The sequence below is a fragment of the Kitasatospora indigofera genome, from assembly GCF_014655955.1.
Taxonomy (GTDB): Bacteria; Actinomycetota; Actinomycetes; order Streptomycetales; family Streptomycetaceae; genus Kitasatospora; species Kitasatospora indigofera.
In genome coordinates, this window is record NZ_BNBO01000019.1 from 57,672 (window position 1) to 115,342 (window position 57,671).

The 57,671-nt window shown below is 76.0% G+C and carries 42 protein-coding genes (2 of these 42 cut by a window edge); 23 read left to right on the top strand and 19 right to left on the bottom strand.

The window, feature by feature from the left end; all coding sequences use genetic code 11:
- From IE329_RS18160 to IE329_RS18185, 6 genes are all read left to right on the top strand, one after another.
- Nucleotides 1-1,676, top strand: partial view of a SpoIIE family protein phosphatase gene (locus IE329_RS18160; protein WP_229927550.1) — the 3' portion only. It extends 403 nt beyond the left edge of the window; the window shows 1,676 of its 2,079 coding nt (coding positions 404-2,079); the start codon falls outside the window, past its left edge; it ends in the stop codon at nt 1,674-1,676.
- A gap of 346 nt (nt 1,677-2,022) precedes the next feature.
- Nucleotides 2,023-2,778, top strand: a complete 756-nt coding sequence (locus tag IE329_RS18165; RefSeq protein ID WP_190211951.1) for a hypothetical protein — start codon at nt 2,023-2,025, stop codon at nt 2,776-2,778.
- On the top strand, nt 2,775-3,113 hold the full coding sequence (locus IE329_RS18170; RefSeq protein ID WP_190211952.1) for a winged helix-turn-helix domain-containing protein: 339 nt from the start codon (nt 2,775-2,777) through the stop codon (nt 3,111-3,113). The genes IE329_RS18165 and IE329_RS18170 overlap by 4 nt, the downstream gene beginning before the upstream one ends.
- Nucleotides 3,114-3,417: 304 nt before the next feature.
- On the top strand, nt 3,418-3,903 hold the full coding sequence (locus IE329_RS18175) for a cupredoxin domain-containing protein (protein WP_190211953.1): 486 nt from the start codon (nt 3,418-3,420) through the stop codon (nt 3,901-3,903).
- A 402-nt stretch (nt 3,904-4,305) separates the two neighbouring features.
- Nucleotides 4,306-4,497, top strand: coding sequence for a hypothetical protein (locus IE329_RS18180; RefSeq protein WP_190211954.1), 192 nt, complete (start codon nt 4,306-4,308; stop codon nt 4,495-4,497).
- A 371-nt stretch (nt 4,498-4,868) separates the two neighbouring features.
- Nucleotides 4,869-5,399: an HPP family protein gene (locus tag IE329_RS18185; protein WP_190211955.1), complete on the top strand. Its 531-nt coding sequence runs from the start codon at nt 4,869-4,871 to the stop codon at nt 5,397-5,399.
- Here IE329_RS18185 and IE329_RS18190 read toward each other — a convergent pair.
- On the bottom strand, nt 5,387-5,695 hold the full coding sequence (locus IE329_RS18190) for a hypothetical protein (protein WP_190211956.1): 309 nt from the start codon (nt 5,693-5,695) through the stop codon (nt 5,387-5,389). The genes IE329_RS18185 and IE329_RS18190 overlap by 13 nt on opposite strands.
- A gap of 61 nt (nt 5,696-5,756) precedes the next feature.
- Here IE329_RS18190 and IE329_RS18195 point away from each other — a divergent pair, with 61 nt between their 5' ends.
- The 4 genes from IE329_RS18195 (at nt 5,757) to IE329_RS18210 (ending at nt 12,459) form a co-directional block, all read left to right on the top strand.
- Nucleotides 5,757-6,482, top strand: coding sequence for a TetR/AcrR family transcriptional regulator (locus IE329_RS18195; protein WP_190211957.1), 726 nt, complete (start codon nt 5,757-5,759; stop codon nt 6,480-6,482).
- Between the two features lie 340 nt (nt 6,483-6,822).
- Nucleotides 6,823-7,980: an FAD-dependent oxidoreductase gene (locus IE329_RS18200; RefSeq protein WP_190211958.1), complete on the top strand. Its 1,158-nt coding sequence runs from the start codon at nt 6,823-6,825 to the stop codon at nt 7,978-7,980.
- A 350-nt stretch (nt 7,981-8,330) separates the two neighbouring features.
- The gene (locus IE329_RS18205; RefSeq protein WP_190211959.1) at nt 8,331-9,299 is read left to right on the top strand and encodes an esterase/lipase family protein; all 969 of its coding nucleotides are present in this window, start codon (nt 8,331-8,333) and stop codon (nt 9,297-9,299) included.
- A 169-nt stretch (nt 9,300-9,468) separates the two neighbouring features.
- Nucleotides 9,469-12,459, top strand: a complete 2,991-nt coding sequence (locus IE329_RS18210; protein ID WP_190211960.1) for a penicillin acylase family protein — start codon at nt 9,469-9,471, stop codon at nt 12,457-12,459.
- An 83-nt stretch (nt 12,460-12,542) separates the two neighbouring features.
- Here the strand turns inward: IE329_RS18210 and IE329_RS18215 are convergent, their stop codons facing one another.
- Nucleotides 12,543-14,498: an AMP-dependent synthetase/ligase gene (locus tag IE329_RS18215; RefSeq protein WP_190211961.1), complete on the bottom strand. Its 1,956-nt coding sequence runs from the start codon at nt 14,496-14,498 to the stop codon at nt 12,543-12,545.
- A gap of 107 nt (nt 14,499-14,605) precedes the next feature.
- Nucleotides 14,606-15,949: an acetyl-CoA C-acetyltransferase gene (locus tag IE329_RS18220; protein WP_190211962.1), complete on the bottom strand. Its 1,344-nt coding sequence runs from the start codon at nt 15,947-15,949 to the stop codon at nt 14,606-14,608.
- A gap of 156 nt (nt 15,950-16,105) precedes the next feature.
- Here IE329_RS18220 and IE329_RS18225 point away from each other — a divergent pair, with 156 nt between their 5' ends.
- Both IE329_RS18225 and IE329_RS18230 read left to right on the top strand, forming a co-directional pair.
- Nucleotides 16,106-17,461 (top strand): 3-oxoacyl-ACP reductase, encoded by a 1,356-nt coding sequence (locus IE329_RS18225; protein WP_190211963.1) that lies wholly within the window; start codon nt 16,106-16,108, stop codon nt 17,459-17,461.
- Nucleotides 17,462-17,635: 174 nt separating this feature from the next.
- Complete coding sequence (locus IE329_RS18230; protein WP_190211964.1) at nt 17,636-18,496, top strand: MaoC family dehydratase; 861 nt, start codon at nt 17,636-17,638, stop codon at nt 18,494-18,496.
- 62 nt (nt 18,497-18,558) lie between these two features.
- Here IE329_RS18230 and IE329_RS18235 read toward each other — a convergent pair whose 3' ends face one another.
- A complete protein-coding gene (locus IE329_RS18235) occupies nt 18,559-19,260 on the bottom strand; it encodes a TetR/AcrR family transcriptional regulator (protein WP_190211965.1) in 702 nt (233 codons plus the stop codon).
- Nucleotides 19,261-19,349: 89 nt separating this feature from the next.
- On the opposite strand from IE329_RS18235, the gene IE329_RS18240 reads away from it, so the two are divergent.
- From IE329_RS18240 to IE329_RS18250, 3 genes are all read left to right on the top strand, one after another.
- Nucleotides 19,350-19,817 carry an SCP2 sterol-binding domain-containing protein gene (locus IE329_RS18240; RefSeq protein ID WP_190211966.1) on the top strand — a complete coding sequence of 156 codons (468 nt, stop codon included), beginning with the start codon at nt 19,350-19,352 and terminating at the stop codon, nt 19,815-19,817.
- Nucleotides 19,818-19,938: 121 nt separating this feature from the next.
- Entirely contained in the window at nt 19,939-21,150 is a 1,212-nt protein-coding gene (locus IE329_RS18245) for an acyl-CoA dehydrogenase family protein (protein ID WP_190211967.1), read from the top strand.
- 348 nt (nt 21,151-21,498) lie between these two features.
- Nucleotides 21,499-23,166 carry an alpha/beta hydrolase gene (locus tag IE329_RS18250; protein WP_190212008.1) on the top strand — a complete coding sequence of 556 codons (1,668 nt, stop codon included), beginning with the start codon at nt 21,499-21,501 and terminating at the stop codon, nt 23,164-23,166.
- A 37-nt stretch (nt 23,167-23,203) separates the two neighbouring features.
- Here IE329_RS18250 and IE329_RS18255 read toward each other — a convergent pair whose 3' ends face one another.
- From IE329_RS18255 to IE329_RS18295, 9 genes are all read right to left on the bottom strand, one after another.
- Entirely contained in the window at nt 23,204-24,094 is an 891-nt protein-coding gene (locus tag IE329_RS18255) for a hypothetical protein (RefSeq protein WP_190211968.1), read from the bottom strand.
- A gap of 110 nt (nt 24,095-24,204) precedes the next feature.
- A complete protein-coding gene (locus IE329_RS18260) occupies nt 24,205-24,942 on the bottom strand; it encodes a CPBP family intramembrane glutamic endopeptidase (RefSeq protein ID WP_229927551.1) in 738 nt (245 codons plus the stop codon).
- Nucleotides 24,943-25,163: 221 nt separating this feature from the next.
- The gene (locus tag IE329_RS18265; RefSeq protein WP_373311224.1) at nt 25,164-26,417 is read right to left on the bottom strand and encodes an MFS transporter; all 1,254 of its coding nucleotides are present in this window, start codon (nt 26,415-26,417) and stop codon (nt 25,164-25,166) included.
- 210 nt (nt 26,418-26,627) lie between these two features.
- The gene (locus tag IE329_RS18270) at nt 26,628-28,958 is read right to left on the bottom strand and encodes a family 2 encapsulin nanocompartment cargo protein terpene cyclase (RefSeq protein WP_268257293.1); all 2,331 of its coding nucleotides are present in this window, start codon (nt 28,956-28,958) and stop codon (nt 26,628-26,630) included.
- A gap of 482 nt (nt 28,959-29,440) precedes the next feature.
- Entirely contained in the window at nt 29,441-30,574 is a 1,134-nt protein-coding gene (locus IE329_RS18275) for an FAD-dependent monooxygenase (RefSeq protein ID WP_190211969.1), read from the bottom strand.
- A gap of 25 nt (nt 30,575-30,599) precedes the next feature.
- Complete coding sequence (locus IE329_RS18280) at nt 30,600-31,190, bottom strand: GTP-binding protein (RefSeq protein ID WP_190211970.1); 591 nt, start codon at nt 31,188-31,190, stop codon at nt 30,600-30,602.
- A gap of 5 nt (nt 31,191-31,195) precedes the next feature.
- Nucleotides 31,196-31,612 carry a DUF742 domain-containing protein gene (locus IE329_RS18285; RefSeq protein WP_373311225.1) on the bottom strand — a complete coding sequence of 139 codons (417 nt, stop codon included), beginning with the start codon at nt 31,610-31,612 and terminating at the stop codon, nt 31,196-31,198.
- Complete coding sequence (locus tag IE329_RS18290; RefSeq protein ID WP_073922754.1) at nt 31,609-32,043, bottom strand: roadblock/LC7 domain-containing protein; 435 nt, start codon at nt 32,041-32,043, stop codon at nt 31,609-31,611. The genes IE329_RS18285 and IE329_RS18290 overlap by 4 nt, the downstream gene beginning before the upstream one ends.
- Nucleotides 32,040-34,907: a nitrate- and nitrite sensing domain-containing protein gene (locus IE329_RS18295; RefSeq protein ID WP_229927552.1), complete on the bottom strand. Its 2,868-nt coding sequence runs from the start codon at nt 34,905-34,907 to the stop codon at nt 32,040-32,042. Before IE329_RS18295 ends, IE329_RS18290 begins: the two co-directional genes overlap by 4 nt.
- Before the next feature lie 626 nt (nt 34,908-35,533).
- Here IE329_RS18295 and IE329_RS18300 point away from each other — a divergent pair.
- Nucleotides 35,534-36,133: a DUF5994 family protein gene (locus IE329_RS18300; protein WP_190211971.1), complete on the top strand. Its 600-nt coding sequence runs from the start codon at nt 35,534-35,536 to the stop codon at nt 36,131-36,133.
- A 35-nt stretch (nt 36,134-36,168) separates the two neighbouring features.
- Here IE329_RS18300 and IE329_RS18305 read toward each other — a convergent pair whose 3' ends face one another.
- From IE329_RS18305 to IE329_RS18315, 3 genes are all read right to left on the bottom strand, one after another.
- Complete coding sequence (locus tag IE329_RS18305) at nt 36,169-37,296, bottom strand: PP2C family protein-serine/threonine phosphatase (RefSeq protein ID WP_373311227.1); 1,128 nt, start codon at nt 37,294-37,296, stop codon at nt 36,169-36,171.
- An 82-nt stretch (nt 37,297-37,378) separates the two neighbouring features.
- Nucleotides 37,379-37,801 (bottom strand): MarR family winged helix-turn-helix transcriptional regulator, encoded by a 423-nt coding sequence (locus tag IE329_RS18310; RefSeq protein WP_190211973.1) that lies wholly within the window; start codon nt 37,799-37,801, stop codon nt 37,379-37,381.
- An 88-nt stretch (nt 37,802-37,889) separates the two neighbouring features.
- A complete protein-coding gene (locus IE329_RS18315; RefSeq protein ID WP_190211974.1) occupies nt 37,890-39,074 on the bottom strand; it encodes a M48 family metalloprotease in 1,185 nt (394 codons plus the stop codon).
- A 243-nt stretch (nt 39,075-39,317) separates the two neighbouring features.
- On the opposite strand from IE329_RS18315, the gene IE329_RS18320 reads away from it, so the two are divergent.
- On the top strand, nt 39,318-40,433 hold the full coding sequence (locus tag IE329_RS18320) for a CapA family protein (protein WP_190211975.1): 1,116 nt from the start codon (nt 39,318-39,320) through the stop codon (nt 40,431-40,433).
- Nucleotides 40,434-40,659: 226 nt separating this feature from the next.
- On the opposite strand, the gene IE329_RS18325 is transcribed toward IE329_RS18320, so the two are convergent.
- The gene (locus tag IE329_RS18325) at nt 40,660-41,367 is read right to left on the bottom strand and encodes a TetR/AcrR family transcriptional regulator (RefSeq protein WP_190211976.1); all 708 of its coding nucleotides are present in this window, start codon (nt 41,365-41,367) and stop codon (nt 40,660-40,662) included.
- A 62-nt stretch (nt 41,368-41,429) separates the two neighbouring features.
- Nucleotides 41,430-42,668, bottom strand: a complete 1,239-nt coding sequence (locus IE329_RS18330) for an MFS transporter (protein WP_190211977.1) — start codon at nt 42,666-42,668, stop codon at nt 41,430-41,432.
- A 223-nt stretch (nt 42,669-42,891) separates the two neighbouring features.
- Here IE329_RS18330 and IE329_RS18335 point away from each other — a divergent pair, with 223 nt between their 5' ends.
- The 6 genes from IE329_RS18335 (at nt 42,892) to IE329_RS18360 (ending at nt 57,230) form a co-directional block, all read left to right on the top strand.
- Nucleotides 42,892-44,013 carry a PQQ-dependent sugar dehydrogenase gene (locus tag IE329_RS18335; RefSeq protein WP_373311228.1) on the top strand — a complete coding sequence of 374 codons (1,122 nt, stop codon included), beginning with the start codon at nt 42,892-42,894 and terminating at the stop codon, nt 44,011-44,013.
- A gap of 108 nt (nt 44,014-44,121) precedes the next feature.
- Nucleotides 44,122-44,982 (top strand): DUF4132 domain-containing protein, encoded by an 861-nt coding sequence (locus IE329_RS18340; protein ID WP_190211979.1) that lies wholly within the window; start codon nt 44,122-44,124, stop codon nt 44,980-44,982.
- A complete protein-coding gene (locus IE329_RS18345) occupies nt 44,979-50,066 on the top strand; it encodes a hypothetical protein (RefSeq protein WP_190211980.1) in 5,088 nt (1,695 codons plus the stop codon). Before IE329_RS18340 ends, IE329_RS18345 begins: the two co-directional genes overlap by 4 nt.
- Nucleotides 50,063-51,238, top strand: a complete 1,176-nt coding sequence (locus IE329_RS18350) for an ATP-binding protein (protein ID WP_190211981.1) — start codon at nt 50,063-50,065, stop codon at nt 51,236-51,238. Before IE329_RS18345 ends, IE329_RS18350 begins: the two co-directional genes overlap by 4 nt.
- A gap of 5 nt (nt 51,239-51,243) precedes the next feature.
- On the top strand, nt 51,244-55,071 hold the full coding sequence (locus IE329_RS18355; RefSeq protein ID WP_190211982.1) for a DUF5682 family protein: 3,828 nt from the start codon (nt 51,244-51,246) through the stop codon (nt 55,069-55,071).
- Nucleotides 55,068-57,230 carry a hypothetical protein gene (locus IE329_RS18360; protein ID WP_190211983.1) on the top strand — a complete coding sequence of 721 codons (2,163 nt, stop codon included), beginning with the start codon at nt 55,068-55,070 and terminating at the stop codon, nt 57,228-57,230. The genes IE329_RS18355 and IE329_RS18360 overlap by 4 nt, the downstream gene beginning before the upstream one ends.
- A 159-nt stretch (nt 57,231-57,389) precedes the next feature.
- Here the strand turns inward: IE329_RS18360 and IE329_RS18365 are convergent, their stop codons facing one another.
- Nucleotides 57,390-57,671, bottom strand: the final stretch of a protein-coding gene (locus IE329_RS18365; protein WP_229927553.1) for an NADP-dependent oxidoreductase. Its footprint extends 690 nt past the window's final position; 282 of the gene's 972 nt are visible here — the last part of the coding sequence; the start codon falls outside the window, past its right edge — the gene reads right to left on this strand; its stop codon occupies nt 57,390-57,392.

Genomic DNA, 57,671 nt, shown 5'->3' on the forward strand with positions numbered 1-57,671 from the left:
CCGCCGCCGAACGTCTCGCCGTCCTGCACCGGGCCAACCAGGCCATCGGCTCCACCCTCGACATCGCCACCACCGCGCAGGAACTCGCCGACGTCACGGTGCCGCGCTTCGCCGACGCCACCACCGTCGACGTCCTCGACGAGGCCTGGCGGGCCGGCCCCGCCCACGAGGGGCCCGTGTCCCCGGACCACCCGCTGCGCCGCGCCGCCTACCGCACCCGCCACGGCGGCGAGCTCCCGGTGCGCATCGGCCGCCTCAACACCTTCCCGTTCCCGACCCCGTTCACCCAGAGCCTCGCCGACATCCGGCCCCGGCTGGTCAGCCGGCTGGACTACGGCGAACCCTGGATGGGGACCGACCTGGCCACCACCGAACGGTGGCGGACCGCCGGCGTGCACTCCCTGATCGTCGCCCCGCTGGTCGTCCACGACACCGTCCTCGGCCTGGCGGCCTACTACCGCTACGAGCGGCCCGACCCGTTCGACGAGGACGACCTGGAACTCGCCCGGGAACTCACCGCCCGCGCCGCCCTGAGCCTGGACAAGGCCAGCAGCTACGCCCGCGAACGCACCGTCGCCACCGCCCTCCAGCGCTACCTGCTGCCCCAGCAGCCCCCGTCGGTCTCCGCCGTGGACGCGGCGCACCTCTACATAGCGGGAGGTGCCGGCAGCGACTGGTACGACGTCATCCAGCTCTCCGGGGCCAGGGTCGCGCTGGTCGTCGGCGACCTCGCCGGCCGCGGCGTCGAGGCCGCCGCCACCATGGGCCAGCTGCGCACCGCGGTGCGTACCCTGGCCGCGCTCGACCTGCCCCCGGACGAACTGCTGGAACGCCTGGACACCACCGCCGTCCGCCTCGCCCGGGACAGCGCGGTCGCCCCCGGCGGCGTCCCCGGGGAGGAGCTGATCGCGTCCTGCCTCGTCCTCACCTACGACCCGGTCTCCCGCCGGTGCACCGCCGCCCGGGCCGGCCACCCGCAGCCCCTGGTGCTGGACGCGGCCGGGCAGGCGCTCCCGTTCGAGGTGCCCGTCGGCCCGCACCTCGGGGTCGGCGGCGCCGGCTTCGAGAGCGCCACCGTCGAACTGCCCGAGGGCAGCGTCATCGCCCTCTACACCAACGGCCTGGTCACCGACCGGGGCCGCGACAGCGACGCCTCGCTGGCACGCCTGCAGCAGGTCCTCGCCCAGCCCGGCCGCAGCCTGCAGGAACTCTGCGACTCCGCGGTCTACACCCTGGTGCCGGAACGGCCCGACGACGACGCCGTCCTGCTGCTCGCCCGCACCCACCACCTGGCCCGGGAGAACGTCGCCGCCTGGACCTTCCCCGACGACCTCGCCGTCGTCTCCAAGGCCCGTGAGCTGGCCGAACGCCAGCTCGTCGCCTGGGGCCTGGACGACCTGGTGTACAGCACCCAGCTCATCGTCAGCGAACTCGTCACCAACGCCGTCCGTTACGGCAAGGGCGCCGTCCAGCTGCGCCTGATCCGGGACCGGACCCTGATCTGCGAGGTGTCCGACCGGACCAACACCGCCCCGCACCTGCGGCAGGCCCGCAGCACCGACGAGGGCGGCCGGGGCCTGTTCATCGTGATGCAGCTCAGCGCCCACTGGGGCACCCGTTACCTCCGCGAGGGCAAGACGATCTGGGCCGAGCAGCCGCTACCGGGAGTGCCCTGACGGTACGGCCCTGCTCGGGCGGCGCGACGGCCGGGAGCGTCCGGGCGGGCACGGGTCGTGCCGACCCGTGCCCGCCCGCGGAACCGCGGCCGGGAGCGCCCTGCCGCCCCGGCGCGTGGCTCGCGTCGGCCCGTGGCCCGGCCCTGGCGCGGGCGGGCCTGTGGCCTGTTTCGGTTCGCGGTGCCGTGGGCCGTCCGCCCGGGCATGACTCCGAACCGCGTGGGGCGGACGACCGGCCCGTCGCGCCGTACCCCGGCCGTCCGGGGGAGGCGCGCGCCCTCTCGGGATCTCCGGCCTCTCGCGCAGGTCTCTTGTCACAACTGGTTTGTGATGCAAAGCTGACTGCATGACAGACGCAACCGTGCCGTCATCGGGCACCCCACGCGAAGTCCTCGCCGGCCTCGGCGAGCTGACCCGTCAGGTCCGCGCCGCCCAACGCGGCGCCTGGTTCCCCCTGCTGCTGTTCGGCCTGCTCACCCTCGGCGGGATCCTCGTCAGCCGCCTCACCACCAGCATCCGGACCGTCACCACCTGCCCGCCGGCCCCGGGCTCGGCGGACGTCCCCACGAGTTGCACCGTCGTCACGCAGGGGTCGCCGCTCTACTGGACGCTCGGCCTCGGCCTGGCGTACGCGGCGATCGCGGTCTTCTACGTCCGCCGTTCCCGCAACCGCGGGGTCGGTACCCCGGTCCGGCCGTACATCCTGGCCGGGACCGCCCTGGCCGCCCTGGCGGCGGCCACCGCGTTCTGGAGCCTCCGCCAGGGCGTCCTGGAACCCGGTGCCCCGTTCGACCTCTGGGGTCTGCGGCTCGATCCCGCCGCCGGGACGACCGCCTTCCTCGAACGGCTCATCGGGAACGCCGCGGCCATCGGGTTGCCGCTGCTGGTGCTGTCCTGGGTGGAACGCAGCCGCGCCCTGCTCCTGCTCGCCGTGGTGTACCTGGCCGTCGAACTGGTGCCGCTCAGCACCGGCTGGGCCGGGAGCCTCGGCGCCCCGCCGTGGTCCGCCGTGCCCCGGCTGGGCGTCCCCGGCCTGCTCCTGCTGCTCGGCGCCCTCGGCTTCGGCCTGGCCGAGCTGTCCCGTCAGCGCAAAGCCTCATGATCGCCGAACCCGGTCAGCACCCGGTCAACGGCCTGGACGACGTGGTCCACCAACGGGTCCGCCTGGGCATCCTCACCGTCACCCACCAGGCCCGACGGGTCGAGTTCGGGTTCCTGCGCACGGCGCTCGGCCTCACCGCCGGAAACCTCAGCCAGCATCTGGCCGTGCTGGAGAAGGCCGGACTGGTCGACGTCGAGAAGGGCTACGAGGGCAAGCGCGCCCGCACCTGGCTCTCCCTCACCCCGGCCGGCCACCGCGCGCTCCAGGACGAAGTCACCCAACTCAAGCGGCTCATCCATCAGATCGAGCAAGGGGGTTCGGAGCCGGGGTCCTAGCCCCGATTATGGGTCCTGGCAGGGGGTGCTGGGGCGCCGGGGAGCCGGCGCCGTCGCGGCCGGCGTACTGGCCACCGAGGGGGCGAGGGCCGGGGCGGGCCGGGGGAGGGGCGGGGGTCTGGGCCGGGCCGGGGAGGGGTCGGGGAGGGGTCGGAGGGGCCGACCGGTCGAACCGGGGCCGCTCGTTCGGGTGGCCCGGAGACCCTGACGGGTGGGTGGACCCGCCCCCGGCGACCGGCCTGCGGGAGTCTGGCCACCGGCGGCCCGCCTCCCGGCGGGCACGGACCCGAAAGGCCGGAGCACCATGCTGCCCACCAACCCCCGCCGGTGGCGGACCGCCCTCACGGCCGTCACCGTCCTCGCCCTGCTGGGCCTCGCCGGCTGCTCCTCCAGCAAGCCGAGCACCCCGAGCACCCCGGCGCCGGCCACCGCCGACACCACGCCGACCACCGGCGGGACACCGTCGCCGTCCGCCGGCTCCGCGAGCCCCACGTCCGCCGGCTCCGCGTCCGCCTCACCCAGCGGGACCCCGGCGGCCGCCGTCACCGTGACCATCAAGGACTTCGCGTTCAGCCCGGTCGCGGTCACGGTGACCCCGGGCGCGACCGTCACCGTGATCAACCAGGACAGCACCACGCACACCGTCACCTCGGTCACCGACGGCCTCTTCGACACCGGCGACATCGCCGCCGGTCAGACGACCACCTTCACCGCCCCGACCACGCCCGGTGAGTACCGGTACATCTGCAGTATCCACCCGAACATGCACGGCACTCTGACGGTGCAGTAGGAGTGGTCGAGGGCCTGGTCCGGGCGGGGCCCCGGTGCGGCCCGGGCCTCGGGTCGCGGGCTGTGGGGTTGCCGGGCCACCGGGTGGCCGGGGGCCATGTGGCCGGGTTGTCGGGTGGGCGCTTGGGCGTTCCCGGGGCTGTCGCGCCTGGCCGGCCCCGGCGCGGTGGGGCAACCTGGCCAAGGGCGCGCGCGCACGGCCTCCGGGCCCTCGCCCTTCTGCGAGGCGGAGGGCGGGTGGGGTCGAGAACCCCGTCCACCCCCGGCGGAGCCGGCCGCGTTCCTCCGGTTCGCGGTGGCGGTCCCTGGGCACCGGGCTTCGGGCCGGCCCCGGGAGAGCGCCGGCGGACCGACGCGCACCGAGGCGGCCGAGGCGGAACCGGTGCCGACGTACGGTGTCGGTATGAGCGACGAGGACGAGGCTGTTGCCGCCCGGTCCGGGGTGCCGGAGCCGGAGGGCGGCGAGGCCGCCTGCTGGCTGAACCGGGTCTGCCCCGAGTGCGACGCGGTGCTGGACATGGCGCCGCCGGCGGTCTGCCACCGCTGCGGGGCCGAGGTGCGTCCGGGGCAGTCGTGGGAAGGATCGCCGGCCTAGAGGTTTCCTGAGGATGGGGCTCCTGAGGGGGCTCCTGAGGTGGGGCTTCCTGCGTCGGGTTGGCCGGGGCCGGGTTGGCCGGGGTCGCGCGGTCGGAATCGGGGCGGCCAGTGCCGGGGTCGGGGTCGGGGTGGCCGGTGCCGCGCGGCCGGGGCCGGGACGAGGACCCCGGGTGCGGCGCGGGGTGGTGACACGGGTAGATTTGTCCACCAATGGACTGCGCCGTCCGGGATCCGGAGCCGAGCGCATGGCCCGGCCGCGTCGATCACGCGGGCCCGCCGTACGGAACTGTCGCGGTGGTGCCGGGCCGATCCCGACCCCCGTCCAACCCCGGGCCAGTGACGTCCGGAGCTTTCCGGAGTACCGCGCCCATGAGCACCGACCAGGCCACCCGCCCGCGCCCTGCCCTGCGGCCGCCGGTCAGCAGGGCACCCGCCTCGCCGAGCCTGGGCACCATGCTGCACGCGACCACCTCGTCGATATCGGTGCTGCTGCTGATCGTTGCCGCGGGGGCGCTGCTGCACCAGCCGATGCTCATCCCGCCCTTGGCGGCCAGTGCCGCTCTGGTGCACAGCACCCCGGCCCTGCCGCTGGCGCAGCCGCGCAGTCTGGTCGGCGGGCACCTGCTGGCGGCGCTCACCGGCTTCGCCGTGCTGGCCGTGCTCGGCAGCGCCACCTGGGCCGCCGCCCTGGCCGGCGGCCTGGCGCTGGCGGTCATGATGCTCAGCCGGACGCAGCACACGCCGGCGGTCGCCACCGCCGTGATCGTGGTGCTCCAGGCGCCGCGACCGGCCCGCTTCCTGCCGCTGCTGCTGGCGGCGACCGTCCTGATCGTGCTGGCGGCGATGGCCGCCACCCGCGCCAAGCGCGGCGGCCCGGCCTACCCGTCCTACTGGTGGTGACGGTGCTCCTGCCCCGGCCTTCGAAAGCGCCCCCGCGGGGCGCTTTTTTCGTGCTCGGACGGGGTGGGCGCGGCGGCGGGGCGAGCGGGGTCGGCCTGTCGATCATGTTCGGGACGTACGCGTTCGTGGAGTCCGGGTTTCGGTGTGGCTGCGTTCGTGACGGCCGTGTTCGTGACGATCACGTTCGTTGCGGTCGTGTTCTCGGTGCACTCGGCGTCCATGCTCGTGACGGTCATGTTCGCGACGAATACGTTCGTCACGAACGCATTCGTGACGTACTTGTTCGTGACGAACATGTTCGTTAGAGTTGAGGCATGACAGCGCACTCTGAACGAACGTGTTCGTTATCTTGGGGGGATGACAGCACACTCCGGTACTCCCCACAGCCGTCGGGAGCGCCCCTCGAAGCCGGCCCTCACCCGGGACGGCATCGTCGCGACCGCCGTCGGGATCATGCGCGAGGAGGGCCTGCAGAAGGTCACCATGCGCCGCCTGGCTCAGGAGCTCGACACCGGGCCGGCCTCGTTGTACGTCTACGTCCGCAACACCGCCGAGCTGCACGCGGCGATCCTGGACGAGCTGCTCGGGACCGTCCCGCCACCCGCCGCGGGCGGATCGTGGCGCGAGCGGCTGGAGCAACTGCTCGGCTCGTACACCGACATGCTCTTCGCCCATCCGAGCCTGGCCCAGTCCGCCCTGGTGGCGCGTCCCAGCGGTCCGCACTACCTCGACCTGATCGAGCGCGTGCTGGCACTGCTGGCCGAGGGCGGGGTCCCGGCCGGTCAGGCGGCCTGGGGGGTGGACGTGCTCCTGCAGCACGCCACCGCCACCGCCGCCGAGCACGCCACCCGGGTCGGCTCCGCCAACGCCCAGGAGGAGATGGACACCCTGGCCAGGGTCCTCCGGGAGACCTTCGCCGGGACGCACCCGCACATCGCCGCGCTCGGGCCCGCCCTGATCGCGGGTCCGCCCTCGGCACGTCGTTCCTGGGGCTTCCAGATGCTGATCAACGGCATCGTGCACACCCCCGTGCCGGTCGCCGGCGAGCCCGCGGCCGCACCGGGCGGTGACGACCGCGGCTGAGTACCGGCGGTAGTCCCGCCGCCAAGGGTCCGTTCCCGTCGCCGGACCACCGCAGGGCCGGCCCGGTGCCGAGCCCCTACCCCGCCGCGCCCTGACGGCCCGGCCGGCGCAGTCCCCTCTGCGGTCCCTTCCGCAGTCCCCGTCCACAGGACCGGCGTCCGTCGCCGGGCCCCTACCTCGTCGCGCCCTGGCGCGTCCGGCACCCCCTCGCCCTGGCGTTCCGAACGCCGCCGCCGGCCGAAGCAAGAGCAGCAGCCGACGCGCCCGGGCCCCGAAGACCCCGAAGACCCCGAAGACCCCGCAGGCCCCGAAGACCCCGCAGACCCAAGGAGAGACCACCATGACCACCATCACCCACCACCCCGTCCTCATCGTCGGCGCCGGCCTCGGCGGCCTCACCCTGGCCCGGGTCCTGCACGTCCACGGCATCGAGGCCGCGGTCTTCGACCTGGACGCCTCGCCGGCCGCCCGGGCCCAGGGCGGCATGCTCGACATCCACGAGGAGTCCGGCCAGGCCGCGCTGGCCGCCGCCGGTCTGCTGGAGGAGTTCCGCCCGTTGGTCCACCTCGGCGGGCAGGCCGTGCGGGTCCTCGACCGGCACGCCGTCGTCCACCTCGACGAGGAGGACGAGGGTGACGGGGACCGCCCCGAGGTCGAGCGCGGACACCTTCGCGACCTGCTGCTGGACTCCCTTCCGGCGGGCACCGTCCGCTGGGGTGCCAAGGTCACCGGGGCCCGCGCGGTCGGCGGCGGCCGCCACGAGGTGACCTTCGCCGACGGCACCGTCCTCAGCACCGACCTGCTGGTCGGCGCCGACGGGGCGTGGTCCCGGATCCGCCCGCTGGTCTCCGACGCGCTCCCGCTGTACACCGGGGTGTCCTTCGTCGAGGTGGAGCTGCGCGAAGCCGACCGGCGCCACCCGGAGAGCGCCGCCCTGCTGGGCGGCGGCATGTTCTTCGCCCTGGGCGAGGACCGCGGCTTCCTCGCCCACCGGGAGCCCGACGGCAGCCTGCACGTCTACACGGCGTTCAGGGCGGCGGAGGACTGGCTCTCCGGCGTGGACTTCACCGACCCGGACACCCGGGTCGCGAAGGCGGCCGTGCTGGAGCACTTCACCGGCTGGGACGAGCGGCTGCGCGCGCTGGTCGCCGACGCCGACGGCCCGCTGGTCGCCCGTCCGGTGCACGCGCTGCCGGTCGGCCACAGCTGGGAGCGCACCCCCGGCGTCACACTGCTCGGCGACGCGGCCCATGTGATGTCCCCCTTCGCGGGTGAGGGCGCCAACATGGCCATGCTCGACGGGGCCGAACTGGGCCTGGCCCTCGCCGCGCACCCGGGTGACACCGAGGCGGGCCTCGCCGCGTACGAGAAGGCCCTCCTCCCGCGGGCCACCGCCGCCGCGGCCGCGTCGGCCGAGGGCCTGGCGCTCTGCTTCCGCCAGGACGCGCCGCAGGGGCTGCTCGACATGTTCGCCGGCGGCCCCGGCCAGGCCGGCTGACCGGCGGGACGCCCGCGCTCAGGGGTGGATCGGGCGCACGGTGGCGGTGGCGGTGCGGGCCGGTGCGGGCCGGTGCGGGCCGGGTCGGGCCGGGCCGGTGGCCGGGCGGGAGGATGCGGTGTTGGCGCCGGCGGGGTAGGTGGCGCCGGCGGGGGAGCGGGGTGGGCGGGTTCGGGCCGCCGGCGTCCGTTGTGACCAAGGGCACACGGTTCGGTGCTGGCAGGTCCTCGACATCAGGCGTGTGAGAAGTCTGGCCAAGGTTCTGACTCCTCGGTAACTTACCCGTGCGTAGGCGGAGTTCGCCGCCTCGGAGTGCATGCATGCCTCGACCCCCCACCCGAAGGACAGTCATGCCTGGAACCCCTCACCCCGTGCTGCCCGGAACCAGATCCGATACCCGTACCGGTACCGGTGTCCGCCGTCGGATCGCCACCGCACTCGCCGGCCTCGGCCTGCTCGCGGCCACCGTGATCGCCGCCGCCCCCGCCCAGGCCGGCACCGCCCAGGCCGCCGCCACCGACCCCGTCGCGGCCGCCAAGGCCCTGGCCGCCCCGCTGGTGCCGGGCGCCAACAACTGGTCCTGCCGGCCGAGCGCGGCCCACCCCCGGCCGGTGGTGCTGGTGCACGGGACCTTCGCCAACGGCTCCGTCAACTGGCTGCCCATCGCCCCCACCCTTGCCGCCGAGGGCTACTGCGTCTTCGCGTTGACCTACGGCGAGCAGCCCGGGATCCCGATCCTGCGCGCGATCGCCCCGGTGCCCGACTCGGCCCGCCAGCTCGCCACCTTCGTCGACGGCGTGCTGGCCGCGACCGGCGCGGCCAAGGCCGACCTGGTCGGGCACAGCCAGGGCGGCGGCCTGACGCCGCGCTACTACCTGAAGTTCGAGGGCGGCGCGGCCAAGGTGCACACCCTGGTGGGCCTCGCCCCCAGCAACCACGGGACGACCCTGCTCGGCCTCGCCACCCTCGCGCAGTCCATCCCCGGCGCGATGGACATCGTCGGCTCCGCCTGCCCCGCCTGCGCGGACCAGGTGGTCGGCTCGGACGTCCTCACCCGGCTCAACGCCGGTGGCGACACCGTCCCGGGCGTCTCGTACACCGTCATCTACACCCGCTACGACGAGGTGGTGACCCCGTACCGGACCCAGGCCCTGAGCGGTCCGGACGTGCACAACGTGCTGGTGCAGGACCTCTGCCCGGCCAACAGCCCGGACCACGTGCTGATGGCCTTCGACCCGGTGGTGCGGCACGAGATCCGGCACGCGCTCGACTCGGCCCACGTCGGTGAGGCCGACTGCTGGGCGAACCTCACCGGCTGAACCCGCCCGGGGCCGCAGCCCGGCCCCGGCACCCGTTGCCCCGTCCGGGGCCCCGAGGCCCCCACCTCGGACGGCCCCGCCCGGTGGCCCCCGCCCCCGCCCCGCGCGGGCGGGGGCCTTCGGCCGGTCCACCGGCCGCCGTCCTGAATCCCGCCTTGAGGAGCTGGGAATGCACCTGAGGACACCGCACCTGAGCACACCGCCCCTGAGGAAGTACCGCCCGCAGGTCCCGCACCCGCACGTCCCGCACCCCTACACCCCGCACCCGGACACGCCGCACCCGGACACGCCGGGCCGAGCGGTACCCCGTACCGCCGCCGCCCCAACCGCTGACGCCCGTACCGCCGCCAGCAGCGCGGCCGCCGTCCGCCCCGGGCCGCGCCGCCCGCGTCGTCGGGCCGCCGCCGTCCTGGCCGTCGCCGCCACCGTCCTCGCGCTCGCCGCCCCGACCCCCTCGGCCGGTGCCCCCGCCGCCGCGACCGACCTCTGCGGCGGCCGGTGCCTCGACATCCTGCCGCCCGGCGAGAACGGCAACGCGACCCTCGCGGACATCCTCGGCAACCGCGCCTTCGGCACCCGCCCGGCCCACACCGACGACCAGCTCGCTCCTTACGCCGCCCTCGCCCAGGCCTACCCCACGCTCACCGCGGCGCAGTTGAGCGGCTTCTTCAACGACGCCTCGTTCGGCGTGCCGGCGGGTCAGGTGGCGGGCAGCATCAGCCCCCGGCCGGACGTCACCATCGTCCGGGACAAGGCCACCGGCGTCCCGCACATCACCGGTACCACCCGCTACGGCACCGAGTACGGCGCCGGCTACGCGGCCGCCCAGGACCGCCTCTGGGTGATGGACCTGTTCCGTCACGTCGGCCGCGGCCAGCTCTCCGGCTTCGCCGGCGGAGCCGCCGCCAACCGGCAGCTGGAGCAGAGCTTCTGGCAGGCCGCGCCCTACACCGAGGCCGAACTCCAGCAGCAGGTGGACAGCACCTTCGGCACCGGTCCGCGCGCCCGGCAGGCCCTCGCCGACGCCCAGGCCTACCTGGACGGCATCAACACCTACATCGACAAGGTCTACCGCGAGCGGACCTTCCCCGGTGAGTACGACCTGACCGGCCACATCGACTGGTTCACCAACGCGGGCGGGATCGACCACTTCCAGCTGACCGACCTGGTGGCCCTGGCCTCCGTGGTCGGCGCGCTGTTCGGCTCCGGCGGCGGCGGTGAACTCGCCTCCGCGCAGGTGAAGTCGGCCGCCGGGGCGAAGTACGGGCCGGCCGCCGGCGACGCGCTCTGGACCTCGCTGCGCGAGCCCGACGACCCCGAGGCGGTCCGGACCCTGCACGACGGGCAGAGCTTCCCGTACGCGCAGCCCCCCGCGGACCCGCGGGGCACCGCACTGCCCGACCCCGGTTCGGTCGTTCCCGAGCCGATGGTCCAGGACGCCACCGGCACCGGCACCTCCGCCGCTCCGACCGCCGCCGCCGGCGTGCTGCCGGGCAACCTGCTGACCGCGAAGCACGGCATGTCCAACGCCCTGGTGGTGTCCGGGAAGTACACCGACGACGGCCACCCGGTGGCCGTGTTCGGTCCGCAGACCGGCTACTTCGCTCCGCAGCTCCTGATGCTGGAGGAGCTCCAGGGCCCCGGCATCAGCGCCCGCGGCGCGGCCTTCGCCGGGCTCAGCTTCTACGTCGAACTCGGCCGCGGCCAGGACTACGCCTGGAGCGCCACCTCCGCCGGCCAGGACATCACCGACACGTACGCCGTTCCGCTCTGCACCACCGACGGGACGCCCGTGACCCTCGCCGCCAACTCCTACCTGTGGCACGGCACCTGCACTCCGATGGAGCGACTGGAGCGGAAGAACAGCTGGGCGCCGACCACCGCCGACAGCACCGCCGCGGGCTCGTACACACTGGTGATGAACCGGACCGCGTACGGGCTGGTCTCGGCCCGGGGGACGGTCGGCGGACAGCCCGTCGCCTTCACCTCGCTGCGTTCCACCTACCGCCACGAGGCCGACTCGATCGTCGGCTTCCAGATGCTCAACGACCCGGCCGCGGTGCATGATCCGGCGAGCTTCCAGCAGGCCGCGCAGAACATCAACTACACCTTCAACTGGTTCTACGCGGACTCCGCCCACACCGCGTACTACAACTCCGGCAGCAACCCCGTGCGCGCCGACGGGGTCGACCCCGGCCTGCCGGTGCTCGCCCAACCCGCCTACGAATGGCAGGACTTCGACCCGGTGGCGAACACCGCCCGGTACATCCCGGCCGACCGGCACCCGCAGTCCGTCGACCAGGACTACTACATCTCCTGGAACAACAAGCAGGCCGACGGCGTGGGCCCGGCCGGTTTCGGCAACGGCTCCGTGCACCGGGGGGACCTGCTGGACGACCGGGTGAAGACGCTGGTCACGGGTGGGACGAAGGTCGGCCGGGCCGCGCTGGTGCAGGCGATGGAGAGCGCGGCGCTGACGGACCTGCGGGCCGAGGACGTGCTGCCCGACCTGCTGCGGGTGATCCGCGGCGCGCCGGTCACCGACCCGGCGCAGGCCGCCGCGGTGCAGAAGCTGGCGGCCTGGCAGGCCGCGGGCGGGTTGCGGCGGGAGACCTCGGCCGGCAGCCACGTGTACGCCGACGCCGAGGCGATCCGGATCCTGGACGCCTGGTGGCCGCTGCTGGCCGAGGCCGAGTTCCGTCCGGGCATGGGGGACCCGCTGTTCGCGGCACTGACCGGCGCCCTCCAGATCAACGAGTCGCCCTCCGGCGGCCAGAGCGGCCCGCTCGGCGGCGGCCCGGTCTCCGCCAACGAGTCGGTGCCGCACAAGGGTTCCGCCTTCCAGTACGGCTGGTGGAGCTACGTGGACAAGGACCTGCGGTCCGTCCTCGGCGGGCCGGTGGCCGGCCCGCTGGCCCGGCCGTTCTGCGGCGGCGGCGATCCGGCCGCGTGCCGGCGGGTCCTGCTGGACAGTCTCCAGCAGGCCGCCGGCCGGACCGCCGCCCAGGTCTACCCGGGCGACGCCGACTGCGCGGCCGGTGACCAGTGGTGTGCCGACACCATCGTCCAGCGTCCGCTGGGCGGGGTGACCGACGCCAGGAGCACCTGGCAGAACCGGCCCACGTACCAGCAGGTGGTGCAGTTCCAGAGCCACCGCTGACGGTGTGCGGGCCCGGCCCGCGCCCGCTCCCCGCCGGTACGGGGAGGACGCGCGGGCCGGGCCCGGGGCAGTCGCGCCGGTGATCAGCCGTAGAGCAGCGCGACGTCCTCCCGGTACGCGGCCAGCACCGCCTCGCGCCTGACCTTCAGCGAGGGCGTGAGCAGGCCGCGCTCCTCGGTGAAGTCGCCCGCCACGATCCGTACCCGGCGGATGGACTCGGCCCGGGAGACCGTGCTGTTGACCTCGGCCACCGCGCGTTCGACCGCGGCCAGCACCGCCGGGTGGAGCGGGACGGCGCTGCTCAGCCGCCCGTTCGGCCGCCCGTCCGTGGTGGCCGGTGCCGTGCGGCGGGCGTCGGAGGGCAGGTGCGCGAGCTGCTGCCCGACCGCCTCGGTGTCCAGCGTGACCAGGGCACCGATGTAGGCACGGCCGTCGCCGACCACCAGGCACTGGCCGATCAGGGGGTGGGCGCGCAGCCGGTCCTCCATCGGCGCCGGGCTGACGTTCTTGCCGCCGCTGGTCACCAGGATCTCCTTCTTGCGGCCGGTGACGGTGAGGTAGCCGTCCTCGTCCAGCCGTCCGAGGTCGCCGGTAGCGAACCAATCCTCCGCCGGGGCGCGCCGCCCGCCGGGCCCCCGGTAGCCGGCGAACACCTGGCCGCCGCTGAGCAGCACCTCGCCGTCCGGTGCGATCCGCACGGCGGAGCCGGGCACCGGCTGCCCGACCGTACCGGGCCGGGGCCCCAGCGGCGGGTTCACCGTGGAGGGGCCGGTGGTCTCGGTGAGGCCGTAGCCCTCGTAGACCAGGACGCCCGCGCCCGCGAAGAACAGCAGCAGCTCCGGGGCCAGCGAGGAGCCGCCGCTGATCGCGTACCGGACCCGGCCGCCCAGCGCGGCCCGCACCTTGCGGTAGACCAGCAGGTCGTACATCCGGTGCGCGGCGCGCTCGCGCAGCGGCGGGCGCGGGCCCTCGCCGGCGAGCGCGGCCAGCTCCGCCCGGCCGTACCGGACGGCGGCCCGGACGGCGTTGTCGTACACCCGGCCCGCGCGCCGCCGCTCGGCCTCGACCCGCCCGAGCTGGTGGATCTTCTCGAACAGGTACGGCACCCCGACCAGGAAGGTCGCGCCGAACCCGGCCAGGTCGGGCCGCAGTTCGGCCGGCTTCAGCGAGGGACTGTGGCCGAACCGGATCCGGGCGTGCACGCAGGCGACCTGGGTCATCCGGCCCAGCACGTGGGCCAGCGGCAGGAAGAGAAGGGTGGCGGCCGGCTCGTCGGAGACCGCCTCGAAGACCGGATGCAGCAGCGCGTGGCAGTTCGCCGCCTCGTCCAGGAAGTTGCCGTGGGTGAGCGGGCAGCCCTTGGGCCGGCCGGTGGTCCCGGAGGTGTAGATCACGGTCGCCTCGGTGGCCGGGGTCTGCAAGGCCCGGCGGTGCGCCAGTTCGCCGTCCGGGACGCTCGCGCCCCGGACGGCCAGGTCCGCCACCGCGCCCTGGTCCAGCCGCCACAGCACCGGTTCGGCCGTACCGGTGGCCCGCATCGCCGCCTGCGCCTCGGCGATCGCTGCGGCACAGGCCGCGTCCTCGGCCACGACGGCGACCGCGCCGGAGTCGCGCAGGATCCACTCGGCCTGCCCGGCGGCGGCGGTCGGGTAGACCGGCACCACCGCCGCGCCGCAGGCCCAGGCGGCGAAGTCCAGCAGGGTCCACTCGTAGCAGGTCCGGGCCATCAGGGCGATCCGGTCGCCGGGGGCGATGCCGGCGGCGATCAGGCCCTTGGCGGTGGCGCTCACCTCGGTGGCGAAGGCGGCGGCGGTGACGTCCGCCCACTCGCCGGCGGCTGTCCGGCGGGAGACGACCACCGCGTCCGGCGCCTCGGCGGCGTTGCGGTAGGGCAGTTCGGAGAGGCTGCCCCGACGGCTCGGCGGGACGAGGTGCGGACGGCGGGCCTCGACCACCACCGGGCCTTCGCGGGTGACCTCCACGACGGCGGCCGCGCGCAGGCGGTCGGTGCGACGGGCACGGGTGAGGGGGATTCCCATGGATGCCTCCGGTGCTGGCTCGGGTGGGGGCGTGAAGGTTGCCCGGGAGGGCCGGGCCGGGTCCTGGCTCTCGCGGCGGGGCGGGGCCGGGCGGGGCGGGCGGGGGTTCAGGCCTCCAGCAGCGCCGCGATGCCCTGGCCGCCGGCCGCGCAGACGGAGATCAGCCCGCGCACCGGCCGGCCGCGAACCCCGCCGTCCGCCCGGAGTTCGTGCAGGAGCTTGGCCAGCGTCGCGGTGATCCGCCCGCCGGTGGCCGCGAACGGGTGTCCGGCGGCCAGCGAGGACCCGGTGACGTTGAGGCGCGCCCGGTCCAGCGGCCCCAGCGCGTCCGGCAGGCCGAGCCGCTCCGCGCAGAAGGTCTCGTCCTCCCAGGCCTTCAGGGTGGCCAGCACCTGTGAGGCGAAGGCCTCGTGGATCTCGTAGCGGTCGAGGTCGGCGAAGGTGAGCCCGTTGCGGGCCAGCAGCCGGGGTACCGCGAAGACCGGGGCGGTCAGCAGTCCGTCCCGGCCGGTGACGAAGTCGACGGCGGCCACCTCGGTGTCCACCAGGTAGGCCGTCGGGGTGAGGCCGCGGGCGGCGGCCCAGTCCTCGGAGGCGAGCAGGACGACCGAGGCGCCGTCGCTCAGCGGGGTGGAGTTGCCCGCCGTCATGGTGGCGCCGACGGGCGCGCCCGGACGGGTCCCGAAGGGGTCCCGCAGGCCCTCGCCGAACACCGGCTTCAGCCGGGCGAGCCGCTCGACCGTGGTGTCGGGGCGCAGGTTCTGGTCGCGGGTGAGCCCCCGGTAGGGCGTGATCAGGTCGTCGAAGAACCCGCGCTCGTACGCGGCGTGCAGCCGCCGGTGGCCGGCGGCCGCGAGTTCGTCCTGTTCGGCGCGGCCGATGCCCCACTCCAGCGCCGTCACCGCGGCGTGCTCACCCATCGAGAGGCCGGTCCGGGGTTCGGAGTTGGCCGGGATGTCGGGGCGTAGCTGGCCCGGGCGCAGCCCGGCGAGCAGGCCGCCGGCGCGCCGCGCGGCCGAGGGTGCGTGCCGCACCTTGAGCAGCAGCCGGCGCAGGTCGTCGTTCAGCCCGATCGGGGCGTCGCTGACGGTGTCCACGCCGCCGGCCACGGCGCACTCGCTCTGCCCGAGAGCGATCTTGGCGGCGGTCAGTGCCACCGTCTCCAGCCCGGTGCCGCAGGCCTGCTGGAGGTCGTAGGCGGGAGTCCGGGGGTCGAGCCGGCTGCCGAGGACGACCTCGCGGGCGAGGTTGAAGTCCCGGGCGTGCTTGAGCACCGCGCCGGCCGCGAACTCCCCGAGCCGGACGCCGGCCAGGTCGTACCGCTCGACCAGGCCGTCCAGGGCGGCGCCGAGCATCTCCTGGTTGGAGGCCCGGGCGTAGGGGCCGCCGGCCCGGGCGAAGGGGATGCGGTTGCCCCCGATGATCGCTACGCGGCGTACGGTCCGGGCCATCGGTGTTCCTCCTGCGGGTGCGGGTGCGGGTGCGGGTGCGGGTGCGGGGGTGTGGGGGCGGGGGACAGGGCTGGGCCGGGCCGGGGCTGGCGCCCGACCGGCCCCAGGGTATTTACTCTCCGGTAAACTTACTAGAGAGTAAGGAGTGTTGACTTCATGGCCGACGTTCTGCGGAGGTTCACCTCCGGCGGCCCCGGCCGGGCCCTGCTGCGGCGCCTGGGCGTGCAGGTCCCGGTCGCGCTGCCGCGCCACGAACCCGGCCGGCCGGAGTTCACGGGCCCGGTCCTGCTCGGCGGCACGGGCTCCGGGCGGCTGGGCCCGGTGCTGGCCGGCATCCTCCAGAGGGCGGGTGTCCCGGTGCTTCGGACGGGCGACCCGGGCGACGGGTCCGGCGCGGCGGCTCTCGTCTTCGACGCCACCGGGCTCGCCGGATCCGCCGGACTGGCCCAACTGTACGAATTCGCACACCCACTGGTGCGCCAACTGCCGCTGGGCGGCCGGGTGGTGATCGTCGGCGACGTGCCCGGGGCGGCCGGCTCGGCAGCGGCGGCCGTGGCGGCGCAGGCGCTGGAGGGGTTCACCCGCTCGCTCGGCAAGGAACTGGGCCGGGGCAGCACCTGCCAGTTGCTCAGGGCGGCCCCCGGTGCGACGGAGACCCTGGAGGCACCGCTGCGCTTCCTGCTCTCGCGCCGCTCGGCGTACGTCTCCGGACAGGTCGTCCGGGTCGGTCCGCCGGTGGGGGCCTTCCCGCCGCCCGCGGGAGCGCCGCAGGCCGGGCGGGTGGTCGCCGTCACCGGTGCGGCGCGCGGCATCGGCGCGGAGGTCGCGGGCCTGCTCGCACGCGACGGCGCGCATCTGATCTGCCTGGATCTCCCCTCCCGACGTGAGGAGTTGGAGCGTACGGCGGCCCGGATCGGTGGAACCGCGCTGGCCGTCGACGTGACCGGCGCCGACGCCCCCGAGGTGATCGCGGCGCACCTGCGGGAGCGGCACGCCGGGGTGGACGTCTTCGTCCACAACGCCGGCGTCACCCGGGACCGGACGCTGGCCCGGATGAGCCGGGCCGAATGGGACACCGTCCTGGACGTCAACCTCGGCGCGGTCGAACGGATCACCGCCGCCCTTCTCGCCGACGGCCCGGGCGGCCCGGTCCTGCGCGACGGCGGGGCGCTGGTCTGCACCTCCTCGATCGGCGGCATCGCGGGCAACCGGGGCCAGACCAACTACGGTGCGGCCAAAGCCGGGTTGATCGGGCTGGTCCGCGCCCTGGCCCCGGCGTCGGCCGGGCGCGGCGTACGCGTGAACGCGGTCGCCCCCGGGTTCATCGAGACCGACATGACCGCCCGGATGCCGCTGTTGGTCCGGGAGGCCGGCCGCCGGATGAACAGCCTCGGCCAGGCCGGCCTGCCGGTGGACGTCGCCGAGGCGGTCCGCTGGCTCGCCGACCCGGCCAACGCGGGAGTCACCGGCCAGGTGCTCCGGGTCTGCGGCCAGTCACTGATCGGGGCCTGAGCGGCGATGCCGGGCCCACTCGGCAAGGAGGGCACGATGTCAGCAGCAGACAGGTCCGAGGCTCGCAGTCCCGGGGCCGGCAAAGCTGAGGCCGGCAAGCCCGAGGCCGGCAAAGCTGAGGCCGCCGGTCCCGGGGCCGGCTACGCGTCCCGGCGCCCGGCGCGTCCGCCGGGCGTGCTGCGGTCCTACCTGCGGGCGGCCCGCCGCGGGCGCGGTCCGTCCCGTCCGGAGGGCCCGTCCGGGACGCTGCCGGCGGTCGAGCTGGTGCTGCCCGGACTGACCGTCGACCGCCGGCGGCTGGCCCGCTACGTCCGGCTGTGCGGGGGCGAGCCGGGGGAGTTCCTGCCGCCGGCCTACCCCCATCTGCTGGCCTTCCCGGCCGCGTTGGCGCTGATGACCGCACCCGGTTTCCCGCTGCCGGCCCTCGGCCTGGTGCACACCGCCAACACCCTCACCCGCCTCCGGCCGATCCGGGCGGACGAGCGCCTCACCGTCCGGGTGCGGACCGCGGACCTGCGCCCGCACCCGCGCGGGACGGCCTTCGACGTGCTCGCCGAGGTGTCCGGCGACACCGACGGCGACCTGCTCTGGCACTCCGCCGGCACCTACCTGCGACGGCACCCGGCCGAGCCGGACCGTCCGGGGGCCGCCACCCCGCCGCCCGGGCCCGGGGGCATCGCCCCGCCGTTCGCCGAGGAGGCCCGGTGGCAGCTGGCGGCGGGGGCCGGACGGCGCTACGCCTCGGTCAGCGGTGACCGCAACCCGATCCACCTGCACCCGTGGACGGCACGGCCGTTCGGCTTCCGCCGGGCCGTGGCGCACGGGATGTGGACCAAGGCCCGGGTGCTCGAAGCGCTCGGTCCGGAGCTGCCGGCGGCGGTGCGGGTCGAGGTGGCCTTCCGGGCGCCGGTGCCGCTGCCCTCGGAGGTCCGGCTGGCCCTGGACCGGGCGCCGGACGGCCGGAGCACCGCCTTCACGCTGACCGGGGCGGCGGACGGCCGGACGCACCTGCGGGGCCGGGCGGACGCGCTCTGAGCCGGCCCGGCCCGGTGGCCCGGCGGTGGGGTCCGGCCGTGCGGTGGCGGACCGCGCGGTGACTACGGGCGGGGAGCGGCGGGGCCGTCGGTCCCGGCCGGCCCGTCGGGGGCGTGGTAGCCCTCGCCCTTCGCCCGCCGCTCCAGGCCGATCCACATCATGTTCATCAACCGGCGTGCGGTGGCCTCCGGTTGCTCGCCGGGGACGGCGAGCGCCCACTCGGCCAGCGCGTCCGCGGCGCCGACCAGGGCGTGCGCGACGGCGGCGGACTCCCGGCGCAGCGCGGCGTAGTTGCTCCCGTCGCCGCCGCGGGCGGGCGACTCCATCGACTGGCGGACCAGTTCGGTGACGGTGTCGATGATCTCCGAGCGGGACCTGGCGACCTGGGCCGCCAGGGAGTCGCTCTGGCTGCGGGCCTGCTGGTAGAGCACCACCCAGCTGGCCCGGTGCTCGGCCACGTAGGAGAAGAAGGCGGTCAGCCCGTGCCAGAGCCGGTCCGCCGGGTCGTCGTCCCGGTTCAGGGCCGCCGAGCCGATGGCGTTGACCAGGCGGTCGGCCTCCCGCGCGATGCACGCGCTGAAGATCTCCTCCTTGGACCCCAGGTACAGGTACAGCAGCGGCTTGGAGACCTGGGCGCGCTCGGCCACCTCGTCCATCGAGGCGGCGTGGAAGCCGTGCCGGGAGAAGACCTGCACGGCGGCGTCGAGCATCTGCTGTTCGCGCACCTTGCGGGGCAGCCGCTTGCGGCCGGGTTGGGGATCCATCTTGCAAGGGTATCCAACGGCGTCCTAAACTTACCACTCAGTAAACTTACTCTTGAGTAAGAACGTACTGACGAGCTGAGGAGCCCCGGATGACCTCCCTGGACGACCTGGACGTGGACGCCCTCGACTTCGGCGGCATCTCGCCGCAGGAGTTCGCCCGCCTGGTGAAGGACACCCCCCGCGCCGCGCTGGCCGCAGTGGTGGCCGGTCCGGCCCGGGAGCGGATCCTGGACGAGGTCTTCGGCCGGATGGAGACCCGCTTCAGGCCCGAGAGCGCGGCCCGCCTGCGGGCCCTGGTCCGCTGGCACGTCGTGGACGCCGGGCACCCGGACGCGACGTACGAGACCGAGATCGCCGACGGCCGCTGCACGCTCACCCGGGGCGACAGCGGCCGGGACCCGAGGCTCGTCCTCACCCTGACCGCCGCCGAGTTCCTGCGGCTGGTCTCGGGCAACGCCTCCGGCGTCACGCTGTTCATGAGCCGCAAGCTCAAGGTGGCCGGCGACCTGGGACTCGCCTCCGGCCTCACCCGGTACTTCGACATCCCCAAGGCCTGAGCCACGTCCGAGGCCTGAGCCACGCCCGCGCTGAGCGAAACCCGAGGCCTGAACCGGGGCCGTCCCCCCGCCCGGCCCTCGCGCCCCTCGACCCCGTCCGTCCCGCGCCCCGGAGGGCCAGATGAGCTTCAACCTCGACCTGACCGACGACCAGACCGAACTGCGCGACTGGGTGCACGGCTTCGCCGCCGACGTGGTCCGCCCGGCCGCCGCCGAGTGGGACGAGCGGGAGGAGACCCCGTGGCCCGTCATCCGTGAGGCGGCCAGGATCGGCCTGTACGGCTTCGAGTCGCTGGCCGAGATGTGGGCCGACCCGACCGGGCTCTCGCTGGTCCTCGCCAACGAGGAACTGTTCTGGGGCGACGCGGGCATCGGGATGTCCGTCTTCGGCACCACCCTCGCGGTGGCCGGGATCTTCGCCGGCGGCACCCCCGAGCAGGTCGTCGAGTGGATCCCGCAGTGCTTCGGCGACGAGGCCGACCCGAAGGTCGCGGCCTTCTGCGTCTCCGAGCCCGAGGCCGGCTCGGACGTGGCCTCGATGCGGACCGGGGCGCGCTACGACGAGGCGGCCGGCGAATGGGTGATCAGCGGCCAGAAGGCCTGGATCACCAACGGCGGGATCGCCGGGGTGCACGTGGTGGTGGCCTCGGTGGACCCGTCGCTCGGCGCACGCGGCCAGGCGGCGTTCATCGTTCCGCCGGGCACCGGGGGCCTGGTCGCCGGCCCCAAGATCAAGAAGCTGGGCCTGCGCGCCTCGCACACCACCGACGTCTTCCTGGACGAGGTCCGGGTCCCCGGGCACTGCGTGCTCGGCGGCAAGGAGAAGCTCGACGAGCGCCTCGCCCGGGTGCGCGAGGGCGGCGCGGGCCGCGGGCAGGCGGCGATGGCCACCTTCGAGCTGAGCCGCCCCACGGTGGGCGCGCAGGCACTCGGCATCGCCCGGGCCGCGTACGAGTACGCCCTCGAATACGCCGGGCAGCGCGTGCAGTTCGGCCGCCCGGTGCTGCAGAACCAGGCCGTCGCCTTCGCCCTCGCGGATCTGCGGACGGACATCGACTGTGCGCGGCTGCTGATCTGGCGGGCCGCCTGGATGGGCCGCAACGACCGGGCCTTCACCGCCGGCGAGGGCTCGATGTCCAAGCTGAAGGCCGGCGAGGTGGCGGTGGCGGCCACCGAGAAGGCCGTCCAGGTCCTCGGCGGCGCGGGCTACAGCCGCGCCCACCCGGTGGAGCGCTGGTACCGGGACAGCAAGATCTACACCATCTTCGAGGGCACCAGCGAGATCCAGCGACTGGTGATCTCCCGGGCCATTTCGGGCCTGCCGATCCGTTAGGGGTGCTTCGCCGGCCGGGGGACGCGGCGCGGGCCGGCGCGGGCGTCCTGCTGCGGCTCGCCCGCGCCGGCGAGTTCCTGGCCGCTCCGAAACGACGCCAGGACGGTTCGGGGACGGTGACGAATCCGACACGGGGGAGTCCGGAGGCGGATGAAGCGGGCCTTCCGCGTCGGTCGGCCGAAAATGGGGCGATCACTCCCGAAGCAGGACGGGGCCGCCGTGGTGCGGGGCCGGGCCGAAGCCGTTCGGGAGGCGCGGACCCGGCCCGGTGGCCGGGCCCGGTGGACGTCCGGGTGCGGGCGCGGCAGCCGGGTCGGCGGAGCGGACGAGGGAGCTGGCGTGGGAGCGATGTCGCGGTTCGGCGAACGGCTCAGGGAGCACGCCGGTGACCGCCCGGTCCTGCGGCGGTGGCCCAGTTGGGGCGCCGCCGCCGGGGCTGTGCTGTTCTACTGCCTGTCGCTCACGCCGTCCATGCTGCCCCGCTCGTGGTGGCTGCAGGGCGTGGAGGCCGGGGTGACCGCCGCGATCGGGTACGGCTTCGGCGCGTTGCTCGGGGCGCTCGCGCAACGGCTCGGGGCCCGGCCCGGGCCGCAGGTGCGCCGGGTGGCCCGGGCGGTGCTGGCAGTCCTGGGCAGCGTCCTGGTGATCGCGGTGACGGCGCGGAGCGTGCGCTGGCAGGGGGACGTCCGTCGGGCGGTCACGCTGCCCCCGGAGATCTCCTGGTGGCGGTGGTCACTGGTGCCGGTGGTGGCGCTGCTGGTGCTGGCGCTGGTCGTGCCGGTGGCCCGGCTGCTCCGGCTCGCCACCCGGATCGTCGTGCACGCCCTGGGCCGGGTGGTGCCGCGGGCGGTGGCGGCGGGCGCCGGGGTGGTCGTGGTGGCGGTGCTGGTGGTCGGTTTCGTGCAGGGGTTCCTGCTGGCCGGGGTGCTGAACGTGGTCGAGAGCGCGGCCTCGCTGACCGACGAGGGGACGACGCCCGGCATCGTCCAGCCGCAGCTGCCGACCCTGTCCGGCAGCCCGGCCTCGCTGGAGTCCTGGCAGAGCCTCGGGTCCAAGGGCCGGGACTTCGTCGGCACCGCGGCCACCAAGGCCGAGCTGACCGCCTTCGCCGGCCACGAGGCCGTGGACCCCGTCCGCGTCTACGTCGGCCTGCGGGCCGCCGACACGCTGCGCGGGCGGGCGGACCTGGCCGTCGCCGAACTGGAGCGCACCGGCGGGTTCGGCCGCAAGGTGCTCGCCGTGATGGCCACCACCGGCAGCGGATGGATCAACAAGCAGGCCAGCGGACCGCTGGAGTACCTGTACGCCGGGGACAGCGCGATGGTGGCGATCCAGTACTCCTATCTGCCGAGCTGGGTCTCCGTCCTGACCGAGGACGAGGCCGTCGACGCCGGGCGGGCGCTGTTCGACGCCGTGCACGCCAAGTGGGCCACGCTTCCCGCCGGGACCCGCCCGCGCCTGGTGGTGTTCGGCGAGAGCCTGGGATCCTTCGCCACCGAGAAGGCCTTCGACGGGCGGCTGGACCGGCTGGCGACGGAGACCGACGGTGCCCTGCTGGTCGGTCCGACGTACGACAACCCGCTGTGGAAGACGGTCACCGCCGACCGCGAGCCGGGCAGCCCGGTCTGGCGGCCGGTCTTCGAGGACGGCCGTTCGGTGCGCTTCGCCCAGGTGCCGGCCGACCTGGACGTCCCGGCCCGGCCCTGGGACGGGACCAGGATCGTCTACCTGCAGAACGGCTCCGACCCGATCGTCTGGTGGAGCCCCGCGATGCTGCTCAGCCGGCCGGAATGGCTGGAGGACCCGCGCGCCAAGGACGTCTCCCCGGCGATGCGCTGGTACCCGGTGGTCACCTTCTGGCAGGTGGTCTGCGACCTGATGGGGGCCAACAACGTGCCGCCCAACTTCGGGCACCGCTACGGGACGCTGCCCACCGACGCCTGGGCGGCGATCGCCGCGCCGCCGGGCTGGACGGCCGCCGACACCGCGCGGCTGGCGGCGCTGATGGGCTCCTGAGCCCGGCAGGCCCCGCTCCCGGCAGGCCCCGGCCGGCTCAGCCGGCCCGGCCGGGCGGCGTGTCCTTGCCGAGGTCGACGTCGCGGTGGACGTCCGGTGCGCCGCGCGGCGGGGGCGGCGTCGCGGGCGCGGCCTGCGGCTGCGCGGCCGGTGGGGGCGTGTACGGGGGTGCGTGCGGCGGCGGAGTGTGCGGCGGCGGTGCGTACGGCGGGTGCGGGGCGGGCCCCGCCGGGCCGGTGCTCAGCCCGGCGGCGGGGCGGAACGGGCGCCCGGCCTGCGCGCAGCGCTGCTCGAAGCCCGGCGGGAGCCAGCCGCCGGTCAGCAGCCGGGGGTGCGCGGGGAAGGACGTCAGCGCGGCGCAGACGAACATCAGCGAGGCCCACGGCGTCTGCAGCTGGACGGTGGTGTACCCGCCCCCGTAGATGTCGTGGAACCCGGCCTCGAACAGGTCCGGACCGGCCAGCTCCACCGACTCCAGGCCGTCCCAGGACAGGTGCAGGGGGCATTGCGGGTGGCCGAAGAACACGTGCCGGTCGGTGACCGTGATCTCGCCCGTCCCGTCCAGCAGCCAGCGCGGCCGGGCGGCCAGCTCGGCGTTGCGGCGCCGGTTGGCGTTGCCGATCGCCGAGGCGGCCAGCGCGCCGATCACGAAGGCCGGCCCGCCGATCGCGAAGGTCGAGTTGTGCTGGTAGCTGCCGTCGCCGAGCGGCCGCCAGCTCAGCCGGTGCGCCGGGCCCACCGCGAGTGCCCGTTCGCCCGGCTCCAGCCGGGCCCGGGTGGCGACCAGCGGCCGCTGGTCGAGCCGGTCCGCGCGGAGGTCCGCGAGGATCTCGCAGCTGTGCCAGAGGTACTCGTCCAGCACGGACCAGGCCGGTGCCTGCGGCAGCGGCGCCCCGCCGCCGTAGGCCGGTCCATGGGTGTGGTTCATGTACTGCTTCCCCCCGGGAGCATGTGTCGTGCGCAGGTCCTCGGCCGCGTGCGGCGCCCGCCCAATCTAGCGCTTCGGTACGGGCCCCCGAGGCCTGTGCGGACGGTCCGTCAGGTGAGCACGCGCAGCGCGTACCCGGTCACGATGCCCAGCGCGTTGGTGGCCCAGTGCAGGCCGGCCGGGGCGAGCAGGCTGCCGCTGCGCCGCCGCAGCTCGCAGAAGAGGACGCCGGCCAGGCCGGTGAACAGGACGGTGCCGATCTCCACGACCACCACGCCGAGCACCGAGTCCCCGAACAGCGGTTCGAGGGCGGGCTTGTCGTCGGAGAGGTGCAGCGAGGGCAGGATGTGCCAGAGCCCGAAGAGGAGGGAGGAGCCGATGGTGGCGACCTTGACGTCCCACTCCTTGCGGAGCAGGCCGTAGAGCACGCCCCGGAAGGCGACCTCCTCCAGCAGGACGGTGCCCAGCGGGATCCGGACCAGTACCTGGAAGGCGACGGTGGCGCCGCTGTCGCCCTCGGTACGGCGGTCGGTGAACAGCTCCCGGGTCGGCGGCAGCAGGGCCGCCACCAGGTAGACCGCCGCCACCAGGCCGATCAGGACGCCGGCCCAGCGGGCGCCGCGGCCCCAGCCGGCGCGGTCCAGGCCGGCGTCGGCCCAGCTGCCGCCGGCCAGGCGCAGCACGCCGAGCAGCAGGGCGGCCGTCAGCGGGGCGGTGATCAGGTAGGCCCCGGGGGCGAGCCGGTTGTTGAGGATGTTGACCAGCACCAGGACCAGGACGGTGACGGCCACGCCGGTCCGTACGCCGATCACGCCGCCGGTGCCCGGTCCGCTGCTCTCTCGCTGCACTGTCGCCTCCTCACGGCTCGCTCCCCATCCTCGGGGCTGCGGGCCGGGACCGCCCGGGGGCGTGCCGGGGAGCGGGCCAGGAGGTGCCGGCGGAGCCGGCCGTGGGACGGAGCCGGGCGGCGCCGGCGCTGGGACGGAGCCGGGCGGGGCCGGCCGGGCGGTGCGGCACCCGGCCGGCCCCGCCCCGGCCCGTCCTCCCGGAGGCTCCGGGGTACGGGCGCTCAGGACCGAGGGGCCGCCGGTCGGACGGCGGGCAGCGCGGCGGTCCGCCGGCGGCGCAGGCGCAGGGCGGCGGCCACCAGCGCGGTGACCGCGCCGAGCAGGCCGACCGCTGCCGCCAGGCTGCCCGCGGCGGGGGCCAGTCCGAGCAGGACCAGCGGGCAGACGAACTCGCCGAGGAAGAACGCGGCGTTCCAGAGCCCGGTGCCGCGCCCGCGGTCGGCGAAGTCGAGCAGGGCCGTCGCGCGGGTGAGCAGGGTCGGCAGCAGCATGCCGCCGCCCAGGCAGTTCAGGACGGCGCCGGCCACCAGCACCGGCATGCTGCCGGCGAGCCACATCACGCCGAAGCCGGCCGCGCAGAGCGCGAGCACGGCGGGCAGCAGCCGTTCGGCGTGGTCGGCGAGGCGGGTGAAGGTGAACGCGCCGATCACGGTGGCCACGCTGGCGGTGGCGGTGGCCAGGCCGATGGTGCTGGACTCGGTGATGCCCAGGTCGTCCAGCAGGTTGGAGGTCATCACGGGCACGGTGTAGAAGACGACGGCGCCGAAGAAGGTGAGCGCGCAGGGGCCGGCCATCCGCCGCCAGGGGAAGGGGCGGGGGGTGTCCTGCGACGAGGGCCCGGCGGTGGGCCGCGCGGCGCCGTGCGGGGTGGTCAGCACGGTGGCCATCAGCGGCGCCAGCAGCAGGCTCACCGCGTACGCCCAGAAGGGGGCCCGCCAGCCGGCCTCGCCGATCGCGCCGCCGACGGCGAAGAAGGCGGTGGCGGACAGGGCGCTGCAGATGGTCTGCAGGGCGAGGTAGCGCTCGCGCTGCTTGCCGGACCAGTAGTCGCCGATCAGGGTGGTGCAGCAGGTCATGATGGCGGCCTCGACGATGCCGAGCAGGGCCCGGCTGGCCACGACGGCACCCAGCGAGTCGAGCCAGAGCGGCGCGGTGCCGATCGGGGCGTAGAGCAGGCTGGCGCCGATCAGCAGGCGCTTGCGGCCGAGCCGGTCGACCAGCAGGCCGGCGAAGGGGGCCAGCAGGCCGAGGGCCAGCGCGGGGATGGTGAGTGCGACCGGTACCAGCGCCTTCGCGCCGGCGGTGGAGGCGAAGTGGTCCTGCATCTTGGGCAGCAGCGGGGCGATCAGGACGGCCCCGAGGATGGGCAGGCAGCTGCCGGCCATCAGGACTACGGCCTGCAGGCGTGACGGGGCGGGGGGTCCGGGGGTGGGCGGGGCCGCCGGGTCGATGGTGGCGGTCGTGGGGGAGGGCACGGTGAGTCTCCGTCAATGGGCGGGTGTGCGGTAGAGGTGAGGTATACACATAACCGTCTCGTCGTACCAACGTGGTGTCAGGTAGTGAACATCCGAAGCACGTTCGACGGATCCTCCCGCACCGCTCCGCAGCGGGCGGAACGGCCGGCCGGGTGATCCGGCCGGCCGTTCCCGCTCTCGCCCCCTCCTGCCCCTCGGGCCGCCCGGTGGTCAGCCCGGCTGTCCCACCAGGGTGGCGATCCGGGCCGCCGCCGTGCCCAGTCCGGTCGGGCCGGTGAAGCTCACGCCGGACAGCTCCGGCAGGCCCTGGTGGCGCAACGCCTCCTCCTGGTACCGGAAGCAGCCGAAGTGCCAGTTGAGGATGCCGGCCAGCCAGTCCTGCAGCTCGCGGACGTAGCCGTCCAGGACCGCCCTGGCCTCCTTGGTCAGCTTGAAGTCGTCGTACAGCACCGGCAGTTCGTGCGCGACGACGTGCTGGAACTGCCGCATCCGGGAGTTCATCAGGTCGTCCACGATCGCGAGCGCGGTCGGGTAGTCGCAGTCGAAGAAGTTCTGCACGACGAGGACGCCGTTGTGCACCTCGCCCTCGTACTCGATCTCCTTCTGGTACGAGAACACGTCGTTGACCAGGCAGGCGTAGTCCGCGGCCGAGTTCTCCAGCGAGCGCAGCGGCCCGCTGCGGTAGATCTCCGGCGGTACCTGCCGCCCGTGCGCGAGCCGGCACAGACTCATCGTCAGGTCGGAGCCGAAGGTCTTGCGGCGCATCTCCAGGTAGTCCACCGGATCGGGGATCCGGTGCTGCGCCTGGTTGGCCAGCTCCCAGAGCCAGCTCTCGGTCATGTCCTCGACCGAGGTGCGGAACTGCTGCCGGGCCTCCGGCGTCATCGGCCCGGCGGTCCTGGTCCACAGGTCGGCCAGGCCGCGCTCCAGCGCGTTGGCGGGGGCCGGCGCGGCGGCGCCGTCCAGCGGCATGAACAGCGAGAGCCGGGCGTTGCAGGCCCTGGCGCCCAGCAGGTCGCGGGGGCGGCCGTAGACCACCGGGTAGTAGTCGTCCCCGTAGGTTCCCCAGGCCAACCAGGCCGAGGTCAGGTCCAGTTCGGCGAGGGTGGCGTACGGGTGGATGCCCGCCGAGCAGAGCGGGAGGTCGATGCCGGCGGCCCGCTCCTCGTCCCAGACGTGCGAGCCGGGGACGCCGGGCTGCGGCTGTAGCATGCCCGTCCGGCGGCACCAGTCGAGGGTGTTGCGCCGGGAGGCCTCCAGGTGCGGGCTCAGCCGCAGCCCGAACGGCATCCGGAAGTCCGGCAGCCGGGACGGCCCGACCGAGCGGTACGGCACGTGCGTGAAACTGCGGGCCCGGCCGGTGCCGGCCGTCGCGCCCAGGCGGCCGAGGTCCAGCGCGGACGTCCCGAGCGACCCCGCGCCGTACGGTGACCAGCCGGTGGGGGCCGTGCCGGTGCCGCCGCCGTTCATGTACCGGCTGGAGCGCATGTGCCACTCGTGGCCGCCCGACTGCCAGTCCTGGAGGCCCTTGACGTACGCCAGCACCCGCGCGCAGTCCTGCGGGTCGAGGCCGTGCTCGGCGAAGAGCGGGGCCAGCTCCGTCACGACGGTGTTCTCGAACTGGTGCAGGCGCGAGGTGAGCAGTTCGTTGACCGCGTCGGCGGCCTCCTGGGTGGTGCAGCCGAGGAAGGTCTCCAGGACCAGGACGCCGTTGCTGAGCTCGCCCTCCTCCTCGGTCTCCCGCTGGTAGGAGAACAGGTCGTTGCGCAGGTGGACGCCGTCCGAGAAGGTGTCCTTGAGGACCCGCAGCGGCCGGGAGGCGGCGACCACGGCCGGCACCTCGGCGCCCACCGCGTGCTCGACCAGGCCCGCCGACCAGGGCGCGCCGCCGACCTTGCGGCGCATCTCGATGTACTCGACCGGGTTGGGCGTGCGGCCGGCGTTGATGTTCGAGAGCTCCCAGAGCGACTCGTTCAGCAGGTGCTCGGTGCTCTCCGCGAACCGGGACCGCCAGTCGGCGGACATGCCGGGCACCGTCCTGGCCCAGAGGTCCGCGAGCCCGGCCTCGACCGGGTTGGTGGGGGCGGGCACCTCGGCGCCGAGGTCCAGCGGCATGAAGGCCGGCAGCCGGTCCAGATAGGCCTTGCCGCCCTCGCGGTCCTGGGAGCGCTTGAAGATCTCCAGGAAGTGGTCGTCGAAGAAGAAGACCCACACGTACCAGTCGGTCACCAGGGCGAGTTCCTCGGCCGGGGCGTCCGGGTGGGTGTAGGCGCAGAGCAGGGCGTAGTCGTGCGAGTCGAGGTCGTGCTCGTCCCAGATGCCGGAGCCCTCCACCATGCCCATCGAGCGGGCCCAGGCCTTGGTGTGGGTGCGGGCGTGCTCCAGGTGCGGGTTCAGCCGGGCGGGGTGGGGGAGGTAGAACTCCGGCAGCTGGAAGGGCTGCGCGGGTGCGGATCTCGCGGGTGCGGATTTCCCGGGGCCGGCCGGTGCGGTGTCGGCCTGGGCGGATCCGGCAGGTCCGGGAAACGGGGCGCCGGGCATCGGCAGGCCGGGAATCCCCGCGCTCGGGGTGGCGATGCCGGGAATCCCCGTACTCGGGGTGGCGATGCCGGGAATCGCCCCGCCCGCATACGTGGTGCCCGGAATCGCCGGGGCCGAGAGCGCCGGCCGGGCGGGTGCCACCCACGGGTGCGGCAGGGCGGGAATGCCGGGCCGGGGACCGGTGAGGCCCGGCCCCGGAAGCCCGGAACCACCGGGGACCGGCAGGCCGGGGCCTGCCCCTCCGGGGCCCGCCGGGCCGGTGACGGCGAGGTGCGGATTCGTCTGATCGGGCTGTTTCATGGGTGCCGTTTCTGATGCCGTGTCATCCGTTCGGCTCAGCATTACCCGGGCGTCCGAAGGCGTATCCGGCAACAGAAACAGTCATATCAGCCGACAAGAATGGGGCCCCGCGGCAAGCGGGGCCCCACCAGGTCGAACAGGTCGGAATCAGTGCCGGCGCACCGGACGGCCGTACGAGGGGATCAGTACGGACGTACGAGGAAGTGTGCCGCGCCCGGGATGCCGACCTTCAGCAGCTCGTCCTCCTCGGGCGTGGTGGCGGTGCCGGTCTCCTGCTTGAGGATCGCCCGGGACAGGCTCTGCACCCACATCGCGCGCGGGCGGCGGCGGGCCTCCCAGGCGGCCAGCGCCCCGGCCACGTCCGCCGCCGCGTCCAGGCTCTCGGCCAGCACCAGGGCGTCCTCCACGGCCATCGCGGCGCCCTGGGCGAGGTGCGGCGTGCTGGCGTGCGCGGCGTCGCCGGCCAGCACCACCCGGCCGACGTACCAGGCGTCCTCGACGGTGACCTGGGAGATCCGCGAGTACACCACCGCGGCCGGGTCGGTGACGTGGACCAGGGCCGCGGCCACCGGGCCGGCGAAGGAGGCGAGGCGCTCGGCGAGCTGCTCGTGGGCGTGCTCCGGGTCCGGCCGGAAGTCCTCGGCCTCGGCGAACACCGTGCCCAGGTACATGGTGTCGTCGGTGATGGGGGTCAGCAGCGCCTTGGCGTTCAGGTTGCCCGCGCTCATCACCACACCCCGCACCTCCGGGTCGCGCGGCACGGTGACCCGCCAGTTGGCGAAGCCGGTGTACTCGGGCTCGAAGCGGTCCCCGTACAGGCGCTTGCGCAGCGGCGAGCCGATCCCGTCGAAGCCGACCACCAGGTCCCAGCGGCCGGAGCTGCCGTCCGAGAGCGTGACGTCGACGCCCTCGCCGTCGTCGGCCAGCTCGGTGATGGTGGTGCCGAAGCGGATCTTCGCACCGGCCTCCGCGGCCGCCCGGCCGAGCACCTTCGCCAGCGCCGGGCGGGGGATGCCGTTGTTCGAGGGGGCGTCCGCCATCCGCGGCTGCGGGATCTTGGCGAGGGTGGCGCCGGCCGGGTCGCAGATGGTCAGCACCTCCCACTCGAAGCCCGCCGCCAGGCACTCCTCCAGCACGCCGATCTCCCGCATCACGTGCAGCGCGTTGGAGGGCTGGATGATGCCGACGCCGAGGGCGTCGAGCTCGTCGCGCAGCTCGGCGACGTCGACCTGGTGGCCGCGCCGGGCCAGGGCGGTGGCCAGGGTCAGGCCGCCGATGCCGCCGCCGTGGATCAGGACGCGCAGGGGTGAGGACATGACGGGGGTCTCCAAGGGGGGTGGGTCAGCCGACCGGGGCGGCCAGCGGGGCGGGCAGGGTCATCAGGTGGTCGACCAGGGCGAGCAGCAGGTCGCGGCCGAAGACCCGTTCGCGGACGTCGCCGAGCAGCAGCGGCACCTGCGGGTCGAGGTCGAGGGCGGACCTGATCTCCTCCGGGGTGCGGGTGTTGCGGCCGTGGAAGCAGTTGATCGCGACGACGAAGGGGATGCCCCGGCTCTCGAAGAAGTCGATCGACGCGAAGCTGCTCTCCACCCGGCGGGTGTCGACGATGACGACGCCGCCGAGCGCGCCGTTCACCAGGTCGTTCCACATGAACCAGAAGCGCTCCTGGCCCGGGGTGCCGAAGAGGTACACCACCAGCTCCGAGCTGATGGTGATCCGGCCGAAGTCGAGGGCGACGGTGGTGGTGTCCTTGTTGTCGACGCCGCTCAGGTCGTCGACGCCGATGCTGGCCCGGGTCAGGTACTCCTCGGTGCGCAGCGGCGCGACCTCGCTGAGGGCGCCCACCAGGGTGGTCTTGCCCACGCCGAAGCCGCCCGCGATCAGGATCTTGACGGCGGCGGGCGCCGTCTGGCTGTTCGTCCCGATGGTCATGTTCGTCAGAGTCTCCGGAGTCCTTCGCGGACGGCCGTGAGCAGGCCGAGGTTCACGCCGCCGCCGCCCGCGGCCACCGAGAGCGGCGCGCGGGCGAGCAGCAGGCCCTGGGCGATCAGGTCGCCCAGCAGGATCTTGGTCACCGAGATCGGCAGGTTGAGTCCGGCGGCCACCTCGGCCACCGCCGCCGGGCGGCGGCAGCGGTCGAGGATGAGGCGGTGCTCGGGCTGGAGCCCGCGCGGGGTCCGGCCGGGCCGGCCGAACTCCGCGCGGGGGCCGTCCTGGACGGTCGTCAGCACGGTGATGAGGGTGAGGTCGTCACGCTCGGGGGCGGTCCGGCCCCGGGTGATGGTGTAGGGGCGCACCATCGTGCCCGTCAGGTCGTCGTCGTCCTCCTCCTCGTCGCTCCAGTGCGGCCTCACCCTCGGCCGCCCCGGGCGGCGAACGCGTCGAACTCCGAGCGGGCCGGGGTGGTCAGCTTCTGGCCGACCTGCTGGACGAGGGTGTGCATGGCCATCGACATGACCTCGGCGTCGACGTCCTGCGAGGCCACCACCGCGAGGTGGGTGCCCTGGGCGGCCGCGATGATGAACAGCCAGAGGTCGGCGAGCTCGACGATCACCTGGTGGACCTGGCCGCCGTCGAAGAGCTGTCCGACACCGCGGGCCAGGCTCTGCTGGCCGGTGGCGACGGCGGCGAGCCGCTCGGCGTCCGACCGGTCGATGCTGCGGGAGTGGCTGACCACCAGGCCGTCGTCGGAGAGCAGAACGGCGTGCCGGGTGCCGGCCACCGAGTCGACGAGTCCGTCCAGCAGCCAGTCCAGGTCCTGATGGGTGGCTATCGTGCGCGTCATGTCCGGTCTTCCGTCCTAGGGGTGTTGGGATCCGTCAGCGATCCGTCCCACGGGGACGGGCTCGGTGCGGGAACTGCGGGGTGCTGCTGGTTTCCGGTCTCCTCGCCCTGGCCGCGCGCGGCCCGGGACTGTCGCTGGAAGGCGCCGATGGCGGCTCCGGACCGGCGCGGTGCCGGCCTGCGGAAGACGTCCTCGGCGGGTGGCGGGGACTGCGCGGGCAGCCCCTGTTCGGGCGGCGGCAGCCGGAGTTCGGCGGCCAGGTGGGCCTGCCGGACCCGGCGCGGCAGCGGCTTCTCGTCGGCGGTCAGCGCCTCGCCGGACCGGCCGCCGTGGCCGTAGGCGTCGGGCGGCGAGGACCAGGAGGGCCGGGCGGCCTGGCGGTCGTGCCCGGTGGGGGCGTGCTCGGCGTACGGGTGGCTGGTGCCGCGGCGGGCGTCGCCGCCGCCGTACCCGGCGGGCTCCGGGAGGCCGAAGGCGGGCGCCGGGTCCGGCTCGCCGAAGGCGTCCGGGGTGTACCCGGCGACCGGGAACCCGTCGTCGGGGAAGCCCGGGACGGGCAGCCGGGGCGTCACCGGCCGGTCCGCCCGGAACCGGTCGCCCGCGAAGCCGTCGCCCGCGAAGCCGCTGCCCGTGAAGCCGTCCGCGGGCAGGGCCTCCGCCCCGAAGCCGGGGGCGGGGTGGACCTCCGTCCCGTAGGCCTCGGTCCCCGTCCCGTAGCCGTCCGTCCCGTAGCCGTCCGAGCCGTGACCGGCGGCCGGGAGGCCGCGGCGCGGGTGGTCGGCGCCGGAGTACTGCGCCCCGGCGAACTCGGCCTCGGCGTAGGTCGGTTCGGCGAAGCCGGGCTCGCGGTGGTCGGCCCCGGGCAGTTCCGGCAGCGGCAGGACGGTCGCCGTCGGCTCGGGCAGCGCGGCCGGGACGCCGGCCAGCGCCCGGCCCCGGCTGCGGGAGGGCAGCGGGATGGGCTCGACGGGCACGGCGTTCTCGTGCTCCGGGTTGCCGTCCGAGACCAGCTCGGCCGGGACGAGCACGACCACCCGGGTGCCGCCGAAGGCGGACGGCCGGAACTCCACCCGCAGGCCGGTGTTGGCCGCGAGCCGGGCCACCACGTAGAAGCCGAGGCGGATGTCGTCGGCCTTGGCCAGGACGTCCATCCGGGGCGGCCGGCTCATCAGCTCGTTGGCCGCGGCGAGCTGGTCCGGGTCCATGCCCAGGCCGCGGTCCTCGATCTCGATCGCCAGGCCGCGTCCGACGACGGCGGCCCGCACCTCGACCGGCGTGGGCGGCCGGGAGAAGGTGGCGGCGTTCTCCATCAGCTCGGCGAGCACGTGCGCGACCGGGCCGACCGCGCGCTCGGACAGCCACGGGCTGCCTTCGACGTCCAGCATGATCCGGCGGTAGTCCTGCACCTCGCCCTGGGCGGAGCGGAGCACGTCGAGCAGCGGGACGGGCTTGCGCCAGCGGCGCTGGGGCTGGCCGCCGGCGAGGATCACCAGGTTCTCCTCGTAGCGGCGCAGCCGGGCGGTCAGGTGGTCGAGGTCGAAGAGGCCCTCCAGGACCTCCGGGTCCTCGTGCCGGCGCTCCAGCTCGTCCAGCTTCTTGAGCTGGAGGCCGATCAGCAGCTGGGTGCGGCGGGCGATCCGCTGGAGCAGCCGCTCGAAGCCCCGGTACTGGTCGGCCTGCCGGACGGCGGTCTCCAGGGCGCTGGTGCGTGCCAGGTTGAGTGCGTGGCCGAGCTGGCCGAGCTCGTCGCTCCCGGCCGCGCCGCCCTGCTCGCCGACGGCCCGGCTCTCGGCCTCGACGTCGACCTGCTCGCCGCGGCCGAGGCGTTCCACCACCTCGGGCAGGGTGCGCTCCAACTCCTCCGCCTGGCCCTGCAGATGGATGATCCGGCGGCGCAGCGAGCGGGTCAGCCGCCAGGTGGTGATGATCACCGCGACGACCGCGAGCAGGCCGACCAGGGTGGTCAGCGCGACCTTGACGAGCAGCGCGATGATGCTCGACTTGCCCACCTCCACCACGCCGGCGGTGCGGGTCTCCATCAGCTTCACCAGCTGCGGGTTGACCTGGTCGACGGCCTGGCGCCACTGCTCCTGGAGCGGCGGGAGCTTGACCCCGCCGCTCGCGTCGGTGGCGGCCGGGCGCATCAGCGCCTGCTCGACGGTGGCCTTGGCCTGCCAGGCGGCGCTGTTGGTCAGCGCCTGCCAGGCCGGCGCCTCGGCGGCCGGCAGGTAGGGGGTGATCTTCGTGGTGAGCAGGAAGGACTGGTTGCCGATGGACTGCTGGACCAGCTGGAGCTCCAGGGTGCTCAGCTTCCCGCTCTGCCAGCCGCGGGCCAGCACCGCGTCCTCGCGGGCGAGCATCTCCTTGGCCCAGAAGGCGTCGACCAGGGCCCGGGAGATGTACGTCATCTCACCGTTGTCCACGTGGCTGAGCGCGGTGAACAGCGAGAGGTCCACCGAGATGAGGTCGGTGTAGTAGCTGAACACGGCCTGCTGGTCGGCCGCGCCGCGGTCGATCATGGCGCGCTGCGCCGAGAGCTGCGTCATCGCCTGGCGGGCCTGGAACACCGCCGACCGGACCTCGGGCGGGGCGTCCGCGGCGACGTCCTCGGAGAGCGCCTGGAAGGTCCGGACGGCCTCGTCGGTCAGCTGGCGCTGGCGGCGCAGGGCCTCGGTGGACGCGCCCGGGTCGACCAGCGCCTCGGCGCTCAGCCGGCGCTCCTCCTGGAGGTTGTAGTAGACGATGTTGGACGGCTGCCCGGCCTTCTGGGCCAGCAGGCCCTGTCCGGCCTGCCGTTGGAAGTCGAAGACGGTCTGGCCGCTGGTCACCGCCCACAGCGCGGCGAGCGCGAGGCCCGGTACCACCGCCAGGACGAGGAGCGCCGTTCGCAGGGACAGCCTCGGGGGCTTCGTTCCGGCTCTGCCGCCTCTGGGGCTCGGCGGCCCGGCGGCCGCCCCCTGACCAGGTGAAGCGGTCCGCCGATTGGCACGCGCGCGCAGAGCATTCTCCTCTGGGATGGCGGTGTCCGTCGGGACGACCGTCTGGAGTATGGCTTTTGACGAAGCGATACTAGTCATACTGTGTTACGGGAGTGAAAGTGCGCCCGTCCTATGGACGTCGGGCGGGCATAGCCCGAGGTGACCTCCACGGTTCGTGCACGCCGTCCGGGCCGGTCGACCGCACCGGCCCGGACCGATGTACATGACGGGCGGCACCGGCACCCGCGGGCCGCGGCGCGGCGCCCGCGGGGCGGAGGCCCGTCCGGACGTCAGAGCCGTTCCCCGGCGATGGTGCCGGCGCGACCGCCGACGGGCGGGCCACGGCTGTGGAACGCGGCGGGACCGGCCGGATCCGGTCCGCCCGGGACGCCCGGATCGACCCCCGCCCGCAGTAGGGTTGGCGTACCGAGGACGTTGCGGACGCCGGCATCCGGACCGGCGTCGCCCCCGGACAGTCACCCGGTTCGTCGAGAGCCGGAGACGGGCACGCCATGGCCACCGACCGCACCTTCCCGTACCCGATCTTCCAGGCGCCCGGTCTGCTCGGCCCGGTGGACCGCCGCGGCGCGCGGTTCACCCTCGACCCCTCGCACTCCCACAGCGGCATGTTCGACGGCGCCTGGTGGCCGCGCTCGCGCGACCTGGCGGGCGAACTCCCCGCCCTGATCACGGCGCTGCGCCGCCGGGTCGGCCCGGTCCTGCACGTCGGCGTCGAGCGGACGGTCTGGAACACCGTGCCGGACCGGATCACCGTCGACGGGCGGGTGGTACGGATCAACTGCTTCTCCTCCAGCGTCCACACCATCGGCGTGGGCGGCGGCCACCAGGACCACTACCTGCTGCTGGTCGTCCCGCCGCGGACCCGGCCGACGGTGGCCCGCACCGCGATGGCCGCGGCGGCCGCCCCCGGCAACAGCACCCTGGCGGCCCGGATCCTCACCGCCGCCTCCCTGGCCCGCCCCGCCGCTGCCGCCCGCACCACCAGGCGCAACGCCACGGCGAGCTGGCCGCCCCCGTGGCCGCCGCCGTGGCCGGTCCCGCTGCCGCCCGGGCCGCAGCCGCTGCCGCCGCTGCCGCAACCGGGCGGCTGACCGGCGGGCGGGGCCGAGCGGCCGGGAGCGTACGGTCAGCGCCCCGGCGCGGCCCCGTCGGGGCCGAGGCGCTCGACGGCGACCAGCGCGGCGTCGTCGCCCAGGTGCCCGCCGGCGTGCGCGAGCAGGTCGCGGCGCAGCTGCGTCAGCAGTGCGGCCGGATGCTCGTGGGCCCACCGGCCGATCCGCCGGTCGAGGGGGTAGAAGCTCCGCCCGGAGTCGCGGGCCTCGATCACGCCGTCGGTGTACATCAGCAGCCGGTCGCCGGGACGGAACGGGAAGACCTCCACCCGGTAGCCGTCCGGGGTCAGGTCGCCGAGGCCGAGCGGCGGGGCGGGCCGGCGGGCGGTGAGCGTGGTGACCGTGCCCCGGTGCAGCAGCAGCGGGGGCGGGTGGCCGCAGTCGACCATCCGGACCTCGGCGCCGTCGTCCGGGATGTCGAGGATCACCGCGGTGATGAAGGACTCGCCCGGGTCCTCGCCCCCGGCGGGCTGGGTGTGGTCCCAGCGGACGCTGCCGTCCAGGTGGGCCGCCAGCTCGGGCAGGGTGGGGTGCAGGTGCGCCGCCGCCCGGAAGGCGCCGAGCAGCAGCGCGGCGTCGCCGAGCGAGGCCAGGCCCTTGCCGCGGACGTCGCCGACCAGCAGCCGGGTGCCGGTGGGGGTGCGGGCGACGGCGTAGAGGTCGCCGCCGATCAGAGCCTCGGCCTCGGCGGCGAGGTAGACCGAGGCCAGCCGCAGCGGTCCGATCCGGTCGGGCAGCGGGCGCAGCAGGACCCGCTGGGCGGCCTCGGAGACCGAGCGGACCTGGTGCAGCTCCCGCTCGTGCCGGGCGCGCAGCGCGCGCAGCAGCACGATGAAGGCCGACACCCCGACCAGGGCGGCGACCTGCGCCAGGTGGTTGGCCGTGGTCAGCCCGTCCCGGAGCAGGCCGATCAGGACCTGCGCGCCGACCGCCAGCAGCGCGGCCACGGTGGTGGCGAGCACCCCGCCGAAGGAGGCCGCGAGGGCGGGCGCGACGATCAGCAGCGGCCCCAGGTGGATCTCCGGCGGCGCGAGGATGTCGACGACGGTGATGGCCACGATCAGCGCGAGCGGGATCACCTGCAGTGCGCGGCCGGGCCGCCACCACCCCTGGGGTCCGGGAGAGCTCCGCAGCGGGTACACGTCTCCTCTGTACACCGGGCCCGTGCGGGGCGCCATGCGGCTCGCGGGGCCCGCGTGCGCGGCGGGCCGGGCGGGCGGCGGGTCAGTCGGCCGCGCCGTAGCGGGCCAGGTAGTCGGCGAACCGCGCGACGTCCTCGTCGTCCCAGTCGGTGAACCGCTCGGTGAAGGAGAGCCGCCGCTGCTCGGCGGCCTCCCGCAGCAGGGTCAGCCCGGCCTCGGTGGGCCGCAGGATCTGGCCGCGCTGGTCGTCCGGGTCGGTCTCCCGGACGAGCAGCCCGAGTTTCTCCAGCGCGCCGACCTGCCGGCTCACCGTCGACTTGTCGAGCATGAAGTACGAGGCGACGTCGGCGGCCCGGCAGCCGCCGCGCTCGTTCATCAGGTCCAGGATGCTGTACGTGACGAGCGAGAGGTCGGGGTGGAGCTGCGAGGCCTTGTGCCGGGCCCGCCGGGCGAAGGCGGTCAGCTCCCGCTGGATGGTGTCGATCGACGACTCGCGGCCGCTCACGGGCACCTCCTCGGCTTCGGGCGGACCGGCTGCGCCGTGCCGCTGACATGTTGTTGCACAGTACAACGTCGGGCGGGATCGGGCCTGTTCAGGGGGCCGGCCGCCAGGCGCGGGCGGCGGCGATCCGGCGCACCGCGCTGGGGTGGGTGGCGAACAGCAGCTCCAGCACCCGCGGCGGGTCGACGTCCGACACGTTGGCCACCGCCAGCCTGCGCTGCATGGCGATGAACCGCTCGCGGTCGCCGGTCAGCTCCAGCGCGTGCCGGTCCGCGCGCGCCTCCACCCGCCGGCTGACCGCGCACTGCGCCGGGCCGGCCAGCGCGCCGATGAGCGCCGCGCAGGCGGCCATCAGCGGCAGCACCCGCGGATCGGCGGCGGACCCGGCGCCGGCCGCCGAGAGCAGCGGCTGCCGGCCGGTGAGCAGCCCCAGCGCACAGACCGCGAGGGCCGCCCCGAGGGCGCCGAGCAAGGTCCCGGTCAGCACGTCCCGGGCCTTGACGTGGCCCAGCTCGTGCGCCACCACCAGCTCCACCTCGCCCGGGTCGGCGGTGTCCAGCAGGGTGTCGTAGGCGACGATCCGGCGGGTGGCGCCGAGACCGGAGACGTACGCGTTGAGCGCGGTCGTCCGGCGGGAGGCGTCGGCCACCAGCACGTCCCGCACCCGGACGCCGTCGCGGGCCGCCAGCGCCAGCAGGGCCTCGCGCTGCGGCCCGGGCGGCATCGGAGCGAAGCGGTTGAACACCGGCTCGACCACCAGCGGGAAGAGGAAGGACAGCGCCGCGGTCAGCAGCGCGGCGCCGGCCGCGGCCGGGATCCACCAGCCGTCGGGGGAACGCTCGGTCAGGGCGAACAGGACGAACACCACGGGCAGCGCCAGCAGCAGCGACAACGCCAGGCCGCGCAGCGCGTCCGCGGCCCAGCCGCCCCAGCCCTGGGTGACCAGCCCGTACCGGCGGCGCACCGCGGTGACCCGGGCGCCGAAGGGCAGTGCGACGGCCTGGCCGAGCAGCAGGAGCGCGGACGTGCCGGCCAGCACGGTGGCCGTCCGCCCGCCGCCGAACAGCCCGCCGGCCGCCGTCACCAGGCCGGCCCCGGCCGGGGTGAGGCCCAGCCCCAGCGACAGGGCCAGGCCGGCCAGCCGTCCGCCGATCGCCCAGGGGGACTGCGCGCGGCGCAGCGCGCGGCCACGGGCCCGCTCGGCGGGGGTGAAGTCGTCCGCCCCCGGTGCGGGGCCGGTGTCCGGTGCGGGGCCGGTGTCCGTGTCCGTGCGCATTCCACTCCCCGGGCTCGTGGGCCGGCAGCTGCCTGGTCCAGGATCGCGCACCGGCGGGGGCGCGCGCACCGCCGCGTCCCGTCCGGGCCGCCCGGCGCCGGGGCGGGGGGCGCGGCCTCCGGGCGCCGCGTGGGCCGTGCGGGCACCCGGCGGCGCACCGGTCGATGTGGACGCGGGGTGAAGGGTACGAGGCCGGGTGGCGTAGTCTGTCCGCGCTCTTGCCGACCCCCGGGGGGAACCTCCATGCGCCGCGTCGCGCCCGTGCTCGCACTGTTGCTCACCCTCGCCCCGGTGGCCGCCTGCGGACCGGACGACCCGCCCCGCGACCGCGCCGCGGCCGCCCCGCCCGTCCCCACGGACGCCCCGGCGACCACGGCCTCGCCGACCGGCGCGCCCCGGCCGGAGGGCGTGATCACGGTGGCCTTCGCCGGGGACGTCCACTTCGAGGGCCGGACCGAGAGCCGGCTGGCCGTGGCCGCGCCCGAGCACGCGCTGGGCCAGATCTCGCAGACGCTGACCGACGCGGACCTCGCGGTGCTCAACCTGGAGACCGCGATCACCGGGCGGGGCACGCCCGAGTCCAAGCTCTACACCTTCCGGACCTCGCCGAAGGCCCTGGACGCGCTGAAGGACTCCGGCGTCGACGTCGTCTCGCTGGCCAACAACCACGCGGTGGACTACGGCGCCGACGGCCTGACCGACACGCTGGCCGCCAAGGACGCCTCGCCGATCCCGGTGGTCGGCCTCGGCCGCAACGCCAAGGAGGCCTACGCCCCGTACCTGACGACCGTCCGCGGGGTGAAGGTCGCGGTGCTGGCCGCCAGCCAGGTCGAGGACCTCACCAACCAGAAGTGGCGGGCCGGCGCGGCCAAGCCCGGCATAGCCTCGGCGCTGGACGTCCCGGCGCTGCTGAAGGCCGTCGAGCAGGCGAAGAAGCAGGCCCCCGTGGTGATCGTCTACCTGCACTGGGGGGACGAGGGCAAGGCCTGCCCCACCACCGCGCAGACCGGGATCGCCAAGAAGCTCGCCACCGCCGGGGCCACCGCCGTGGTCGGCACCCACGCCCACACCATGCTGGGATCGGGCATGCTCGGCAACACCTACGTCGGCTACGGCTTCGGCAACTTCCTCTGGTACGGCACCTCCGACTACCCGTTCTCCGACGAGACCGGGGTCACCACGCTGACCCTGACCGCGGCCGGCAAGGTCACCGGCGAGAGCTTCACCCCCGCGCTGGTGGACGACGCCGGGGTGCCGCAGCCGCAGAGCGGCGTGGCGGCGGCCGCCGCCCTCAAGCGCCGCGACGGCCTGCGCGGGTGCACCGGCCTGGCCGCCGCCCCGGCCGCCGCGACCCCGTAGGGCCCGGCCCGGCCGCTGCCCGCTGCTCCGCTCAGTGCTCCGCGCCGCCCCGGCGGGCGGCCTCGCCGGCCTTCCGGCAGCCCTCGGCCTGGACGTCCGCGTGCTCGAAGCCCCGCTCCCCGAGCAGGTGCCGGACGGCCGCCGCCGGGCGGGGCGGGGCGGGGCGGGACTGGACCGGGGGGCTGGACGGGGCCGGGCCGGTCAGGGGCCGGTGACGGCCAGGGGCTCAGGCCGTGCGGGCGCGCAGGGCCTGGTCGAGCTGCCGGTCCAGCTCGGCGGGGTCGGCCGGGCCGCGGGCCAGCAGGGCGCGGTAGTAGAGCGGCGCGAGCAGGCCGTCCAGCAGGGCGGCGGCCTCCTCGTCGGCCACGGCGGCCCGCGGGTCCAGCTGCGCCAGGCAGGCGCGGACCCGCTCGGTGTCCCGGGCCCGCAGCTCGCGCAGGAAGCCGTCGTGCAGCAGCTCCGCCGTCCGGGCGTCGAGCTGGGCGTGGCCGACGAGGGCCTGCAGCACCCGGCCGGCCGGCGCCTGGGCCAGGAAGGCCGCGAACCGGTGCAGGTAGCCGCGCAGCTCGGTGACGGTGTACCCGGCGTCCCCGGCCGGCTCCGGCCAGGCCAGCGCCTCCCCGGCGTCCAGCACCAGGTTGTCGTACAGGATGTCGACCTTGGACTTCCACCAGCGGTAGATGGTCTGCTTGGCGACACCGGCCCGGGCGGCGATGCCCTCGATGGTCAGGCCCTCGAAGCCGCGCTCCACCAGCAGGTCGTCGGTGGCGTTCAGGACGGCCAGCCGGGCGGCCTCGTTGCGGCGCGGCCCGCTGCTGGGCTGTTCGGCGGCGGCGGGGCCGGCCGGCCTGGTGGCGGCGATGGCGCTGGAGTCCTTCCGGGCGGCTGCGGGCCGGCCGTCACGCCGGTGGCGGGGGCCGTGATCGGCGCCCATCCTCTCACGGTGCGCCGGGCCGCCCTCCTGGCGCGCCGGGCCGCCGTCCGGCCGCGGCGCGCTCACTCGCCGGTCCGTCCGGCGCGCGGGAGGCCCACCGCGACACCGGCCGCGAGCAGGGCGACCAGCCCGCTGAAGATCACCCCGGCGGTGCGCAGCCCGGCCAGCTGGATCAGCACGCCGACGCCGATGACGGGCACCGACAGCATCGAGTACAGGATCGCGAAGAAGGTGGAGACGGCCTCGCCGCGGCGCTGGGGCGGGGTGCCGCCGTTGATCACGCCCAGGCCGTTGCCGACGGCGACGCCGGTGGCCAGGCCGTTCACGGCGGCGCCCGCCACCAGGGGTGCGGCGGACTCGGCGAGCAGGGCGGTGGCGATCAGGGCGGCGGCCAGCACCAGGCCGGCGCAGGCCACCGGCAGGGCCCGGCGCGGGGGCAGCACCCGGGTGGCGAACTGGCCGAGGGCGGTGCAGGTGAAGGCCAGGAAGACCACCAGCCCGGTCAGCGCGTGGTTGGTGAGGTGCAGCAGGCCGCCCAGGAAGAGCCCGGTGACGGCGGTGAGCACGCCGAGGACGGCGAAGCCGGAGCCCGCGGTGAGCGCGGCCCGCAGGAAGGCGCCGCGGATCCCGGCCGGCACCCGCAGCGGCTGCAGGCGCAGGGCGGGGCGGGTGCGCTCCCGCACGCTCTCCGGCACCAGGACGAGGGCGGGCAGGGCGGCGGCCAGCAGGATCAGCGTGACCGTCCAGGGCAGCCGCAGCGGCGAGCCGGCCCACTGGGCGAGCACGCCGGAGATCAGGGTGCCGGCGGCCAGTCCGCCCATGTTGGCGGCGATCGCGACGCTCTGCGCCCGGGCCCGGCCGTCCGGGGGCGCCAGGTCGAGCAGGGCGGCGGTGGCGCTGCCGGTGATCAGCGCGGCGGAGAGCCCGGACAGCACGCGGGCGGCCAAGATCCAGGCCAGGCCGTCGGCCGCCAGGAAGAGGCCGGCGGCACCCGCGGCGAGCAGCAGGGCGACGGCGACCACCGGGCGGCGGCCGATCTCGTCGGAGAGCCGGCCGAGGACGAGCAGTCCGGCGACCACGCCCAGCGCGTAGACCGCGAAGATCACCGTGACCATCAGCGGGGAGAAGCCGAACTCCCGCTGGTAGAGCGGGTAGAGCGGGGTCGGCACGGTGGTGCTGGTCATGGTGGCCCAGAAGGCGTAGGCCAGCGCGGGCCGGGCCGCGGCGCCGGCGCGGAACCGCCCGCCGATGCGGTCACGGAGGCCGGCGCGGGCTCCCGGCGGGCTGTCGGTGGTGGTCATCCGGGCGGCTCCTCAAGCTGGACGCAACGGTGCGTTGCGCCTGAAGCTAACACTGGACGCAACGTTGCGTCCACCCGTACGTCGCTGCGCCCGGCACCCCGCCGGACGCCGGCCGGACCGCACCCGTCCGCCCCGTCCAGCCTCGCGCGTACCGGCCGACGCCGCCGCCCGGATGTGGTCTGCTGGAGAGGTGGAGCCCCGCCGCACCCCGGGAGGAACACCCGTGCCGCACCGCCGCCGGACCGGACCGCCCCGCGCCGCCGCCCTGCTGGCCGCCGTGCTGCTGCCGGCGGCCACGGCCTGCACCGGGCTCAGCCCCGGCCCCGCCACCAACCCCGGCGCCACCGGCGCCGTCCAGGTGAGCGCCACCGTCGCGCAGGACCTCGACACCCCCTGGGGCATCGCGCTGCTCCCCGGCGGCGACCTGCTGGTCGGCTCCCGGGACACCGGCCGGATCGCCCGGATCGCCGCCGCCGACGGCGCGAAGACCGACCTCGGGGCCGTCCCCGGGGTGGCGGCCGGCGGCGAGGGCGGCCTGCTCGGCCTGGCCCTGTCACCCGCGTACGCCACCGACCACCTGGTCTACGCGTACCTCACCACCGCCACCGACAACCGCATCGTCCGCCTCCGGTACGACCCTGCCGGGCCGGCCGGCGGCCAGCTCGGCGCCCCGCAGGAGATCCTGACCGGCATCCCCAAGGGCACCTACCACGACGGCGGCCGGATCGCCTTCGGCCCGGACGGCATGCTGTACGCGGGGGCCGGCGACAGCGGCCAGGGCGGGGCGATCGCCCAGGACACCGGCTCGCTCGGCGGCAAGATCCTCCGGACGACGCCCGACGGCGCCCCCGCCCCCGGCAACCCCTACCCCGGTTCGGTGGTCTACTCCTACGGCCACCGCAACGTCCAAGGGCTCGCCTGGGACCCCCAAGGGCGGCTCTGGGCCTCGGAGTTCGGCCAGAACACCTGGGACGAGCTCAACCTGATCCGGCCCGGCGGCAACTACGGCTGGCCGCTCGTCGAGGGCACCGGCAACCGCGAGGGCTTCGTCGACCCCGTCGTCACCTGGCACACCGACGTGGCCTCCCCGAGCGGCATCGCCTACGCCGACGGCGCCATCTGGATGGCCGCCCTGCGCGGCACCCGGCTCTGGCGCATCCCGCTCGCCGGCACCACCACCGCCGCACCGCCGCAGGAGTTCCTGAACGGCACCTACGGCCGGCTGCGCACCGTCCTCACCGACGGGGACGGCACCCTGCTGCTCAGCACCAGCAACACCGACGGGCGCGGCGACGTACGGCCCGGCGACGACCGCGTCCTGCGGCTGCGGGTACAAGCCCCCTGACCTGCCCGGCCGCCGCCGGCCACCCGAACCGGGACCCGTCCGACCCGTTGTCAGTGCGCCCCGCTACGTTCCTCCCATCACACACCAGCAGCTGGGAGGAGCGCGGCCGTGGCATGGGTTCAAGCGGGGGCGGGCGGCTATGAAGTCGCGCTGGACGCCGAGGGGAAGGTGATCTGCCGCAACGCGGCGGGCCGCCTGTTGAAAGCCGTCCCGCCCAAGCTCGGTGACGATCCGGTCGTCACCGGACTGCGCCAGCTCACCGAGTGGCTCACCGCGCACCGGGCCGGCTGCCTGGCCGACGTGGAGCGCTGGATGGTCCGCTCGCTGCCGGTGCCGGCCGCCGTCGTCACCGCCGTCTGGGCCGACGAGGCCTGGCAGGAGGTGCTCCGCGACCTCGTGGTGACCGGCGCGGACGGCGAGGTCGCCGGGTTCCTGCGCGGCGCCGACCCCGAGCGCGGCCTCGGCCTGGTCGACCTGGACGGCGACACCGTGCGGCTGACCGCCGCCGAGATCCGCATACCGCACCCCGTCCTGCTCGAGGACCTCGACGACCTGCGGGAGTTCGCCGTCGAACTGGGCGTCGACCAGCAGGTCCAGCAGCTCTACCGCGAGGTGTGGCACCGCCCGCCGGGCCAGGACCTCACCGCCACCTCCGTCGACACCTACGCCGGCGGACGCTACAAGGAGCTGCGCGAACTCCTCGGCCGCTGCGCCCGGCTGGGCTACCGGGTGCGCGGCGGCTGCGCCGTCGTCCCGGTCGTCGAGGACGGCCGGCAGCTGGAGGCCCGCCTCTGGGTCGGCGACTACTACGAGTACGACGCCTGCGAGACGGGGTCGCTCAGCTGGACGGGCACCGACGGCAAGACCCTGCCGGTCGGCGAGGTCGGGCCGGTGGCCTGGTCGGAGGGCATGCGGATGGCAGCCGGGCTGTACGCCGGGCGCACGATCGAGGGGGAGGAGACGGCATGAGCGCCGACCACAGCGGGACGACCGGGTACGAGGGGCTGCTCGAAGCCGGGGCCGTGCTGCCCGCGGGCACCCTGGCGGGAGCCGGCCGGCCCGGCAGCGCCGCCGACGTGCTCACCGCCCGGAGCTACGCCCACCCCGTCCTCGGCGAGCGCCGCGTGGTGCGCCTGGTGCCCGCGATGCTCGGCCCCGCCGAGGACCTCGCCGCCGACTTCCTGGGCCTCGCCCCGGCGGCCGCCCCGGTCGAGGTCGGCGAGGTCCGCCAGGAGGCGCTCGGCTTCCCCGCCTGGGCCCTCGTCCACGACCCGGCCAACGGCCACCACGCGCTCGCCCTGGTCAAGGAGATGGAGCGGCTGGCCCGGCAGGCCAAGTCCAAGCCCGGCAACGCCAAGGAGGGCTTCGAGGCGCTCGCCGTCCGGCTCGGCCGCGCGGTGCCGCAGTTCCTGCCGACCTACTGCGAGGAGGTCGGCCGGATCTTCCTGGAGCAGGGCAACCAGACCTACGCCGGCACCTTCTTCGGCAAGGCCCGCGAGGCCGAGCGCACCCACGGCCTGGAGATCGACGAGGAGCGCCTGCGCGCCGTCTTCCTGGAGTTCGCGCTGGCCGGCGCCCTCACCGTCAAGGCCCTGCGCCAGTACGTCAAGGAGCTCGCCGGCCGGCTCGACCCCGGCACGGCCTGGCAGCGCTTCCGGCAGCTGTGCACCGAGCGCTCGGCGGCCGGCATGGCGCCCTACGCCGGCGTCGCCGAGGACGCCCGCTCGCTGATCAGGGCGGCCGGCCTCGACCGCGCCGAGCACGAGCAGGCCCTGCTCGCCGAACTCCTCGCCTCGCCCGCCGTCGACCGCGCCCCCGGCGCCTTCTGGAAGTCCTGGCACGGCGCGCTGATCGAACTCGCCCGGCGCGACGAGGCCGTCCGCGCCCGGCTGCTGGAGATCCTGCCCAACCCCTCCAGCTCCGACGACAAGGGCGACGGCGACCGCGCCTGGCTCGCCGTGCTGGCCGAGAGCGGCGCCGAAGAGCTGCTGACCGGCCCCCGCGCGGCCGGATCCGAGCCCGCCGCCGCCTGGCTCCGCCGCTGGTCCGCCCACCTCGGCCGGGGCTGGCGCACCCGCGAGTCCTGCGCCGACACCGTCGCCCTGGCCGGCCGGATGGCCGAGCGCCTGCGCGCCGACGGCGTCCCCGTCGACCTGCTGACCGACCGTCGCCGCCGCAGCACCACCGAACTCAACCTGCTGGACCTGCTGCTCGCCGAGCGGGTGCCCGTCGCCGGGCCGCCCGAGGACCTGACCTTCGACCTGAGCGCCTGGGTGAGCGCCGGCGGCCCCGGCCGCCGCGACCTCGCCGCTGTCGCCGCCGACCCCCGGATGCGCCCGGCCCTCAAGGCCGCCACCCCCGGCGTCTGGACGGATCGCACCGACACCGAGGCCGGCCGGGCCGTGGCGAGCGCGCCGGTGCTGCGCGAACTCTTCGTCGAATGGGCCGACGAACGCGCCGACGAAGTGCTCGCCGCCCGCGGCCTGACCGGCGCCCAGGACCTGCTGCTCGCCCTGCGCCCGCACCAGGGTGCCCTGACCGCCGCCAACCCGGCCGCCGCCGGGCGGATCGCCGGCCTCGACGTCGCCGCCCTGCTCGGCACCGCCCTGCGGACCGGCATCACCGACGAGCTCGGCTGGCCCGCGCTCGACCAGGGCCTGCGCCTGCTCGGCGTGGAGGAGAGCGACGTCCCCGGCCTCGGCAGGGGCAAGGCGGGCCTGGAGGGCCTGCTGATCGACAACGCCTGGCCGAACCTGATCCTGGCCCGCGGCGACAAGGCCGTGGTGGTCGGCCCGCAGGGCGTCCTGCTGGAGCACCAGCTGCGGGTCCCGGACAAGCTGGAGCACTGGCAGCGCCCGCGCTTCCGTTACACCGACGGCGAGTTGCTGGTCGTCTGGTACCACGAGGGCAAGCAGCGCGCCTACTGGTCCAACCGGCCCGCCGAGGTCTTCCACCTCGAAGGCGAATGGATCTCCGGCTACTACCACGGCGGCGACATCGCGCCCGCCTCCGTCCCGCTGCCCGGCGGGGGCCGGGCCGGCGGCGGCCGCGCCCTGCACGCCGGCGACACCGTCCTGCCCGCCGAGGAGCGGCTGTTCAGCGACGGCACCGGGTACTGGACCGTCCGGCGCGCCGCCGGCCGGATCGTCCTGACCGAGTACGACCCGGCCACCGGCGCGACCGGGCGCGACTCGCTGCCGCCGCTGTTCGCCGCCGGCGAGCAGGCCGGTGAACTCCAGCCCGCGCAGTCCCGGCTGCTCCCGCTGCAGCCCGGCCTGGAGGACACCCCGCTCGGCACCGACGGCACCGTCGTCGGCAGCTGGGTCCGCACCACCGCCGAGCGGCTCACCGTCACCGGCCCGGACGGCCGCGCCGCCGTGCTGCCCAGCCGGGGCAGCCGCCTCACCCGCCCGCCGGTCGGCCTGCTGCGGCTGCCCGCCGAGGCCGAGACGCTGCTCGTCGAGGAGTCCGACGGCCTCTCGCTCAGCCTGCCCGACGGCGGTGCGACCCGCGCCGACCGGACGGCCGAACTCAAGCCCGGCAAGCCCGGCGGCCTGGCCGCGGCCGGCACCGCGCTCGTCCCGCCGGCCGACCACTGGCACGCCCTGCGCCCGCGCGACGAGCAGTCCTCCAAGGCGCTGCGCCAGGTCACCGACGCCCAGGCCGCCGAACTCATCGACGCCGCCTGGCCGGTCAACCTCGAACCGGTGCCGGAGAAGGACCAGCGCTGGCTCACCGTGCAGGGGGTGCGGCGCCCGCTCGCCACCGAGAAGCGCGCCCGCTCGCGGGTGCCGATGACGGCGGTCGCCGACGTCCTGCCCGGGATCGGCCACCCACTGCTGGCGGCCGGCGTGGCCGGGCTCGCCCGGATCGCCACCGACACCCTGGAGCGGGCCGCCCGCTTCGTCCCGCAGCCCGAGGCCGAGGCTCCCCGCAAGCCCGGCACCGGGCCGGCCGCCGCGGCCCACCGCCCCGAGCACGGCCGCGACCACGAGCTGCGCGACGCCGTCGGAGCCGTCCTGCCGGACGCGGGCGGCCTCGGCAACTCCTGGTACAGCGCGGAGACCTGGCACGTGCTCGGCAACCTGCGGACGGTCGCCGCGCTGCTCACCGCGGGCACCGCGGCGACCGCGCCGGCCACCGCCGGGCAGCCCGCACCCGGCTGGACCACCGACCCCGAGCGGATCCGGCTGCTCGGCGACAGCTCCTTCTACGGCTGGGTGCACCTGCTCGGCCGGGTCGGCCCGCTCGCCCTCGCCGCGGCCGGCCCGGCCGCCACCCCCCAGCAGCGCGCCACCCTCGCCCTGCTGATCGACGAGCTCAGCGGCAGCGGCCTGCCCGGGCGGGCCGCCACCCTGCGCGCGGTCACCCTCACCGAGCCGCTCGACCCGGACCGCAAGCGGGAGGGCGGCCAGACCAGGCGGATCGGCCAGGTCCTCCGCCGGGGCGGGCGCACCGTCGTCGTCCTCGCCTGCCTCCGCCAGAGCGGCGACCAGCTGGACTGGCTGGCCCTGGACCACGACCCCGCGGGGGAGTTCGGCCCGGTCGACCGGTTCGGCATCCGCGAGGAGCGCCGCTTCGAGGAGCCGCCGCCCACCGCCTGGACCACCCGCTTCACCGCGCTGCTGCGCGAGCACGGCGGCCACCCCTGGCAGCCCGGCCCCGCCGCCGCCTTCGGCGAGGCCACCGGCATGGGCGTCAACCGCGCCACCCTGCTGCTCAGCGCCCCGCCCGGCCTCTTCCAGTGGTACGGCAGCTTCCTGGACGCCGCCCTGCTCAAGCAGTTCGGCCTCAGGACCACCGAGGCCACCGCCGCCCGCAACTGGCTGCGCTCGGTGCGCCACACGGACCTGTACGCGGTCTGGACGGCCCTGCTGCCCGCCGACCCCGCCCGGCTCTGGAGCGACGGCCCCGACACCGCCGCCGGCGCCGAGGAGTGGCTGCGCCGGATCGGACGCGTCGTCACCCTGCCCGCCGCCGCCCAGTCCACCGTCAGCGGCACCACCATCCAGGCCGTCGAGGCGGTCCTCAACCCGGAGCGCACCACCTGGCTCACCGGCAGCACCCGCCAGCGGCTGCGCGGGGACGAGAACAGCACCGGGAAGCAGCTCACCGCCGACGACCCCGGTGCCGTCCCCGGCCGCCACGACATCTCCGGCGCGGTCGAGGCGCTGCGCTGGCTCGCCTACCACCTGCCGTACGGGGACGTGCTCCGCCCGTACCTGCCGGTCGCGCTGGCCGCGCTGCGCACCCGGCTGGCCGACCCGGGCCTGCTGCTCGACTACGACCTGACGCACACCGTCAAGGGCGAGCCGCTCGCCCCGGTGCTGCGCGCCCACGCCGGGCTCCCGGAGCAGGGCGGCGTCGGCCCCGACGGGCTGGTCGCCTGCGGGGAGGCGCTGCGGCTGGCCCCGCGCGGGGAGGCCGAGGCGGCCTACCTGCGGCCGGCCGGGCTGAGCGGCGTGGACGACCCGCTGTTCGACCTGATCGGCGGCCTCTCGGCCGGCTACTGGTTCCGGACCGAGGGCCCGGCCCTGCAGGCGGTGCTGGGCGAGGACCTGCGCCGGCTGGTCGAGGACGGCGCCGGGACGCCGGCCGGCTGGGCCCAGGACCCGCAGCTCAGCGTGCCCGGCCTGGTCACCGAGGCGGCCGAGGCGCTCGGCCTGGGGCAGGACGCCGCCGTGCTCTACCTCCAGCTGCTCGCGCTGCCCGACCCCACCGACCGCAACGTGGCCCGCTGGACGGGCTGGAAGCCCGCCCGGCTGAAGAAGGCCCGCGCCGAACTCGCCGCCACCGACCTGGTGCTGGAGGCCAAGCGGGCCCGGGCCGGCCGCAGCCTCTTCCTGCCCGGCGGCTGGCAGGAGGCCAGGTCGCCCGGTCTGCCGGCGGAGACCTGGAAGTCCGGCCTCTACGAGCTGGCGCAGGGCCACGCGGTGCTGCCGCACCACCCCGCCCCCGAACTGTTCGCCCGCGCCTGGCAGCGCGTCCGCGACGGGGACACCCCCGGTTACGAAGAACTCCGCACCAGCAAGCGCAGGAAGGGCCGTCGATGAGCACCACCACCCCCGTTTTGGACACCGTCCCCGCCGACCGCGAGGGCGTCGCCGCCGACCGCCAGGTCGTCCCGCCGGAGGAGAGGTACGCCGCCGAGCTGGAGTTCCTCGCCGCCCACGACGGCGGCCCCCGCCCGCCGGGCTGGCGGCTCACCCCGCGCGCGGTCGTCACCTTCGTGCTGGGCAGCGACGGCGAGAAGCTGAAGGCCGGGCGGCGCGGCCTGGTGATCGAGCAGAAGTTCGTCGGCGACCGCGCCCTGGTCGAGCGCTGCGTGGTCACCCTGGCCGGCGAGCGCGGCCTGCTGCTGGTCGGCGAGCCCGGCACCGCCAAGTCGATGCTCTCCGAACTGCTCGCCGCCGCCGTCTGCGGCACCAGCGCGCTGACCGTCCAGGGCACCGCCGGCACCACCGAGGACCAGCTCAAGTACGGCTGGAACTACGCCCTGCTGCTGGCCAAGGGCCCCAGCCGGGACGCCCTGGTGCCGTCCCCCGTGCTCACCGCGATGACGGCCGGCGCGGTCGCCCGGGTCGAGGAGGTCACCCGCTGCCTGCCCGAGGTGCAGGACGCGCTGGTCTCGCTGCTGTCCGAGCGCCGGATCGCGGTGCCCGAGCTGGCCGGCACCCCGGACGGCCAGCTGCACGCGGCCGCCGGGTTCACCCTGATCGCCACCGCGAACCTGCGGGACAAGGGCGTCTCGGAGATGTCCGCCGCGCTCAAGCGCCGGTTCAACTTCGAGACGGTCGGCCCGATCGGCAGCCTCGCCGCCGAGGTCGAGCTGGTGCGCCGGCGGTCCACCGCCGCCGTCGCCCGGGCCGGCGCCGCCTACGCCGTGGACGACGCCGTGCTGGAGGCCCTGGTCACCGCCTTCCGCGACCTGCGCACCGGCCGCTCCACCGAGGGCTGGGACGTCGAGCGGCCGTCGACGGTGATGAGCACCGCCGAGGCCGTCTCGGTGGCCACCGCCCTCGGCGTCTCGGCCGCCTACCTGCCCGGCACCGGCGACCTGCTCGGCCGGCTGCCCGGCCAGCTGATCGGCGTCGTCCGCAAGGACGACCCGGCCGACGCCGCCCGGCTGCTCGGCTACTGGGACGGCCCGGTCCGCCGCCGGGCCGAGCAGGGCGCCGCCACCTGGCGCACCCTGTGGGACCTGCGCTCGGCACTGGAGGACTGAACGCGATGAGCACGGCAGCAACCGGCACCCCCGCCGGCCCGGGCACCACCGGGCCGGCGGGCGACGCCCGGCACACCGTCGAGACCGAGGCGGCCCGGCTGGCCTCCTCCGGCGTCGACCGCCCCGGCCCCTACCTGATCGGCGTCCGGCACCACGCGCCGTCGGTCGCCGCCGTGGTGCCCGCCCTGTTGGACGCGGCCCGGCCGGACGTCCTGCTGGTCGAGCTGCCGAGCGAGTTCCAGCCCTGGCTGGCCTGGCTGGCCGACGAGGGCACCAGGGCCCCCGTCGCGCTGGCCGCCGCGCCGGCCGGCGGAGCGGAGGACGGCGCCGGGCCGGCCTTCTACCCCTTCGCGGACTTCTCCCCGGAGCTGGCCGCCCTGCGCTGGGCGGCCCGCAACGGGGTCGAGGCCGTCGCCTGCGACCTGCCCCTCGGCCACCGCGAGGAGTACCGCCGCCAGGCCGGGCCGGCCGGCGGGCCCGGTGTGGCCGACGCCCTGCGCGCCCGGCTGACCGGGCGCCCCGACGAGGACCTCTGGGACCGCCTGGTGGAGACCGCCGCGCCGGGCTCCACCCCCGAGGCGGTCCGCCGGGCCGCGCTGCTGGTCGGCTGGGCCCTGCGCCGGGACGCCGAGGGCGACGGCAGGGCGCCGGGCCCCGGCGTCGACCCGTACGACCTGCGGCGCGAGGAGTGGATGCGGGAGCGGATCGCCGAGGCCGCCGCCGGCGGGCGCCGGGTGGCGGCCGTGATCGGCGCCTTCCACGCGCCCGCGCTGCTCGCCCCGGAGCGGGCCGCGCCCGGTGCCGTACCGGACGGGCCGGAGCCCGTCCGTCCGGTGCCGGACGAGTCCGTGCGGGACGAGCCGGTACGGGACGAGTCGGTGCCGGACGTGCCGGTTCGGGAGGAGTCCGTGCGGGACGAGCCGGGGGCGGGCGCCCGCGCCGGGTCCGCCGGCGCCGGGCACGTCGTCTCGCTGATCCCGTACACCTACCCGCTGCTCGACGCCCGGTCCGGCTACCCGGCCGGCATCCGCGACCCCGAGTGGCAGCACGCCGTGCTCGACGCGGGCGGCGACCCGGACCGGCTGGCGGACGCCCTCACCCTGGCCGCCGTCCGGATCTGCGAGGCCCTGCGCGGCCAGGACCACCCCGCCGGGCCCGCCGACGGCCGCGAGATCGTCCGCCTCGCGGGGGACCTCGCCCGGCTGCGCGGCCTGCCCGGCCCCGGCCGGGGCGAACTCGTCGAGGCCGTCCAGACCGTCCTGGCCCAGGGCGAACCGCTCGGCCGGGGCCGCGCCGTCGCCGCCGCCCTGGAGCAGGTGCTGGTCGGCAGCCGCACCGGCCGCCCCACCCCGGGCGCGCCCCGCAGCGGCCTGGCCCCCGCCGTCGAGGCCCTGCTCGCCGAACTCGGCCTGCCGGGGCCCGCCGACGGCGCGGATGCCCCCGCCGGGGCCCGGGCCGGCACTCCGAGGGGCACCGGCACCCGGGCCGACGACGGGACGGGACCGCGCGAGCTGCGGCTCGACCCGCTGCGCTCCGCCCTCGACCGCCGCCGCGAACTGCTGCTGCGCCGCCTGGAGGCCTGCGGCGTCCCCTACGGCGAGAGCGTCGCGACCGCCGGGGCCGGCGGGCTGGAGGCCCTCGGCACCCGCTGGCGGGTGCACTGGACGCCGGCCGTCGCCGCGATGCTCACCGTCGCCGGGATGCGCGGCGTCACCCCGGCCCAGGCCGCCGAGGGCGCCCTGCGTGAGCGGCTCCGCCGGGAGGCCGAGGGCGACGGGACGACCGCCGCCCAGGCCGTCCAGGGCCTCGCCGACGCGGCCGCCTGCGGGCTGCCCGCGCTGGCCGACAGCCGGCTCGCCCAGCTCGCCGACCTGCTGCCCGCCACCGGCACCCTGCCCGAACTCCTGGCGGGGCTCGCCCTGCTGGACCGGCTGGCCGCCGGGCACATCGCCGGCCTGGAGCCGGCCGACGACCGCACCCGGGCCGTCGCCGACGTCGCCGAACTGCTGACCGTCGCCGCCGTTCGCCAGCTCGAGGGCCTGGGCGGCTCCGACGACCCGGCCGACGCCCGGGCCCTGCTCGAACTGGCCCGCCGGGCCGACGAGTCCGGCGGGGTCCGGCTCGCCCACACGATCGCCCGGCTGGCCACCGACGGCACGCCGCTCGTCCGCGGCGCCGCCGGGGCCGTCCAGGTCCTGCTCGGGCAGCGGACGCCCGCCGCCTTCGGCGACCGGGTGGCCTCCTGGGTGGACGGCGCCACCGACCCGGACTCCCGGCGCACCCTGGCCCGGGCGCTCACCGGCCTGCTCAGCGCGGCCGAGGGGCTGCTCAGCACCGCGCCGGGTGTCCTCGAACCGCTGCTGGAGCGGGTCACCGCGCTGCCGGACACCGCCTTCCTGGACCGCCTGCCCGCCCTGCGCGGCGGCTTCGACACCCTCAGCCCGGCGGCCCGCGACCGGCTGCTCGCCCTGGTCGAGGAACGCCTCGGCGAACGCGTCGACGCGCTGCCCGACTCCCTCGACCCGGCGCTGCTCGCCGCCTGGACCAGGGCCGACCTCGCGGCCCGGCGGGCCCTGCAGGCCCGCGGCCTGCTCGCCGCCCCGGCCCCGGAGACAGCCGGGCCCCCGCGCGGGGTCGCCGCCGCGGTGCCCGCCACCACTCCGGTGCCCGTGACCACCCCGGTTCACGTCGTCACCTCCGTGCCGGCCGCCGGTTCCGTCCCCGCCGAGCTGGCGCCCGCCGACCGCTGGCGGCTGCTGCTCGGCCGTCCCGGCAGCCGGGGCCTGAGCGGGCGCTCCGCCCGGCTCGCCACCGCCCTCGACGAGCTGTACGGCACCGGCCGGGGCGAAGGCTCCGGCGCGGACGCCGCGCCCGGCCGGGGCGGCGGGCGGGAGGCCCCCTACCCGGGCGTGCGCGAGTGGTCCGAGGAACTGGCCGCGCTGTTCGGGGCCGGCATCCGCGAGGAGGTGCTGGCCGCCGCCGTCGAGCACGGCCGCACCGACGCCCTCGCCGCGATCGACCCCGACGCGGTCCGGCCCTCCGTCGACCTGCTGCGCACCGTCCTGGACCACGCCGGCGGCCTGCCGGAGGCCCGGCTCGCCGCCCTGCGCCCGCTGGTCCGGCGGCTGGTGGAGGAGCTGACCCGCGAGCTGGCGACCACCCTGCGCCCCGCGCTGACCGGGATCAGCGTCCCCCGTCCGAGCAGCCGCCCCGGCGGCGGGCTGGACCTGAACCGCACCATCCGGGCCAACCTCGCCACCGCCCGCCCGGGGCCGGACGGCGGCACGCTGATCGTCCCCGACCGGCCGGTGTTCCGGACCAAGGCCCGGAAGGCCTCGGACTGGCGGCTGATCCTGGTCGTCGACGTCTCCGGCTCGATGGAGGCGTCCACCGTCTGGGCGGCCCTGACCGCCTCGATCCTGGCCGGGGTGCCCTCGCTGAGCACCCACTTCGTGGCCTTCTCCACCGAGATCGTCGACCTGACCGAACGGGTGGACGACCCGCTCGGCCTGCTGCTGGAGGTCCGGGTCGGCGGTGGCACGCACATCGCGGCGGGCCTGCGCTACGCGCAGAGCCTGGTCACCGTGCCCTCACGGACGCTGGTCGCGGTGATCAGCGACTTCGAGGAGGGCTACCCGTTGGGCGGCCTGCTGGCGCGGACCCGCGCCCTGGTCGGCGCCGGCTGCCACCTGCTGGGCTGCGCGGCCCTGGACGACGCCGGGCGCGCCCGGTACTCGAAGGCGGTGGCCGGGCAGCTGGTCGCGGCCGGCATGCCGGTGGCGGCGCTCAGCCCGCTGGAACTGGCCCGTTGGGTGGGGGAGAAGATCCGATGAGTCCGAACACCGAGCAGAACACCGAGCAGAACACGGCGGGCCTGGGCGGGGCGGCCCTGCCGGCGGTCCGGCCGGAGGTGGTCGCCGAGATGGTGGCCGCCCTGTCGCCCCGGCTGCAGAAGCGCCTGGACGGCGCCGCCGCGAAGCTGGCCGGCCGTCCGGTGAGCAGGGAGGGGGACGACTGGCGGATCGACGTCGACGAGGACGTCCGGCTCGTCCTGCACGCCCCCGGCGGCGTCATCCGGACGGCGGCCGACGTCCGCTGCGGCTGCCTGCTGGCCCCCGCCTGCCTGCACCGGGCGGCGGCGGTCACCGCGGCCCCGCTTGCCGATCCGGCCACCGAGGAGCCCGAGCCGTCCGAGCCGTCCGAGCCGTCCGGGGCGGGGGAGCCCGGGGCGTCCGAGCGCCAATCGTCCGGGTCCGGGTCCGGGACGCCCGGGACGGAGGCCGGGACGGCCGCCGGGCACCCGGCGACCGGCCGGCCGGCCGAGGAGCCGGTGTCCGCGTCCCCGACCCCCGCGCCCCTCACCCCCGCCGAGGCCGCCGCCGCCGAGCGGCTGCACGCCTCGGCGGCGGCCGCGCTGGCCGCCGGGGTGAGCGGCGCCGGCGGCGTGCTCCAGGCCGAGCTGCTGCGGGCCGCCCACCAGGCCCGGCTGAGCGGCCTGCACCGGCCCGCCGCCGCGGCCGTCGCGGTGGCGACCAGGCTGCGCGCCGCCCGTACCGGTGAGCCGGACCACCGGCTCGCCGACCTGACCGCGGCGCTGCGCGAGCTGCTGGACCTCGCCACCGCCCTCTGCTCACCGGCCGCCGGGGCCCTCGCCCCCGCCGCCCTGGCCGGGCTGCGCGGCACCGCCCGCCAGGCGTACCAGGAGGCCGGCGGCCTGCGCCTGTACGGGCTGTTCGCCGAACCGGTGCTGACGGCCACCCACGCGGGGGTGCTCAGCTGGGCGGTGGACGCGTCCGGGCGGCTCAGCACCGTCGCGGAGATCACCCCGCACACCGATGCGGCCACCGCCGCCCCGCAGGCCCTGGCGGCCGGGGGCCGCGCGGTGCGGCTGGGCGACACCATGCTCAGCCACCGCGAGTTCACCCGGGCCGGCCTCTCGGTGCAGGGCGCCACCCGCTCGGCCTCGGGCCGGCTCGGTGCCGGGGCCAAGGTCCGCGCGGTGCGGGCCGCCGGGGCCGGCTGGACGGACGAGCCGCTCGCCCGGCTCTGGGCGGAGCCGCTCAAGGCCCAGATCGCCCGGGCACTGGCCTGGGGGGCCCTGCCCTACGACAGCCGGCCGGCCGGAGGCGACCTGCTCTTCCTGGACGTCACGCTGGCGGGCACCGCCGCCCATGGGGACACGGCCGCCCCGCAGGTGATGGCCCGCTGCGAGGGGCTGACGGTGGCCCTGCGGCCGGCGCACGACCACCCCGGCCTGGCCCACCGCGCCAACCTCGCGCTGCTGGCCGGCCGCCCGGGCCTGCGGCTGCGGGTGATCGGGCGGCTGGAGCGGGCCGCCCGGCCGGAGCTGCGGCTGCTCGCGGTGGGCCCGGCCGCCCCGGCGCACCCGTCCGGCGGGGACGTGACGCAGAGCGGGCACGCGGTACAGAGCGGGCACGAGGTACAGAGCGGGGACGTCACGCAGAGCGGGGACGTCACGCTCGCGCTCGCCGCCGACCGCGCCGGCCGGGTCAACCTCGGCCTGGAGCGTCTGCAGCGCGCCGACCTCCCGGCCGGGGCCGTCCCGGACGACGGTCCGGCCGCCGTCCCGGGCCCGCTCCCGGCCTCGCTCCCGGAGCTGCTCCTGGACCTCCCCGGGCCGTCCGGCACCGGCGCCACCGCGGTCGAGGCCCCGGTGCACCTGCTGACCCGCCGGGTCGAGCAGGCCGTCACCGGCGGTCGCCGCGCCCTCGGGCCGGCCGCCTCGGGCGTCGCCCGGGACTCCGCCGCCGGTGAGGGGCGCCACCTGCGGGCGGCCGGGCTGGCCACGGCGGCCCAGTTGCTGGACGGCCTGCGGGAGAGCGCCACCGACCAGGGGCGGGACGTCTTCGGGCGGATCGTCGGCGACGACCACCGCGCGTTCACGGCCGCCTGGCTCGCGGCCTCCTGCTACGGGGAGGAGCTGGCCACCGCCCTGTGCGCGGCGGCCTGGTCGCCGCCGGACGGTCGCTGAGCGGCACCCCGGCCGGGCCCGGGCGGGCAGACCCCCGTCCGGTGCCCGGCAACGTCCCGGCCCCGCCTCGCAGGCCCTGGCCCGCCGCCCGGCCCGCAGGGCCTGGCCTGCCGCCCCCGGCCTGCCGCCCCCGGCCTGCCCGCACCGGGCGCGCCGGCGTCACGGGATCAGGACGAGCTTGCCCGTGACGGCCCGCCCGGCGCTGATCCGGTGCGCCTGCCCGGCCTCCGCCAGCGGCAGGGTCAGGCCCACGTGGACCCGCAGCGCCCCGGCCTCGACCAGTTCGCGCAGTCCCGCGAGGTCCTCCGCGGACTGGTGCACGACGACCGGCTCGAACCGCACGCCCGACGCCTGCGCCTCCTCCGGCGTCAGCCCCGGGTCGTGGTCGATGGCGCTGACGATCAGCCCGCCCGGCCGCAGCACCGCCACCGAGCGCCGTGC

Bases quoted from the DNA above. Each gene is read 5' to 3' on its own strand.
- IE329_RS18220 (WP_190211962.1), bottom strand. From the start codon at position 15,949: ATGGCCCGGACCGTACGCCGCGTAGCGATCATCGGGGGCAACCGCATC.
- IE329_RS18325 (WP_190211976.1), bottom strand. From the start codon at position 41,367: ATGGGCGCCGATCACGGCCCCCGCCACCGGCGTGACGGCCGGCCCGCA.
- IE329_RS18330 (WP_190211977.1), bottom strand. From the start codon at position 42,668: ATGACCACCACCGACAGCCCGCCGGGAGCCCGCGCCGGCCTCCGTGAC.
- IE329_RS18290 (WP_073922754.1), bottom strand. From the start codon at position 32,043: ATGACGCGCACGATAGCCACCCATCAGGACCTGGACTGGCTGCTGGAC.
- IE329_RS18350 (WP_190211981.1), top strand. From the start codon at position 50,063: ATGAGCACCACCACCCCCGTTTTGGACACCGTCCCCGCCGACCGCGAG.
- IE329_RS18250 (WP_190212008.1), top strand. From the start codon at position 21,499: ATGTCGCGGTTCGGCGAACGGCTCAGGGAGCACGCCGGTGACCGCCCG.
- IE329_RS18280 (WP_190211970.1), bottom strand. From the start codon at position 31,190: ATGACCATCGGGACGAACAGCCAGACGGCGCCCGCCGCCGTCAAGATC.
- IE329_RS18300 (WP_190211971.1), top strand. From the start codon at position 35,534: ATGGCCACCGACCGCACCTTCCCGTACCCGATCTTCCAGGCGCCCGGT.
- IE329_RS18270 (WP_268257293.1), bottom strand. From the start codon at position 28,958: ATGCCCGGCGCCCCGTTTCCCGGACCTGCCGGATCCGCCCAGGCCGAC.
- IE329_RS18320 (WP_190211975.1), top strand. From the start codon at position 39,318: ATGCGCCGCGTCGCGCCCGTGCTCGCACTGTTGCTCACCCTCGCCCCG.
- IE329_RS18315 (WP_190211974.1), bottom strand. From the start codon at position 39,074: ATGCGCACGGACACGGACACCGGCCCCGCACCGGACACCGGCCCCGCA.
- IE329_RS18225 (WP_190211963.1), top strand. From the start codon at position 16,106: ATGGCCGACGTTCTGCGGAGGTTCACCTCCGGCGGCCCCGGCCGGGCC.
- IE329_RS18215 (WP_190211961.1), bottom strand. From the start codon at position 14,498: ATGGGAATCCCCCTCACCCGTGCCCGTCGCACCGACCGCCTGCGCGCG.
- IE329_RS18195 (WP_190211957.1), top strand. From the start codon at position 5,757: ATGACAGCACACTCCGGTACTCCCCACAGCCGTCGGGAGCGCCCCTCG.
- IE329_RS18355 (WP_190211982.1), top strand. From the start codon at position 51,244: ATGAGCACGGCAGCAACCGGCACCCCCGCCGGCCCGGGCACCACCGGG.
- IE329_RS18240 (WP_190211966.1), top strand. From the start codon at position 19,350: ATGACCTCCCTGGACGACCTGGACGTGGACGCCCTCGACTTCGGCGGC.
- IE329_RS18175 (WP_190211953.1), top strand. From the start codon at position 3,418: ATGCTGCCCACCAACCCCCGCCGGTGGCGGACCGCCCTCACGGCCGTC.
- IE329_RS18245 (WP_190211967.1), top strand. From the start codon at position 19,939: ATGAGCTTCAACCTCGACCTGACCGACGACCAGACCGAACTGCGCGAC.
- IE329_RS18170 (WP_190211952.1), top strand. From the start codon at position 2,775: ATGATCGCCGAACCCGGTCAGCACCCGGTCAACGGCCTGGACGACGTG.
- IE329_RS18235 (WP_190211965.1), bottom strand. From the start codon at position 19,260: ATGGATCCCCAACCCGGCCGCAAGCGGCTGCCCCGCAAGGTGCGCGAA.
- IE329_RS18185 (WP_190211955.1), top strand. From the start codon at position 4,869: ATGAGCACCGACCAGGCCACCCGCCCGCGCCCTGCCCTGCGGCCGCCG.
- IE329_RS18275 (WP_190211969.1), bottom strand. From the start codon at position 30,574: ATGTCCTCACCCCTGCGCGTCCTGATCCACGGCGGCGGCATCGGCGGC.
- IE329_RS18190 (WP_190211956.1), bottom strand. From the start codon at position 5,695: ATGTTCGTCACGAACAAGTACGTCACGAATGCGTTCGTGACGAACGTA.
- IE329_RS18360 (WP_190211983.1), top strand. From the start codon at position 55,068: ATGAGTCCGAACACCGAGCAGAACACCGAGCAGAACACGGCGGGCCTG.
- IE329_RS18210 (WP_190211960.1), top strand. From the start codon at position 9,469: ATGCACCTGAGGACACCGCACCTGAGCACACCGCCCCTGAGGAAGTAC.
- IE329_RS18165 (WP_190211951.1), top strand. From the start codon at position 2,023: ATGACAGACGCAACCGTGCCGTCATCGGGCACCCCACGCGAAGTCCTC.
- IE329_RS18255 (WP_190211968.1), bottom strand. From the start codon at position 24,094: ATGAACCACACCCATGGACCGGCCTACGGCGGCGGGGCGCCGCTGCCG.
- IE329_RS18200 (WP_190211958.1), top strand. From the start codon at position 6,823: ATGACCACCATCACCCACCACCCCGTCCTCATCGTCGGCGCCGGCCTC.
- IE329_RS18345 (WP_190211980.1), top strand. From the start codon at position 44,979: ATGAGCGCCGACCACAGCGGGACGACCGGGTACGAGGGGCTGCTCGAA.
- IE329_RS18180 (WP_190211954.1), top strand. From the start codon at position 4,306: ATGAGCGACGAGGACGAGGCTGTTGCCGCCCGGTCCGGGGTGCCGGAG.
- IE329_RS18205 (WP_190211959.1), top strand. From the start codon at position 8,331: ATGCCTGGAACCCCTCACCCCGTGCTGCCCGGAACCAGATCCGATACC.